53 protein-coding genes and 1 pseudogene are annotated in these 56,671 nt (G+C 70.3%); 32 read left to right on the forward strand and 22 right to left on the reverse strand.

The genetic code is table 11. The features are described from left to right. Both K4B79_RS10700 and K4B79_RS48585 read left to right on the forward strand, forming a co-directional pair. Positions 1 to 568, forward strand: a 568-nt coding sequence (locus K4B79_RS10700) for an IS3 family transposase (RefSeq protein ID WP_232026258.1), incomplete at its 5' end; no start/stop codon positions are given. Between the two features lie 245 nt (positions 569 to 813). After that, positions 814 to 1,122: a DddA-like double-stranded DNA deaminase toxin gene (locus K4B79_RS48585; protein ID WP_374208453.1), complete on the forward strand. Its 309-nt coding sequence runs from the start codon at positions 814 to 816 to the stop codon at positions 1,120 to 1,122. Between the two features lie 125 nt (positions 1,123 to 1,247). Here the strand turns inward: K4B79_RS48585 and K4B79_RS10705 are convergent, their stop codons facing one another. The 4 genes from K4B79_RS10705 to K4B79_RS10720 form a co-directional block, all read right to left on the reverse strand. Further along, positions 1,248 to 2,018 (reverse strand): transposase, encoded by a 771-nt coding sequence (locus K4B79_RS10705; protein WP_232026259.1) that lies wholly within the window; start codon positions 2,016 to 2,018, stop codon positions 1,248 to 1,250. A gap of 43 nt (positions 2,019 to 2,061) precedes the next feature. Further along, complete coding sequence (locus tag K4B79_RS10710; protein WP_232026260.1) at positions 2,062 to 2,724, reverse strand: hypothetical protein; 663 nt, start codon at positions 2,722 to 2,724, stop codon at positions 2,062 to 2,064. 176 nt (positions 2,725 to 2,900) lie between these two features. Beyond that, positions 2,901 to 3,176 (reverse strand): DUF397 domain-containing protein, encoded by a 276-nt coding sequence (locus K4B79_RS48250; RefSeq protein WP_308280429.1) that lies wholly within the window; start codon positions 3,174 to 3,176, stop codon positions 2,901 to 2,903. A gap of 10 nt (positions 3,177 to 3,186) precedes the next feature. Next, positions 3,187 to 4,038 (reverse strand): helix-turn-helix domain-containing protein, encoded by an 852-nt coding sequence (locus K4B79_RS10720; protein WP_232026261.1) that lies wholly within the window; start codon positions 4,036 to 4,038, stop codon positions 3,187 to 3,189. Positions 4,039 to 4,272: 234 nt separating this feature from the next. Here K4B79_RS10720 and K4B79_RS48590 point away from each other — a divergent pair. The 5 genes and pseudogenes from K4B79_RS48590 to K4B79_RS10745 all read left to right on the forward strand — a co-directional run bounded on the left by K4B79_RS48590 (position 4,273) and on the right by K4B79_RS10745 (position 7,563). Beyond that, positions 4,273 to 4,759: pseudogene (locus tag K4B79_RS48590) on the forward strand (ATP-binding protein). Positions 4,760 to 4,806: 47 nt separating this feature from the next. Then, entirely contained in the window at positions 4,807 to 5,157 is a 351-nt protein-coding gene (locus tag K4B79_RS10730) for a hypothetical protein (RefSeq protein ID WP_232026262.1), read from the forward strand. Continuing rightward, on the forward strand, positions 5,154 to 5,834 hold the full coding sequence (locus K4B79_RS10735; RefSeq protein WP_232026263.1) for a nucleotidyl transferase AbiEii/AbiGii toxin family protein: 681 nt from the start codon (positions 5,154 to 5,156) through the stop codon (positions 5,832 to 5,834). The genes K4B79_RS10730 and K4B79_RS10735 overlap by 4 nt, the downstream gene beginning before the upstream one ends. A gap of 105 nt (positions 5,835 to 5,939) precedes the next feature. Then, complete coding sequence (locus K4B79_RS10740) at positions 5,940 to 6,560, forward strand: Uma2 family endonuclease (RefSeq protein WP_232026264.1); 621 nt, start codon at positions 5,940 to 5,942, stop codon at positions 6,558 to 6,560. Between the two features lie 88 nt (positions 6,561 to 6,648). Continuing rightward, entirely contained in the window at positions 6,649 to 7,563 is a 915-nt protein-coding gene (locus tag K4B79_RS10745) for a hypothetical protein (RefSeq protein ID WP_232026265.1), read from the forward strand. A 21-nt stretch (positions 7,564 to 7,584) separates the two neighbouring features. On the opposite strand, the gene K4B79_RS10750 is transcribed toward K4B79_RS10745, so the two are convergent. The 7 genes from K4B79_RS10750 to K4B79_RS10780 form a co-directional block, all read right to left on the reverse strand. Further along, a complete protein-coding gene (locus tag K4B79_RS10750) occupies positions 7,585 to 7,911 on the reverse strand; it encodes a hypothetical protein (protein WP_232026266.1) in 327 nt (108 codons plus the stop codon). A 3-nt stretch (positions 7,912 to 7,914) separates the two neighbouring features. Next, a complete protein-coding gene (locus K4B79_RS10755) occupies positions 7,915 to 8,433 on the reverse strand; it encodes a hypothetical protein (RefSeq protein ID WP_232026267.1) in 519 nt (172 codons plus the stop codon). Positions 8,434 to 8,674: 241 nt separating this feature from the next. Continuing rightward, positions 8,675 to 9,454: a succinate dehydrogenase iron-sulfur subunit gene (locus K4B79_RS10760; protein ID WP_232026268.1), complete on the reverse strand. Its 780-nt coding sequence runs from the start codon at positions 9,452 to 9,454 to the stop codon at positions 8,675 to 8,677. Further along, entirely contained in the window at positions 9,454 to 11,208 is a 1,755-nt protein-coding gene (gene sdhA, locus K4B79_RS10765; protein WP_232026269.1) for a succinate dehydrogenase flavoprotein subunit, read from the reverse strand. Before sdhA ends, K4B79_RS10760 begins: the two co-directional genes overlap by 1 nt. A 23-nt stretch (positions 11,209 to 11,231) precedes the next feature. Beyond that, positions 11,232 to 11,714, reverse strand: a complete 483-nt coding sequence (locus K4B79_RS10770) for a succinate dehydrogenase hydrophobic membrane anchor subunit (protein WP_232026270.1) — start codon at positions 11,712 to 11,714, stop codon at positions 11,232 to 11,234. A gap of 5 nt (positions 11,715 to 11,719) precedes the next feature. Further along, entirely contained in the window at positions 11,720 to 12,100 is a 381-nt protein-coding gene (gene sdhC, locus K4B79_RS10775) for a succinate dehydrogenase, cytochrome b556 subunit (protein WP_078504082.1), read from the reverse strand. 191 nt (positions 12,101 to 12,291) lie between these two features. Continuing rightward, a complete protein-coding gene (locus K4B79_RS10780; RefSeq protein ID WP_232026271.1) occupies positions 12,292 to 12,855 on the reverse strand; it encodes a 2-oxo-4-hydroxy-4-carboxy-5-ureidoimidazoline decarboxylase in 564 nt (187 codons plus the stop codon). Between the two features lie 260 nt (positions 12,856 to 13,115). On the opposite strand from K4B79_RS10780, the gene K4B79_RS10785 reads away from it, so the two are divergent. The 4 genes from K4B79_RS10785 to K4B79_RS10800 all read left to right on the forward strand — a co-directional run bounded on the left by K4B79_RS10785 (position 13,116) and on the right by K4B79_RS10800 (position 16,663). After that, the gene (locus K4B79_RS10785) at positions 13,116 to 14,729 is read left to right on the forward strand and encodes a beta-N-acetylhexosaminidase (protein ID WP_269463400.1); all 1,614 of its coding nucleotides are present in this window, start codon (positions 13,116 to 13,118) and stop codon (positions 14,727 to 14,729) included. Between the two features lie 119 nt (positions 14,730 to 14,848). After that, the gene (locus K4B79_RS10790) at positions 14,849 to 15,457 is read left to right on the forward strand and encodes a hypothetical protein (protein ID WP_232026272.1); all 609 of its coding nucleotides are present in this window, start codon (positions 14,849 to 14,851) and stop codon (positions 15,455 to 15,457) included. A 76-nt stretch (positions 15,458 to 15,533) separates the two neighbouring features. Then, the gene (locus tag K4B79_RS10795; RefSeq protein WP_232026273.1) at positions 15,534 to 16,103 is read left to right on the forward strand and encodes a hypothetical protein; all 570 of its coding nucleotides are present in this window, start codon (positions 15,534 to 15,536) and stop codon (positions 16,101 to 16,103) included. Between the two features lie 164 nt (positions 16,104 to 16,267). Further along, positions 16,268 to 16,663: a hypothetical protein gene (locus K4B79_RS10800; protein WP_232026274.1), complete on the forward strand. Its 396-nt coding sequence runs from the start codon at positions 16,268 to 16,270 to the stop codon at positions 16,661 to 16,663. 63 nt (positions 16,664 to 16,726) lie between these two features. Here the strand turns inward: K4B79_RS10800 and K4B79_RS10805 are convergent, their stop codons facing one another. Further along, positions 16,727 to 19,411: an N-acetylmuramoyl-L-alanine amidase gene (locus tag K4B79_RS10805; protein WP_232026275.1), complete on the reverse strand. Its 2,685-nt coding sequence runs from the start codon at positions 19,409 to 19,411 to the stop codon at positions 16,727 to 16,729. Between the two features lie 275 nt (positions 19,412 to 19,686). On the opposite strand from K4B79_RS10805, the gene K4B79_RS10810 reads away from it, so the two are divergent. The 3 genes from K4B79_RS10810 (at position 19,687) to K4B79_RS10820 (ending at position 21,567) form a co-directional block, all read left to right on the forward strand. After that, positions 19,687 to 20,304 (forward strand): RNA polymerase sigma factor, encoded by a 618-nt coding sequence (locus K4B79_RS10810; RefSeq protein ID WP_232026276.1) that lies wholly within the window; start codon positions 19,687 to 19,689, stop codon positions 20,302 to 20,304. Next, positions 20,301 to 20,582 carry a hypothetical protein gene (locus K4B79_RS10815; protein ID WP_232026277.1) on the forward strand — a complete coding sequence of 94 codons (282 nt, stop codon included), beginning with the start codon at positions 20,301 to 20,303 and terminating at the stop codon, positions 20,580 to 20,582. Before K4B79_RS10810 ends, K4B79_RS10815 begins: the two co-directional genes overlap by 4 nt. A 124-nt stretch (positions 20,583 to 20,706) precedes the next feature. Further along, positions 20,707 to 21,567: a hypothetical protein gene (locus K4B79_RS10820; RefSeq protein ID WP_232026278.1), complete on the forward strand. Its 861-nt coding sequence runs from the start codon at positions 20,707 to 20,709 to the stop codon at positions 21,565 to 21,567. A gap of 110 nt (positions 21,568 to 21,677) precedes the next feature. Here K4B79_RS10820 and K4B79_RS10825 read toward each other — a convergent pair whose 3' ends face one another. After that, positions 21,678 to 22,298: a TetR family transcriptional regulator gene (locus tag K4B79_RS10825; protein ID WP_232026279.1), complete on the reverse strand. Its 621-nt coding sequence runs from the start codon at positions 22,296 to 22,298 to the stop codon at positions 21,678 to 21,680. A 122-nt stretch (positions 22,299 to 22,420) separates the two neighbouring features. Between K4B79_RS10825 and K4B79_RS10830 the strand changes: the two genes are divergently transcribed. From K4B79_RS10830 to K4B79_RS10890, 13 genes are all read left to right on the forward strand, one after another. Further along, complete coding sequence (locus K4B79_RS10830; protein ID WP_232026280.1) at positions 22,421 to 23,107, forward strand: LmeA family phospholipid-binding protein; 687 nt, start codon at positions 22,421 to 22,423, stop codon at positions 23,105 to 23,107. 60 nt (positions 23,108 to 23,167) lie between these two features. Then, positions 23,168 to 25,606, forward strand: a complete 2,439-nt coding sequence (locus tag K4B79_RS10835) for an MMPL family transporter (protein WP_232026281.1) — start codon at positions 23,168 to 23,170, stop codon at positions 25,604 to 25,606. A 369-nt stretch (positions 25,607 to 25,975) separates the two neighbouring features. Beyond that, positions 25,976 to 27,061, forward strand: coding sequence for a type III polyketide synthase (locus K4B79_RS10840; RefSeq protein ID WP_232026282.1), 1,086 nt, complete (start codon positions 25,976 to 25,978; stop codon positions 27,059 to 27,061). 261 nt (positions 27,062 to 27,322) lie between these two features. Beyond that, a complete protein-coding gene (locus K4B79_RS10845; RefSeq protein WP_232026283.1) occupies positions 27,323 to 28,492 on the forward strand; it encodes a sulfotransferase family protein in 1,170 nt (389 codons plus the stop codon). Continuing rightward, on the forward strand, positions 28,489 to 29,037 hold the full coding sequence (gene cysC, locus K4B79_RS10850) for an adenylyl-sulfate kinase (RefSeq protein ID WP_232026284.1): 549 nt from the start codon (positions 28,489 to 28,491) through the stop codon (positions 29,035 to 29,037). The genes K4B79_RS10845 and cysC overlap by 4 nt, the downstream gene beginning before the upstream one ends. Further along, positions 29,034 to 29,960, forward strand: coding sequence for a sulfate adenylyltransferase subunit CysD (gene cysD / locus K4B79_RS10855; protein WP_232026285.1), 927 nt, complete (start codon positions 29,034 to 29,036; stop codon positions 29,958 to 29,960). Before cysC ends, cysD begins: the two co-directional genes overlap by 4 nt. A 133-nt stretch (positions 29,961 to 30,093) precedes the next feature. Next, positions 30,094 to 31,344, forward strand: a complete 1,251-nt coding sequence (locus K4B79_RS10860; RefSeq protein WP_232026908.1) for a sulfate adenylyltransferase subunit 1 — start codon at positions 30,094 to 30,096, stop codon at positions 31,342 to 31,344. Continuing rightward, on the forward strand, positions 31,331 to 32,482 hold the full coding sequence (locus K4B79_RS10865; protein WP_232026286.1) for an ABC transporter substrate-binding protein: 1,152 nt from the start codon (positions 31,331 to 31,333) through the stop codon (positions 32,480 to 32,482). Before K4B79_RS10860 ends, K4B79_RS10865 begins: the two co-directional genes overlap by 14 nt. A gap of 69 nt (positions 32,483 to 32,551) precedes the next feature. Next, complete coding sequence (locus tag K4B79_RS10870; RefSeq protein ID WP_232026287.1) at positions 32,552 to 33,340, forward strand: ABC transporter ATP-binding protein; 789 nt, start codon at positions 32,552 to 32,554, stop codon at positions 33,338 to 33,340. Beyond that, positions 33,327 to 34,238, forward strand: a complete 912-nt coding sequence (locus tag K4B79_RS10875) for an ABC transporter permease (RefSeq protein ID WP_232026288.1) — start codon at positions 33,327 to 33,329, stop codon at positions 34,236 to 34,238. Before K4B79_RS10870 ends, K4B79_RS10875 begins: the two co-directional genes overlap by 14 nt. Positions 34,239 to 34,351: 113 nt before the next feature. After that, positions 34,352 to 35,857, forward strand: coding sequence for an AAA family ATPase (locus tag K4B79_RS10880; RefSeq protein ID WP_232026289.1), 1,506 nt, complete (start codon positions 34,352 to 34,354; stop codon positions 35,855 to 35,857). Between the two features lie 517 nt (positions 35,858 to 36,374). Beyond that, a complete protein-coding gene (locus tag K4B79_RS10885; protein WP_232026290.1) occupies positions 36,375 to 37,037 on the forward strand; it encodes an RNA polymerase sigma factor in 663 nt (220 codons plus the stop codon). Continuing rightward, positions 37,037 to 38,209 carry a hypothetical protein gene (locus K4B79_RS10890; protein WP_232026291.1) on the forward strand — a complete coding sequence of 391 codons (1,173 nt, stop codon included), beginning with the start codon at positions 37,037 to 37,039 and terminating at the stop codon, positions 38,207 to 38,209. Before K4B79_RS10885 ends, K4B79_RS10890 begins: the two co-directional genes overlap by 1 nt. A gap of 168 nt (positions 38,210 to 38,377) precedes the next feature. Here the strand turns inward: K4B79_RS10890 and K4B79_RS10895 are convergent, their stop codons facing one another. Further along, positions 38,378 to 39,205: a L,D-transpeptidase family protein gene (locus tag K4B79_RS10895; protein ID WP_232026292.1), complete on the reverse strand. Its 828-nt coding sequence runs from the start codon at positions 39,203 to 39,205 to the stop codon at positions 38,378 to 38,380. A gap of 123 nt (positions 39,206 to 39,328) precedes the next feature. On the opposite strand from K4B79_RS10895, the gene K4B79_RS10900 reads away from it, so the two are divergent. Next, positions 39,329 to 40,909 carry an acyl-CoA mutase large subunit family protein gene (locus K4B79_RS10900; protein ID WP_232026293.1) on the forward strand — a complete coding sequence of 527 codons (1,581 nt, stop codon included), beginning with the start codon at positions 39,329 to 39,331 and terminating at the stop codon, positions 40,907 to 40,909. A gap of 101 nt (positions 40,910 to 41,010) precedes the next feature. Here the strand turns inward: K4B79_RS10900 and K4B79_RS10905 are convergent, their stop codons facing one another. Both K4B79_RS10905 and K4B79_RS10910 read right to left on the reverse strand, forming a co-directional pair. Then, positions 41,011 to 41,916, reverse strand: a complete 906-nt coding sequence (locus K4B79_RS10905) for a class I SAM-dependent methyltransferase (protein WP_232026294.1) — start codon at positions 41,914 to 41,916, stop codon at positions 41,011 to 41,013. A gap of 87 nt (positions 41,917 to 42,003) precedes the next feature. Further along, the gene (locus tag K4B79_RS10910) at positions 42,004 to 43,134 is read right to left on the reverse strand and encodes an acyltransferase family protein (protein WP_232026909.1); all 1,131 of its coding nucleotides are present in this window, start codon (positions 43,132 to 43,134) and stop codon (positions 42,004 to 42,006) included. Between the two features lie 223 nt (positions 43,135 to 43,357). Between K4B79_RS10910 and K4B79_RS10915 the strand changes: the two genes are divergently transcribed. The 3 genes from K4B79_RS10915 to K4B79_RS10925 are packed head-to-tail and all read left to right on the forward strand — an operon-like array spanning position 43,358 to position 48,846. After that, positions 43,358 to 44,821 carry a glycosyltransferase family 29 protein gene (locus K4B79_RS10915; RefSeq protein WP_232026295.1) on the forward strand — a complete coding sequence of 488 codons (1,464 nt, stop codon included), beginning with the start codon at positions 43,358 to 43,360 and terminating at the stop codon, positions 44,819 to 44,821. Continuing rightward, entirely contained in the window at positions 44,818 to 47,148 is a 2,331-nt protein-coding gene (locus K4B79_RS10920; protein WP_232026296.1) for a glycosyltransferase, read from the forward strand. The genes K4B79_RS10915 and K4B79_RS10920 overlap by 4 nt, the downstream gene beginning before the upstream one ends. Before the next feature lie 3 nt (positions 47,149 to 47,151). Further along, positions 47,152 to 48,846: a hypothetical protein gene (locus K4B79_RS10925; protein WP_232026297.1), complete on the forward strand. Its 1,695-nt coding sequence runs from the start codon at positions 47,152 to 47,154 to the stop codon at positions 48,844 to 48,846. A 10-nt stretch (positions 48,847 to 48,856) separates the two neighbouring features. On the opposite strand, the gene K4B79_RS10930 is transcribed toward K4B79_RS10925, so the two are convergent. The 6 genes from K4B79_RS10930 to K4B79_RS10955 form a co-directional block, all read right to left on the reverse strand. Continuing rightward, the gene (locus K4B79_RS10930) at positions 48,857 to 50,122 is read right to left on the reverse strand and encodes an NAD(P)/FAD-dependent oxidoreductase (RefSeq protein WP_232026298.1); all 1,266 of its coding nucleotides are present in this window, start codon (positions 50,120 to 50,122) and stop codon (positions 48,857 to 48,859) included. After that, the gene (locus K4B79_RS10935; protein ID WP_232026299.1) at positions 50,119 to 50,523 is read right to left on the reverse strand and encodes a GtrA family protein; all 405 of its coding nucleotides are present in this window, start codon (positions 50,521 to 50,523) and stop codon (positions 50,119 to 50,121) included. The genes K4B79_RS10930 and K4B79_RS10935 overlap by 4 nt, the downstream gene beginning before the upstream one ends. Beyond that, the gene (locus K4B79_RS10940) at positions 50,510 to 51,535 is read right to left on the reverse strand and encodes a glycosyltransferase family 2 protein (RefSeq protein WP_232026300.1); all 1,026 of its coding nucleotides are present in this window, start codon (positions 51,533 to 51,535) and stop codon (positions 50,510 to 50,512) included. Before K4B79_RS10940 ends, K4B79_RS10935 begins: the two co-directional genes overlap by 14 nt. Before the next feature lie 95 nt (positions 51,536 to 51,630). Then, a complete protein-coding gene (locus K4B79_RS10945) occupies positions 51,631 to 52,473 on the reverse strand; it encodes an FkbM family methyltransferase (protein WP_232026301.1) in 843 nt (280 codons plus the stop codon). A 142-nt stretch (positions 52,474 to 52,615) separates the two neighbouring features. Beyond that, entirely contained in the window at positions 52,616 to 53,959 is a 1,344-nt protein-coding gene (locus K4B79_RS10950; protein ID WP_232026302.1) for an alpha-2,8-polysialyltransferase family protein, read from the reverse strand. Continuing rightward, positions 53,959 to 54,945, reverse strand: a complete 987-nt coding sequence (locus tag K4B79_RS10955; RefSeq protein ID WP_232026303.1) for a glycosyltransferase family 2 protein — start codon at positions 54,943 to 54,945, stop codon at positions 53,959 to 53,961. Before K4B79_RS10955 ends, K4B79_RS10950 begins: the two co-directional genes overlap by 1 nt. Positions 54,946 to 55,143: 198 nt before the next feature. Between K4B79_RS10955 and K4B79_RS10960 the strand changes: the two genes are divergently transcribed. Further along, on the forward strand, positions 55,144 to 56,487 hold the full coding sequence (locus tag K4B79_RS10960; RefSeq protein WP_232026304.1) for a DUF6716 putative glycosyltransferase: 1,344 nt from the start codon (positions 55,144 to 55,146) through the stop codon (positions 56,485 to 56,487). Positions 56,488 to 56,671 lie beyond the last annotated feature (184 nt).

The raw sequence follows: 56,671 nt of genomic DNA on the forward strand, positions 1-56,671 counted from the left end.
GACGAAACAGGACCGCTCGGCTGCGCCAGCGCCGGATCTGATCCTGCGGGACTTCACGGCGCCGATGCCCGGCCTGAAGCTCGTCGGTGACATCACCTGCCTGCCGACTGCAGAGGGATGGCTGTATCTGGCGACGGTGATCGATCTGTGCACGCGTGAAGTGGTGGGCTGGTCGATGGCCGACCACATGCGGACCCAACTCGTCGAGGACGCCATCCGAATGGCCCATACCGGCGGGCACACCGCCGGCAACGCAATCTTTCATTCGGACCGCGGCTCGCAATACACGTCTCGTCAATTCCGGGATGTTCTGGCGGAGTTGGACATCAGGCAGAGCGTCGGTCGAACCGGGTCCTGTTTCGATAATGCCGCGGCGGAGAGTTTCTTCGCCGTCCTCAAAGCCGAGATCGGCACGACGGTCTGGGAGTCGATCACGCAGGCTCGGCAGGACGTTTTCCGGTGGATCGCGGAACATTACAACCGGGAGCGGATCCACTCGACCATCGGCTACATCACGCCGTACGAAGCGAGAACCCGCTACCGACAACGACTCGGCCTTGCGGCATAGAACGGAAGTGTCGGGCCCCGAGGGGTCACTTCAGTGGGGCATTGGCTCTGGATGGCATGCAAGGGGGGTAATGCGTGTCCTGAGGGTGCCACGTCGAGCTTCATGCAGACTGTTGCTGCAGGTATTTTGCTTTCGGCTGGAATGGGCGGGGTGGTTCGACCGGGCGGGGTGGGAAGGTTGTAACTCACGAAGATGGGTTTGCCGCGGCTGGTAAAGCAAATAAGAAATTTACAAACCCTGGAAACATGTCCGGAGCCCTGTACCTGGAGGGGTATGACGACTCGATACCCTTGTCGTCAGGGCGCAACAATCTTAAACCCGGATATGTTAACCCGCCCGGATCTGGAAGTTTTCATCATCATCTGGAAGCCCAGGCTGCGGCTGAAATGAGAAAGACTAGAAGCAAACTTGGGTGTCTGTATATCACTGGAGACTATATTTGTGGGGCCTGTAATGACAGGCTTCCACGTATGCTGCCCAGAGGGGCGACCCTTGAAGTTACCTACAAGGACGGAACTGGGAAGATTCAAACCGTTCCGTATAGAGGCGAGTGAGTCGCAGAAGGTGAACCGGGTGACACGGTTTCATATTTTATCTCCGTGTCACCCGTCGACGTTTCCGTGCTAAGGGCTGTCCCGTAAATGATCTTTGGCGCGCTGGATGGCCTGCGGGTTCTGCATCACCCGGCGAGGACGAGGTTGTGCAGGCGGGCGATGCCGAGCATGGCGTGGTGGACGCCGTCGCCTTTCAGTCGGCAGTCGCGAAGGATCTTCCAGCCCTTCATCCGGGCGAAGGCGTGCTCCACGCGGGAACGGACTCTGCGGTGGGAGGCGTTGTGCTCCTCCTTCCAGTCCGGGAGTTCGGTCTGGCCTTTCTCGCGGCGGTGCGGGATGACCAGGCCGGTGCCGCGGTAGCCGCCGTCTGCGATGACCGTGGTGTTGCCGACGGCGTCTTTGGCGCCGGACAGCTCCCACGCCTTGCAGTCGTTGCGGTTGCCGGCGACTGGTCGGCCGACCGCGACGACGAGCCGGGTGTCGGCGTCGATGACGACCTGGTGGTTGGTGGAGTACCGGTAGTTCTTGGACTGCTCGGCGATGGTGTGGTCACGGGTGGGAACGAGGGTGCCGTCCACGATCAGCACGGTGTCCTTGCGGAACCGCTTGCGCTGCTGGAGCGCGAGCGCGGGCCCGAGGTGGTCGATGATGCGGTCGGCCGCCGACTTGGACACCCCGAACAGTGGGGCCAGTTGGCGCAGGGTCAGATTCGTCCGCCAGTACGCGGCGACCAGGAGCACGCGGTCCTCCAGCGGCAGGCTCCATGGCCGGCCCTTGCGCACCGGGTCCGCACCCTCACGACGGAGCGCGGTGATCAGCTTGCCGAACTGGCGCGGGCTCAGCCCGGTGAACGGGGCTATCCAGGAGGGCTCAGACGCCGTGATCACACCAGGCACGACAAGATCATCTCACCCATGACCAGCAGTTACGGGACAACCCTTAGTCGCCGCGGTGGCCGGATGTCACCCAATCGATTGCATGGATTTCATCTAGGTATGCAAGACCCGTTTGAGTGCTGCTTCCGATTTGAATCGAGACGTACCCCGGCTTATCTCCCCAAGGTTCAACCTCCTCGATTGCTGGACCGATGTCTGCGATGAGGGTGCTGTTCATGAAGATGCGGTGCCCTGGGCGAGGCCAGCGCCATCCTCCGAACGCCACTTCGGTCATTGGGGTAAGAATGCTTTGGAGCAGGCCCAGTTCTACCTCATCGCATGATCGCCTTGATGTGGCATTATAGGCTGCCTCCTGCACGGCATTATGGATGAGAAACTCATTGAGGGGTTCACGAGCCTTTTCCCACGGAGTGTAAAGCTGGCCTTCGTAGACATCCCATGGGCTGTCGGGGTTGAAGGCCCAGATGGCTTCGCCTGGATCCTCCAAGAAAATTTCCATACCTTCAGTGACTTTGATTTCTTCGGGCTTGTAGAACTTCTTCAGTGTTACGAGTGATCTTTCCCATCGGGAAGAGACCTGATACCAGCTTGCCAGAGGCGAGGGAATCCAAGAGTAATCGGCTGGCAGCTGTCTGGTTGGTTTGTCGGGCGGCCCGTACCAGTCAGCAAGGAACTTGGACAAGTTAATGCTTGCTGGATCAATCATGGGGAAATTATGTCACATGTCGCCTGGTGGGGTCAGGCCTGTGGGGGTACGGTGCGTGGATCTGGACGATGTGTGGGCCGACTCGTTCCAAGTAAGGAGATGAGGGCCATAAGGGCGCTCAGACATCGGATGATTGCTGGCATAGAAATGCTGGTGTCGTTAAGTTTCCGGATTCGTCAGTGGAAAATTTCGGATTTTTCACCCGTATGCTGCCGCGGGTGGAAGTGGGGGAAGTCGGTGGAGATCGGTTGCCGAGATGTTGCCCGCTCGAAGTCATCTGCCGACTTGAGGGCGGATATCAGAGCACTGATTTGGCGAGGAAGGGTGGTGAGCAGTATCTCCGGTTCATCACTCTCGCGCAGGAGGATCGGTCCTGTAGGAGTGGCGGCGAGGTAGACGCAGGCGGAGCCTTCTTCGCTGTAGGTGGACTTCTGCCAGGTCAGGTCGGTCACGGTTCGTCTCTCAGGTGTCTTGGGCGATGTGGTGGATGAGATCGAGGGAGGCTGCGGGACCCAGGGTCACGGCCTGCATGCGGTCCAGGACGAGTCGGTACTTCTCCAATTGTCCTACGGCATCGACGAGTTCGCTGCCGTGCGCGGTGTCGACCTCGACGGTGTCGAGGGTCGGTACCAGCCCGTGGAAGTAGTCGACGGCGTGGCCGGTGGTCGGGAACGACGTGCCGTCGAAGGGGATCACACGGATGCTGATATTCGCCTGCGCGCTGATCTCTGTGAGGTGCTTCAGCTGGGCTTTGGCCACGTCCCGTCCGCCGAACTGCATACGTAGGGCGGCCTCGTGGACGATCGCCGTGTACGGCGGAGGCTGCTCGCGGTGGAGGATGGCCTGCCGCTTGATGCGGTGGGAGATGCGGTACTCGATCTCGTGCGGGCGCAGGCCCGGCACCGCCTCGCGGAACAATGCGCGGGCATGTTCCGGCGTTTGGAGAAGGCCGGGGATGTTGATGACCTGGGTCACGCGCAGGGCGGTGGCATGGTGCTCCAGCTCCGCGAGATCGAGGAGTCGGGTCGGCAAGCTGTCCCGGTACTCCTCCCACCAGCCTCGCGTGCGATCGGCGGCCATGTCGGCGAGGGCGTCGATCAGAGCGATGTCAGTGCAGCCGTAGATGTGGGCGAGGGTGCGTACGCGCTCCGCGCTGATGCCGAAGCGGTTGGCCTCGATGTTGCTCATCTGTGCCTGTGTGGTGCCCAGTGCCCGAGCGGCCTCGGCTGCGGTCATGCCGGCTCGCTCCCGCAGGCGGCGCAACTCGACTCCGATGCGCAGGCGGCGAGCTGTGACGACCGTTCGTGGTGCCATGTTCTCGCTCCGTTCCGTACACCTGATGCGGTGGTAACCCACACGAGGTAAATCCCTGAAGCTTTTGCAGATTGGAGCAAAACCTTCAGGGATTGCAGTCTACGGTGAGACTCGAACCGCTCAGCCGACTCCGCCGATAACCGGAAGCGCACCGTGCCGCACTCAAGCGCACGGCACTGCCACCGCCCGGCGATTCGTGGAGCGACCAAGTCCCCCCGACCTCAGGAGGAGTTCATGGTCACCGTATCCCCGTCCGAGTGCGAAGTGTCCCCAACTTGGGCGTACACCCTCCAACTGCCCCACGATCCGCGCGCCGCGCGCATCGCGCGGATCACACTGCGTGCTGTCCTCGCCGGCCACGGCATGTGCCAACTCCAGGACTCGGCCGAGCTGTTGGCATCAGAGCTGGTCACCAACGCCTACCGGTACGCGACCGGGCCGGCCACTCTCAGTCTCTGCGGACTTGCTCGCGGCCGACTTCGGCTGAGGTGTCGGGGACACCAATCCGCACATCCCTCCTCCCTTCGATAAACGGTCCGGTCCCGTTTGTGCGGTTCCGGGCGAGGCCGACGGCGGTCGCGGGCTGTTGCTTGTGTGCCACTACGCGGATGCGTGGGGCGGATATCCGCTGGGGGACGATCTCTTCGGGCGGGGCGGGAAGCTGTTGTGGTGTGAGGTGGGAGTGTCGTCGGCCTGCGGCAGTGGAGCGGTTGCCGCGTGATCGCGCTTGCGACCGCGGCCTACCTGCCAGACCGGCATACTGCTGGTGTGGCCGACTACGCAGACGACAGTAGGAGAGCTCCCTCCCGCTGGGGCTACGGGACGGAGCGGCTACCGACGACGCTCGACGAATTGGCTGGGCCCGAGAGCGGGAACATTGAGCTTCCCCTGCATCTTGCCTGGTCCGGGCTGCGCGTCTTCGCTCTCGGGGATGTGAAGCTGCTGATCGGTCTCTACCGGATCATCTTGAACAATGGATCCAGGGACGATTTCGTGCGCTACCTCAACCGTGGTCACCTCGTCCGGCACTGGCCGGTTCTCCGCAAGATGCTCGGTCGTGGGGTACGCGAGCCCTGGGAGGAAGCGTTTCCCGAGCTCCGTCGGTCCAGCGCCGTATGAAGCTGCCCCCTCTGCATCGCCGTCTGCTGGCGGACGCCTTGGAGGCAGGCGAGGAGTACGAGCTTGCCCTGGCCGGCGGGTTCGCTGTACAGGCTCATGGCCTGGTCTGTCGCCCGAGCCAGGACCTGGACTTCGCCACTCGGCACGATGCGTCGATGCCGGACATTGTCTCGCGTCTCGCGGACGGCCTACAGGACAAGGGCTGGGGGGTCACCGTGGTGGACGTCAGGCCGCTCAAAGCGCGGCTGCTCGTCACGGACCCCGTCGGTGAAGAGGCCTGCGAGGTGGATCTCCTCAAAGAGGCGCTGTCCCGTCGGCCCGTGGTGATGGAGGTCGGGCCCGTGGTCGATCTCGAAGACCTGGTGGTCATGAAGGTCCACGCCCTCGGCGACCGTGGCCTGCCGCGGGACGTGATCGACGTGCATGCAGCCTGCCGGTACTACTCCGTGATCGAGCTCGAACAACTGGGGCTGCGCGACGAGGCGGAGTTCGACCTGGTCGAGCTGCGGGACCGGCTGGAGAGCGTCGTATGGGTGAGTGACGAGGAGTTCGCGGCGTACGGGCTGGGGTCGGAGGAGATCGTGGAGTTGCGGCGGTGGGCGTTGGAGTGGGAGTCCGATCTCGGACTACGGCTCGCTGAGGACTATGAGGATCCGGAGGGCGACGACATCGAGTAGTAGTCCAGGGCCCGACTTATTGGATCACTCATTGAGGTGAGGCGGCTGTCATTGCCCCTGGGTACGCTGAATCATCCGGCGAGACTCCGTCCCATGGGAGCACCAATGAGCGCCGTATCCGACGACGGGCCGGACGACGAGCCGGTGTACCGCTGGCCGATTCCGCCCCCTGAGGGCTGGACCGCGGACGACCTCGACCGGATTCCGGGCCTCCCGCCTCACACGGAGTTGATTGACGGGAGTCTCGTCTTCACGAGTCCGCAGACCCGGTTTCATCTGCGTTGTATGCGTCTGCTGGAGTACAACCTGCTGAGTCAGGCTCCGGATCACTTCGATGTCGACCGAGAATTCACGGTGCGGCTGGACGACAGGAACCGGCCCGAGCCCGACCTGCTGGTGGTCCCCGCCGAGGCGGCCACGGGTCCCTCCCAGACCTGGCACAGGCCTGAGGACGTCATCCTCGCGATTGAGGTCGTCTCGCCCGATTCCCGCCAACGTGACCGTGAAGTCAAGCCCCGCAAGTACGCGGCCGCCGGCGTGCGCCACTTCTGGCGTGTCGAGCAGGACGACGACAAAGGGTTTCCCGTCGTGTACGTCTACGAACTCGACCCCGCCACGAAGTCCTACGGCCTCACTGGCATCTTCCACGACCGGCTCAAGCTCTCCGTGCCCTTCGACATCGAGATCGACCTGACAGCTGTGAATCGGCGCCCTGGATCCTCATAGGGCCGACCACCGCCCCTCCCTCCGCTCCGTTTGACGTCCCGTTCCATACTGAACACCGCTCAAGGGGCGTATGGGGAGGGCGGGGCGCGTGCGACGGGTGCTGGCGGTGCATTTCGTGCCGTGCGCGCTGTTCGTGGGTGGGGTGCTCGGGTTCGTACGCGCGGGGAGTTTCTCGGGGCGCAGTGACTGGGGTGCTGTGTGGCCGGAGCGGCCGATGGCGGTCATGGGCGTGCTGGCTACGGTCACAGTCTGCGCGTCGTTGCTGGGAGTGCTGCTCCAGCCGTTCCAGGTCCGGGCGGTGCGTGTCCTGGAGGGGTACTGGGACCGGTGGTACCTCACAGCCAGGCTCGCCGGGGTATTGGCCCAGTTGCAGCGCCGGCGGTGGCAGGCACTGCGGAGGCGGGTTGAGCAGGTGGCGCGTGATGACACCGCTCTTCGGCTCCAGGCCGATGCCCGGCGTCGTCTCGCTCTCCGCCCGTCGGTGGAGGCGCTTCTGCCCACCGCGCTCGGAAACGCCTTGCGCGCGGGAGAGCTGAGCGCGGGTGAGCGCTACGGCCTGACCACACTGACCTCCTGGCCACGGATCTATCCACAGGTGTCCGGCTACCTGGCTCAGGCCTTGCGTTCCACCCGCGATGCGCTCGACACCGCGGTCAACCTGTGCTGGTCCTTCCTGGCACTCACCCTGACGGCTGCGGTGGCCCTGTACGACGAGATGTCCACATGGTGGTTGTGCGGGGCAGGCCTGGTGCTGGCCTGGGTGGCGTACAAGGGTGCGGTCACGGTCGCGCAGTCGTACTCCGCCCTGATGCATGTCGTGTACGACCTGCACCGGTTCGACCTGGCCGCCGCTCTACGTCACCGACTCCCCGACGACCGGGAGGAAGAGCTGGAGCTGTTCGCCCGCATTTCGGACCTGGTTGCCGGACGAGGGCGACTCGACGTTCGGTATCACCACGGCGGCGCCGACTGCCGGCCATGCCGGGACGAGGCCGGCAGCTGAGGGATTCTCGTTCGGCGGGTCCTATATGCGGCGCCTCTTGGCCTCCCGCACCTTCAGCCAGGCCGCGTTCGCAATCTTGATATCCCGTTGCCACAGCGCGACGGGAGGTATTCCCTCGTACTCGCAGCCTTCGTCGTGATCGACCTCCAAGCCGCGTGGATCAGGAAAGACCGCTTCGTCCGGTGCTCCGCATTCGGGCACCGTGGCTTCCCAGGCTACGAGCTCTTGCGGTGTGTATGTCGTCCGGTTGTTGTGGGTGACGCCAGTTGGCACCTCAGCGGTGCAACCAAGACAGATCGGCCTCCGAGGTGGCGGAGGGAAGCCCGGGAGTTCGAGTTCAACGAGCACGCGTCAACCCCTTCTACCGATGGCACGACGAACAAGTACGTCTAGCGGGTACTTGGCGACCTTTCGATGGAGATACGTGATCCAGACCCCGTCCGCGACGGTTGCCAGCAGGGAGATGGCTGCTGCCGTCCAGCGCCATGGCGCCTGTCGGCCGTCATCAGGCGGGACGAGCGCTGCGGCGATGCCGAGGCCGAGAAGCAGGGTGCCGACGTTGAAGCAGATCACAGCGGCGAGGTTGTAGTTCTGCCAGTCCTCGTGGTCTTCCTGCTGCTTCTGCCACAACGTCAGCTTGTGCTTGCTGACGTAGGTTTCCGAATACCAGTTCACGAGGTCGTCATACGAATACAGATAGAGCCGTGCGTGATAACTGAGCTGAATGCTGGCGATGAGCGTGATGGCAGAGACCACGAGCAACAGCAGGATCGGTCCGGGCCAACGGAAGTGTGTGTCGCCCCCGCCGACTACTCCCGCCAGAGAGAGCGCTGCCGCCGTCAGCAGAGGAGCGGCGACGAAGAGCGCCATCGCATCGGCAGGACCGTAACCGAGAGGGCGTGGCGCGTTCCAGGGAATCCTTCCTGGACCGGGCGGCTCGAGCTCCGACACGCTTCCCCCTCCGGAAGCCAGAACCACAACGGATGGAATGGATTGGAGTGTGACGGCCCACGCCCCGCTTCCGCAGCAGCGCGAACCGGCCAAAAACACCAGAGGGCCCTGTTCCCCAAGTGAAGGAAACAGGGCCCTGAGGCGCTACAGCGAACGAAGATCAGAAGCGCCGAGTGATCAGCGCCCTCTTCACTTCCTGGATCGCCTTCGTGACCTCGATGCCGCGAGGGCAGGCGTCCGTGCAGTTGAAGGTGGTGCGGCAGCGCCAGACGCCGTCGCGGTCGTTGAGGATCTCCAGGCGCTGTTCGCCCGCTTCGTCACGGCTGTCGAAGATGAAGCGGTGGGCGTTGACGATCGCCGCCGGGCCGAAGTACTGGCCGTCGTTCCAGAAGACCGGGCAGGACGACGTGCAGGCCGCGCACAGGATGCACTTCGTCGTGTCGTCGAAGCGCTCGCGGTCCTCGGCGGTCTGGAAGCGCTCGCGGGTCGGCTCGTTCGTGTCCTTCGTGATGAGGAAGGGCATGACGTCGCGGTAGGCCTGGAAGAACGGCTCCATGTCGACCACGAGGTCCTTCAGGACCGTCAGGCCCTTGATGGGCTCGACCGTGATCGGCTTCTCGGGGTTGATGTCCTTGATCAGGGTCTTGCAGGCGAGGCGGTTCTTGCCGTTGATCCGCATCGCGTCGGAGCCGCAGATGCCGTGGGCGCAGGAGCGGCGGAAAGTGAGCGTGCCGTCCTGGTCCCACTTGATCTTGTGGAGGGCGTCGAGGACACGCTCCTTGGGGTCGATCTCCAGCTGGAAGTCTTCCCAGGTGGCCTCCGCCGAGACCTCGGAGTTGAAGCGGCGGACGCGGAACGTGGCCGTGATGTACGGGGAGTCGGCGAAGCCGGGCTCGGGCGTGCCTGCCGTGTCCGCCTTGTCCAGGGTCGGGGTTGCCATCAGTACTTACGCTCCATCGGCTGGTAGCGGGTCTGGACGACCGGCTTGTAGTCGAGACGGACGGTCTCGGTGCCGTCGTCGCCGACCTCGCGGTACGCCATGGTGTGGCGCATGAAGTTGACGTCGTCGCGGTTGGGGTAGTCCTCGCGGTAGTGACCGCCGCGGGACTCCTTGCGGGCCAGGGCGGAGACGGCCATGACCTCGGCCAGGTCGAGCAGGTTGCCCAGCTCGATGGCCTCCAGCAGGTCCGTGTTGAACCGCTTGCCCTTGTCCTGGATCGAGACGTTCAGGTAGCGCTCGCGGAGCTCCGCGATCTTCTCCACCGCCGTCTTGATCGTCTGCTCCGTGCGGAACACCATGACGTTGGCGTCCATGGTCTCCTGGAGCTCGCGGCGCAGGACCGACACGCGCTCGGTGCCCGTCGCGTCCCGCAGGCGCTCGACCTGCGAGATCACCAGCTCCGCCGGGTTCTCCGGCAGCTCGACGAAGTCCGCCTTCTGGCTGTACTCCGCCGCCGCGATGCCCGCGCGCTTGCCGAACACGTTGATGTCCAGCAGCGAGTTCGTGCCGAGGCGGTTGGCGCCGTGGACGGACACGCAGGCGACCTCGCCGGCCGCGTACAGGCCCGGGACGACCGTCGTGTTGTCCGCCAGGACCTCACCCTCGACGTTCGTCGGGATGCCGCCCATCGCGTAGTGCGCGGTGGGCTGGATCGGGATCGGGTCCGTGTACGGCTCGATGCCCAGGTAGGTGCGCGCGAACTCGGTGATGTCGGGCAGCTTGGCGTCCAGCTGCTCCGGCGGGAGGTGGGTCAGGTCGAGGTAGACGTGGTCGCCCTCGGGGCCGCAGCCGCGACCCTCCCGGATCTCCGTGTAGATGGAGCGGGACACGACGTCTCGCGACGCCAGGTCCTTCATCACCGGCGCGTACTTCTCCATGAAGCGCTCGCCGTCCTTGTTGCGGAGGATGCCGCCCTCACCACGGGCGCCCTCCGTCAGCAGGATGCCCATGCGCCAGATGCCGGTCGGGTGGAACTGAAAGAACTCCATGTCCTCCAGCGGCAGGCCCCGGCGGTAGACCGCCGCCTGGCCGTCGCCCGTCAGCGTGTGCGCGTTCGACGTCACCTTGAAGAACTTGCCGCAGCCGCCGGACGCGTAGATCACGGCCTTCGCCTGGAAGACGTGGATCTCGCCCGTCGCGAGCTCGTACGCGACCACGCCCGCCGACCGCTTCACGCCGTCGACCTCGGTGATCAGCTGGTCCAGGACGTAGAACTCGTTGAAGAACTCCACGCCCTCCTTGACGCAGTTCTGGTACAGCGTCTGGAGGATCATGTGGCCGGTGCGGTCGGCCGCGTAGCAGGAGCGGCGGACCGGGGCCTCGCCGTGGTTCCGGCTGTGACCGCCGAAGCGGCGCTGGTCGATCGTGCCGTTCGGGGTGCGGTTGAACGGCAGGCCCATCTTCTCCAGGTCGAGGACGGAGTCGATGGCCTCCTTCGCCAGGATCTCGGCGGCGTCCTGGTCGACCAGGTAGTCACCGCCCTTGACCGTGTCGAAGGTGTGCCACTCCCAGTTGTCCTCCTCCACGTTGGCCAGCGCGGCGGCCATGCCGCCCTGCGCGGCGCCCGTGTGGGAGCGGGTGGGGTAGAGCTTGGTCAGCACGGCGGTGCGGCTGCGCTTCGTCGACTCGATGGCCGCGCGCATGCCCGCGCCGCCGGCGCCGACGATGACGGTGTCGTACTTGTGGATCTTCATGAGTGGTTGCCTCAGCCCCGTGCCTAGCGGATGTTCGGGTCGAAGGTGAAGATCACCAGCGTGCCCAGCAGGATGGTGAACACCGTGGCGGTGTAGAGCAGGCCCTTGAGCCACAGCCGGGTGTTCGCGCGCTCCGCGTAGTCGTTGATGATCGTGCGCAGGCCGTTGGCGCCGTGCAGCATGGCCAGCCACAGCATCAACAGGTCCCAGACCTGCCAGAACGGCGAGGCCCAGCGGCCCGCCACGAAGGCGAAGCCGATCTTCGACACGCCGCCGTCCAGCACCAGCTGGATCAGCAGGTGGCCGATGACCAGGACGACCAGCACGATGCCCGACAGACGCATGAACAGCCACGCGACCATCTCGAAGTTGCCCCGGGTGCTCTTCGGGGTCTTCTTGGTGCGCTTGCGCGGGGCCTCGATGAGAGGGGCCGGGTTGTCGACGCCGTAGAGGGACTCGCCCTCGACGGGGCCGATACCGGACGCGGTCTTTTCAGCAGTGGACATGCGCGTCAGCTCCCGAACAGTTCACGAGCGGCGTGGCCGAGGACGGGGTAGATCGCCCCGAGCATCAGCACGAGCCACAGGCCGACGACGGACCAGAGCATCTGCTTCTGGTAGCGCGGGCCCTTCGACCAGAAGTCGACGGCGATGACGCGCAGACCGTTGAGCGCGTGGAAGAGGATGGCGGCGACGAGGCCGTACTCCAGTAGCGCGACGATCGGCGTCTTGTACGTGGCTACGACCTTGTCGTAGTCCTCGGGGGAGACACGGACAAGTGCGGTGTCCAGCACGTGAACGAACAGGAAGAAGAAGATGAGGACGCCGGTGACTCGATGAGCCACCCAGGACCACATTCCTTCCCGGCCGCGGTACAGCGTTCCAGCCGGCACGGAAGAACCCTCCGGGAGCGGGGATTGGGGCCGCGCCGGCTTCTGTGTCGGACGGGCCCGGCCGGGTACGGTCCACCGGCCCCCAGCATCGTAGCGAGACGCTAGCGCTGGGCTTACGCCGGGCCCATCTGTGTGATCAAAGTGGCACGCGTATGGGTGAGCGTTGCGGCTTCCGAGGGGGTTTGTCCTGCTTATGCGCCGGGTGCAGGCCGGCAGTGGCTGGTCGCGCAGTTCCCCGCGCCACTGAGGAGGACCAGTAGCCGTCCCTTTGCCAGGCGGCGTAGTTCCTCCGCCGCCACCACGCGTTCCTCTTCTGGATCGTTTGTCAATCGTGACCGGATGCCTGCCAGGACGTGGTCCAGGGCTTCCTCGGGGGCCAGGCCGTCGAGGCAGATGACGAACTGGTGGCCGAATCTGGCTTCGTACGCCGCATGTGCCGCGTCCAGCGCCATGTGCGCGGCGCCGTACGCGTCCGCCGGCAGCCCCGGCAAGGTCTCGCCCGCCAAGGCCTCCGCCAGGTCGCCCGGCGTCAGGTCGTACGCCGCCTCGTCCGACGCGGCGAGGAGGGCGTCCAGGTCCGGGTACGGGCGGTGGGCCGCGATGCGGGTGGCCCAGCGGTGGCTGCGGAGGCAGGTGAGGAGCGTGGGGCGGAGGTCGTCGGCGGGAGTGGTGTTGAACCGGTCCAGAGGGGCGCTGCGGGGCTGCTCGGGCAGCGTCGGTATGGCGACTCGGCCAGGAAGATGTGTGGGCGTCACGTGTGTTTCGGCAGGGGAAGCTGTGAGCGATGTGGCGCCACGTTATCGAGTGACGCTCCGACGTGTCCGTCCGATGCGCGAATTTCATCCGAACGGGAGAGTTTCAGAACGTGTGGTGGACGCGACGCGACCCCTGAGGCGCCGGGCGCGACCCCCGAGGCCCTAGGTTGGCGCCCGTGAACCAGCACAGGCGGAGTCAGCACGGACAGGGCCGGAACGGACGCGGGGCGGGCGGACCCGGGACCTCGGTGAAGGCGGCCCTGCGGCGGACCTGGGTGCTGGTCCTCGCCGTGGTCCTCGTGACGGTCGCGGCCGGGGTCGGCCTCGGCCTCTGGGCCACCGGCGGCGACGGCGACGGCGAGGACGGCGGGCCCGCCGGGGCGTCCCAGGACACGGCCGCCGGCCCGAGCCCGACCCCCACGCCCAGCCCGAGCCCCACCCGCTGGTACCCCCTGTCCAAGGCCCCCCGCACCATCCCCGCCGTCCGCTCGCACACGCCAGCGCGTGGCCCGGGCTGGAAGCCGGCGAAGGGGCTGCGGGTCGTCGTGAGCGACGGGGACCTGGCCGACGAGGGGCGGCTGCTCGCCGGTGAGCTGGGGATGGCGTACGCGGGCGAGAAGGCCGACGTGCGCGCCGGGGACGTACGGCTGGCGCTCAGCGGGGACGAGGGGGCGGACCCGGAGTCGTACACCATGACCGTGCGCGGCGGGCGGGTGACCATCAGCGGGCCGGCCGACGCGGGCGTGTTCTACGGCACCCGCACGCTCAAGCAGGAGGTGCGCGGCGGCGGCACGGCGCCGGAGGGCGTCGTACGGGACGAGCCGGCCAAGCCGGTGCGCGGGCTGATGCTGGACATCGCGCGCAAGCACTTCACCGCGGACTGGATCGAGGACCGGGTGCGGGAGCTCGGTGACCTGAAGTTCAACCAGCTGGGCCTGCACTTCTCCGACGACCAGGGATTCCGGATCGAGTCCGACTCGCATCCGGAGGTCGTCTCCGAGGACCACCTGACCAAGGCGCAGGTGCGGCGGATCGTCTCGCTCGCGGCCCAGCGGCACATCACCGTCGTCCCCGAGATCGACTCGCCCGGGCATCTCGGGGCCGTCATCGACGCCCACCCCGAGCTGCAACTGCGCAGTGCGGCGGGGCTGGCCCCGCGGGGAGCCATCGACATCTCCGAGCCCGCCTCCGCCGAGATCGTCGACGACCTGCTGAAGGAGTACGCCGAGCTCTTCCCCGGCGCTGCCTGGCACCTCGGCGGCGACGAGTACCGGGCGCTGATGGTGTCCAGTCCCGCGGCCACCTACCCGCAGCTGGCCGCCGCCGCCCGGAAGGCCTACGGCACCGGCGCCACCGTCGCGGACCTGACGACCGGGTGGCTCAACGACCGCGCCGCCACCGTCCGGGCGCTCGGCAGGACCCCGCGCGCGTGGAACGACGGCTTCTTCCGGGGGACGTCCGTGCGGCCCGCGGACGACCTCCAGGTCGCCTACTGGACGGGCAAGGAGATCGGCGCGCGGCCGCCGGTGGAGTACCTGAGCGCGGGGCGCGAGCTCGTCAACTACAACGACGAGTTCCTCTACTACGTCCTCGGGCAGCCGCTCACCTTCGTCTATCCGACGGGACAGCGGATCTACGAGCGGTGGACACCGCTCGTGGTGCGCGGCACGAGGGCGGTGCCCTCGACGTACGACGACCAGATCCTCGGCGGGTCCTTCGCGGTGTGGGGTGACCTGCCGAACTCCCAGACCCAGGCGCAGGTCGCGGCCGGGATCCGGATGCCGCTCAGGGCGACCGTGCAGAAGCTGTGGGACCCGCGCGAGCCGGCGCTGTCCTGGACGGAGTTCAGGGCGCTCGCCGACCGGCTTGGCTGAACCCCGGCGCAACCGGGGGCGGATTGCCCCATACGCCTGCGAACTCCCGTGCGACTGTGGTGTATTCGGCCCCAAGCTGCACTGCGTCGCACCGAGCAGCAGGGGGAATCGGGACGGTCATGGGTTTCTGGGGATATTTCGTCGTGGGCCGCGCCGAGCGGCCCCTCGCGGAACTGAAGACGCTGCCGAACGCGGCGGGCATGGTCCTGCGCGTGTCGGCGCCGGACGGGTGGCAGGTCTGGGAGTACCAGGGCGAGGGCGACGTGGGGAAGATGAGCGCGCTCGCCGAGCGGACCGGCTCGCCCGCGCTCTTCGGGTACGTCATGGACAGCGCGTCGGTGGTCGTGGAGGCGGCGGGGCCGCGGAGCGGGGTGTGGACGGCCTGTCTGGCCCGCACCGCGATGGCCGCGCACCTCGGCGTCGACACGGGCGACGACGACGACGGCGGCGATAGCGGCGAGGTTGACGAGGGGGGTGTGGACGAGGGCGCCGAGGAGGACGCCGAGGGTGTGGTGGACACCGAGGAACGGCCCGTCCTGGAGGACTACTTCCTCCACCCCCGCGACGCCGCCGAGCGGGCCGTCGCCTGGGCCGCCGAGGCCGGGCACGTGGTGGCCGCCGGGCCGGTGCTCGACGTGCTGTTCGCCGACCCCGACACCGGCGCGGGCGAGTTGGCCGAAAACCTGTTCTTCCGCCTGCTCGACCGGCTCGGCGTGGTGCCCCTGTGACACTCCCGGCCCGTCGCGCGCAGTAAGGGGAAGTGCGGGCTCCGTTAGGGAGGACCGTTCGGCGAGGGAGGCGTGGATGAGCCTGGTGGAACTGATCGGTCAGGCCGACGAACGCGGACTGGCCGCCAGCGGGTTGGCTTGTTTGGACCGGTGCCTGCCTCTGCTGGGGGCGGACGACGAACTGCTGCGGCCGCTGTGGGCCGGGCTCGCGGAGGACGGGTACGCCGGCCGGTGGGGCGAGCTCTGGGAGCAGGTGCGGAGCAAGGCCGGCGACGCCGGTACCAGTGGCGACGAGGAGGCCGTGCTGCTCGCCCGCCGTATGCTCGCCGCCGCCCCCGCCGAGCCGTCCGCGGCCGAGGTGCGGGTGTGGGCGGACGCCTGCTCCGTGGCCTCGCTCCGGATCCACCGGCTCCTGGAGGTCGCGGCTCCCCGCGAGGCGGACACTTCCTCGGTCGACGCGCGCCGGGAAGGCCGTACGGAAGGAATGTCGCCGCTCGTCTCCGCCGAACTGCGGCGGCAGATCGTCGTCCTGGAGTTGCTCGCCGAGCACGGCGTGGGCGGGCTGCGCCGGGTGCTGGAGGTGTCGACGGAGGGGCGGCGGGTGCTGCGCGCGGTGGTGTCGCGCCGGGCGCGTGGGCGGGGCTGACCGCGCCGGACGCCACCCTTCGGAACGCTTCGGACGTGGGTAAACCCCTGTTTCCGGGCGAGTCCTGTGACCGTCGTGCGGGGGAGGTGGGGCAGTCCTGCACCGGTCCCGGAAACACCCGGAATCGGGGTGACGAAACGCCGTCCCGTGACGCTTTCCGGGATGTGACGACTCAGCAGGAGACCAGGCCCTCGGCTGCGACCAAGCCGGTGCGATGGGCGGCGGACGCGGTGACGGCGCTGCGCGAGGGGGCGCGGCTGCGCCTCGACTACTCGGCGCAGAGTCTGTGGCGCCTGGACCGGATGATCGACGACATACGCCGGGAACGACCGCCGTACGCCGCCGTGGCGGAGGTGCTGCGCGGATTCGGGGCCTACGGCGGCGAGGTGATCGTCCGGCAGACCGGCGCCGAGTGGCTGGCGACCGGCGGCGAGCACTGGATCCGTACCCCCGACGGGCGGATGTGGGACCCGATCGACGAGGCGCGGCGGTGCTTCGCCGGGGACGGGTCGCTGCGGCTGCTGTGCCGGGACGCGACGGAGGCGGCGAACGGGTTCTGACGGGCGAGAACACGAAAGGACGAGGGCGCCGCTCCTGAGGCACCCTCGTCCTTCGGCGTGTTCCTACGGCGTCAGCGTCTGGCCGAGGCGGCCGTCCGTCGGGGTGCCGAGGGTGGACCTGCTGTAGATGACGGAGTCGCCGTAGCCGAGGCCGGTGCTGTTGCTCGGCAGGTACAGCAGGATGCCGTCCGTGCCGTCCTCGCCGTCGGCGCCGAACGTCAGGTCCGCGCGGCCGTAACCGGACAGGTCGGTCAGGGACACCGCCGAACCGAACCGGTCGCCGGTCTCGGTGGCGCCGGGGACGGTGGAGGTGTCCTGGGAGACGCCGATCGAGCCGGAGCCGGTGAGGCCGGAGGCGCTGCCCCTGACGAGGATCGCGTTGCCTGCGTCCGCGCGGTTGGCGCCGTCGCGGGCGAGGTCCTCGCCGGGGGCGCCGGCCAGGGCGTCGGCGTAGCCGTCGGCGTTGTGGTCGCCGACGGAGACCGAGGTGCCGAGGGCGTCGCCGGACTCGTTGCCGCCCGGGACGTACGCCGTGTCCTGGTGGATCACGGTCATGCCGGTGGTGGTGAAGCCGGTGGAGGTGCCCGGCACCATGGTGATCTGGCCGCCGGACTTCCCGCCGGACTCGGAGGCGACCGGCTGGCCGATGACGATGTCGTCGTAGCCGTTGCCGTTGACGTCGCCCGCGGCGATCGAGCGGCCGCCCCGGACGGAGATCACGCCGACCTTGGCCAGGCCGGTCGAGGAGCCCGCGAAGCGGACCACGCGGCCGATGCCGCCGGTGTCGCGGTAGTTGAGGGCGACGTCGGCGTAGCCGTCCCGGTTGAAGTCGCCGGTCGCGGCGTCGACGTAGGCGAGTGAGCCGGTGGCCGAGGTGAGCTTGCCGTAGGTGTACCTGGTGCTGCTCAGGCGGACGTTCCAGGTGCCGCCGCGGCCCGCGCCGGCCGAGAAGACGTCCGCCTTGCCGTCGCCGTTGAAGTCGCCGACGGTGACGGCGGAGCCGAGCTTGGCGCCCGCGGCCGTGACGCCCGAGGTGTTGTAGGAGAAGCCGGTGGCGAGGGCCGGGCCGTACATCACCGTGACCGCGCCGCGGTCGGCGTTGCCGCTGGTGTCGTCCTCGCCGGGGGCGCCGATCGCGAGGTCGGCGTGGCCGTCGCCGTTGACGTCGCCCCAGGCGGTCGAGGAGCCGAAGCCGTCACCGGTCTCGGAGGAGCCGGGGACGCCCGGACTGTTCTGGGTGAGCGACACCTTCGCCGCCGGGACCGGGCCGTCGACGCCGCCGGGGATCACCTTGACCGTGTTGGCCTTCGGCACGCCCGCGACCAGGTCGGACATGCCGTCCCGGTTGTAGTCGGAGGTGGCCAGGGCGTGCGAGATGCCCGGGGTCTTCGCGAGCGCGGCGATCAGGGGGAGCTTGGGGTAGAGGTTCTTGCCGGGGCAGGCGGTGGCGTTGGTGTCGCGGTGGCCGAAGACGCGCGGCAGGGTGACCGACTGGCCCTTGGCGATCTTGTTACCGTCGACGCCCGCGTCCACGCCGGAGGTCAGCGTGACCTTGCCCGTCGGGTCGATGCCGTACATCCCGAACTTCCAGGCGACGATCCGCGCCATCGCGTCGAGCGCGGCGCGGCTGGGCTGCGCGGACTCGTAGTTGCCGAGGTACGAGATGCCGAGCGTGTTGGTGTTGAAGCCGACGTCGTGCGCGCCGGTCACCGGCAGGTCCGTGCCGCCGCTGCGGCCCTCGAAGATCTGCCCGCACCGGTCGACGACGAAGTTGTAGCCGATGTCGTAGTAGCCGCGGGAGAAGTGCTCCTGCTGGATGGAGCGCATCCGGGCCCGGGACTCGGCGCAGGACAGCGTGTTGTCGCTGGTCGTGCCGGTGTGGTGGATGACGGCGGCCTTGATCTCGGTGCCGTAGCCGGGGGTGCCGTCGTAGTCCGTGGAGGCACCCCACTCGGCCTGCGTGATGATCGGCGGCTTGACGACCGTCGAGGGGCGGGGGGCGGGGACGGTCGGGGTCGGGGACGGGGTCGTGGAGGGCGTCGGGGAGGTGGACACCGTCGGGGACGCCGTGGCTGTGGGGGTGGGCGTGGGCGTCGCCGGGGGCGTCGGGGTGGGGGATTCCGTGGCGGGCGCCGACGTGGAGGTGGAGTCCGTGGGGGTCGCCGTCGGTGTGCCCGTCTCCTCCGCGTACGCCGCCGGCTCCAGGCCCTCGGTGGGGTGCGGGTCGGTGCCCGGGTCCAGGAGCTTGACGTCCATGCCGGCCGGCTGGCCGCCCGCCTCGGTGCCGTCGGCCTTCACGAGGCGGACCTCGACGCCGTCGGAGTCGCCGGTCCACAGCGAGGCGGTGCCGCCGCGCACGGCCGCGCGCTCGCCCTCGGCGCCGTCGGCCTGGTTCGGCTCGTGCTCCAGCTTCTGCCAGCCGGACCACTTGCCCGTCTCCAGGTCCCGGGTGCGCACCTCGGGGGTGCCCTTGGCGTCGGCCTGGGGATCGTTCCAGGTCAGCAGCACCGCGCTGAAGCGCTCGGTGGCCCGGCGGTCCAGCGCCCGGCGGCCCGAACCCTCGCTCTTGAGCTTCAGGGTGTGGATCGACGGCTTGCGGCCCCGCTCCCCGGCGTCGGTCTGCGCGGACGGATCCGCCATGGCGTACGTCACGATGCCCGCGCCGCTCAGGACGACGGCACCTGCCGTCAGCCAGGCTCTTCGCCCCGGGCTCAACGGCTTGTACGCATGGGTCTTGCGAGGACTCACTACCCCACCCCTGGAAATCGGTCACAGAAAACCCACCTGTCCCACAGGTGGCACTCACACAGCGCACAGAGGCGCGCGATTGTCACCGGTGACGTTTTCGGGGCCGTGTGCGCTGGGGTGAACGACCGGTGTGAGACCGGCGGGGCCGGAGAGATGGCTGACGAGCAGTGACACTTCTGTGGGATCCGACGCTGATGACCGTGGGGGCGGAGGCACCGGCGGCGCAGCCGCACGACGCGGCTCCGCCACGGACTCGGTACGGACGAGGACAGTTCTTGGGCCAGGGAGGCGAACCCCGCCGCGCGCAGGCGTACGACGGGGAACTGGGCGCGGCCGTCGCGCGGGCCCAGCAGGGTGACGAGACCGCCTTCGCGGTCGCCTACCGGATCGTGCAGCCCGGACTGCTGGGTTATCTGCGCGGGATCGTCGGCGACGACGCCGAGGACGTGGCCTCCGACGCCTGGCTGGAGATCGCCCGCGACCTCGGCCGTTTCAAGGGCGACGGCGCCGGGTTCCGGGGCTGGAGCGCGACCATCGCCCGGCACCGGGCCCTGGACCACCTGCGCCGGCAGAAGGTACGGCCCCGGCCGACCACGCTCGAACAGGACGTCCTGGACCTGCCCGGGCCCGGCAGTACCCACGACGAGGCGCTGGAGTCCATGTCCACGGAGTACGCCCTCGAACTGGTCCGCGGTCTGCCGCGCGACCAGGCCGAGGCCGTGCTGCTGCGTGTCGTCGTCGGCCTGGACGGCCCCGCCGCCGCGCGCGTCCTCGGCAAGCGGCCCGGCGCGGTACGCACCGCCGCCTACCGGGGACTGAAGCGGCTCGCCCGGCAGCTGGGCACCGAGGGTGTGACGGATGACAGCCCCCGGACGCTGGGGGAGTCGACATGACCGACGGCACGGGCGACGGCATCGGCGGCATGGGCGGCGGCGTGGGCGGCATGGACGGTGCGGGCCGCGCGCACGGCGTGAGGCAGGTCACGGGGGGCGGACAGCGCGGCAACGGATACGACGCCGCGATCGGCGGTGGCACGGGCGGCAGGGGCGGTTGGGGCGGCACGCGCGGCACGGCGGGCGCCGGCCGCCGGGCGCGGCACCGAGCGTCGGTCGGGCCGGCCGGGTCGATCGGGTCGTACAGGGACGGACAGGGACGGACAGGGCATGGGTGAGCGGCAGAAGGGCGACGGGGTCCGCGGCCGTCGGCGTGTGCACCCGGGGCACCCCGGCGGTGCGGCGGAACCCGCTGTATTCGGCCCCCAGGGGACCGGACGCCCTGATACCGGTTCGGTCGGTGTGCACACCGTGGAGGCCCTCCTCGGCGCCGCCCTCCTGGTCGAGCAGGTCGACTCCGAGGCGGAGCAGCGGGCCGTGGCGGCTTTCCGTGCCGCGCGGGACGCGGGTCCGCACCGGGCGGCCCGTACCCGGCGCCGGGACGACTGGCGGCCCCGTGAGCGGCGTGCCTCCCGCTCGCTGCGGACCACCCTCTCCGTGGTGCTGGCGAGCCTCACCCTGGGCGGCGTCGCGTTCGCCGCGATCGGCACCTCGCAGCCCGCCGCGGGCGGCACCGACGACGACCGTGGCCGTCCGCACCCCTCGACGAGCGGCTCGGACCGGTCGGACGGCTCGCCCGTCCCGGGCTCCGGCGCCACCGCCGTACCGTCGGACCGGCCGGTGACGGCGAAGGACCTGCTGGCCCACTGCCGGGCCTACGAGAAGGTCGCGGGCGACGGCAACGCCCTCGACGCGACCGCCTGGCGGCGACTGGTCACGGCGGCGGGCGGCGGGGCGAAGGTCACCGCCTACTGCGCCGAGCGGCTGAAGGACACGGCGGCGGCCGAGAAGGACGCGGGCAGGCCGGACTCACCCGGCAAGGAGCCCGGAACCAACGGCGGCACGGGCGACGGGCAGAACAAGAGGTCCAGCGGCGGCGGCCAGTCCTCCGGCTCCTCCGACAGGACGGGGCAGACCGGTCAGAGCGATCAGACCGGCCAGGGCGACCAGACGGGTACGACAGGTACGACGGGCGAGGGCGGTACGACGGGCCGGACCGGCACCACGGGCGGATCGGGCGAGTCGGGTCAGACGGGTCAGTCGGGTCAGACCGCCGACAGGGCCGACCAGCCTGCCGACGAGGGCAAGGAAAGCAAGAACTAGCCACGAAGCCGGACCCGGCGAACCCAGTGGACTGGATGCTCCTGGGCGGGCGGACCCGCGCGCGGCGGCTGGTCGATCTGCTGACCGGTGCCTCCGGCGACTGACGGGTCTCATGCCTCCCGGAGGTACGCGAACGCCGTGTGCAGCAGCTCGTGCGCCACGGCCGGGGTGCGTTCCTTCTCCGGCAGGCCGGCGTACGCGAACAGGGCGGAGCGCATCGCGCCGACGGCGGCCCTTGCCAGCACGGCCGCCCGCAGCGGCGTGGCCGCATCGGGGTCGTGCTCGGTGAGCCGTTCCCGCAGGGCCTCGGCGAGACCGTCCTCGAACTGGCTCAGCACCGGCAGGAACTGACGCACCGGCTGGCCGGGAAAGCGCTGCGGCGGCCCGCTGAACATCAGGCCGGGGCCGCCGTCGGCGATGAGGTCGAAACAGGCGCCCAGGACGGCGGTGTAGGGGTCCTCGTCGGGCGGCCGGGCGACGACGTGGGCCCGCATGACCGGGATGAGATCCAGGACCTCGTCCAGGACCAGGTCCTCCTTGGAGGGGAAGTAGCGGAAGAAGGTCCGCTCGGTGACCCCGGCCGCCGCCGCGATGTCCCGCACGGTGGTCTGCGGGTAGCCACGCTCCTCGAACATGCGGTGGGCGGCCTCCTGGAGGGCCTTGCGCGTGGCCGCCTTGTGCGCCTCGCGACGCCCGTGCGGCTCCGAGGAGGGAGTGTCGAGGGTTGCCATGGCGGGAGTATCGCAGGCGGAAAACCGACGGTACAGATTCTGTCAGTCATGACATCTTCTGTATTCTGTCAGTCATGACACTTTTTCGGAGGGGGCGGAAGGTGCGGATGTTCCGCGGGCGCTTGTCCCGCAGAACCCGCCTGATCACCCTGGGCGTGGTCGGGGCCGTGCTGGCCGGCGGGGGGATCGTCGAGGCGGTGGCGCGTCACCAGGCGGCCGACCGGCTCGCGGACCGTATGGAGGAGCGCCTGCACACCGGTCTCGACGTGGGCCTGGGCCCGACACCGGTGATGCTGCAGCTCGCTCGTGGGACCTTTCCCCGGGTGGAGGTCTCCGGCGAGGGCGCGACCTTCCGCCGGTTCACCGGGGTTGACCTGCACGCCGAGCTCGCCGACGTGGTACGCACCGGCGACGGACTGTCGGTGGCCGACACCCGGGTGAGCGCCGAACTGACGGACGCCGCGCTCGCCGGAGCCGTCGCCACGATGACCGAGGGGGCGATGGGCGGCGCGGCGGTGACCACCGCGCCGGAATCCGGCGAACTGGTCGTGCACGCCGGGCCGGCCGGGCGGATCGCCGTCGGTTTCCGGCCTGTTCTCGAGCGGGAGGGCATCCGGTTCGAGCGCACCACCGTGCGCGTCGGCGAACGCGTCGTCCCCGACGCCCTCGCCGACCAACTGCTCGGGGACACCCCACAGCGGATCGACCTGTCCGGGCTGCCCCTCGACCTGGAGCCGGAGCGGCTCGCGGTCACCGCCGAGGGGCTGCGCCTGGAACTGGCGGGAGACAGCTCGACCGTGAAGGCGTGAAGGCCTGAAGACCTGACCGTTCCCCACCGCACCTGCCACTACTGCACGAGGAGCATCTCCGTGGCGACATGGCTCTATCGGCTCGGTCTCGGCGCCCACCGCCATCGGCGGCTCGTCCTGGCGGCCTGGCTGGCCGTGCTGGCCGGCGCCGTCTGCGCACTGGTCGTCCTGGGCGGCAAGCTCGACAACGAGTTCACGATTCCCGGCTCCGAATCCCAGCAGGCGCAGGACACGATGGCCGAGGACTTCCCGGCCGCCGCCGGGACCAGCGCCCAGATCGTGTTCACCGCGCCCGAGGGAGCGAAGCTCACCGATCCGCAGGCCACGCAGGGCATCCGGCGCACGCTGGCGGCCGCGCAGGACGCCCCCCAGGTCGCCGCCGTCATCCCGCCCGACAAGGCCGGCACCGTGACCCCCGACGGGCGCACCGCGCTCGCCCAGGTCAACTACGACGTCAGCCGCTCCGATCTGGACGACGGCACGCTCGACTCCCTGGAGAAGACCACGAAGGCCGCCGAGGAGGCGGGTCTTGAGGTCTCCGTCGGCGGTCAGGCGTACGGCAACGGCGTGCTCACCCCGAGCGTCCTCGAACTGCTCGGTGTCGTGGTCGCGTTGGCGGTGCTCGCTCTCACCTTCGGCTCGCTGCTCGCCGCCGGGATGCCGCTGCTGACCGCCTTCGTCGGCGTCGGCACCGGGCTCGCCGGGCTGCTGGCGGTGTCCTCGGGGGTGACGGTGTCGTCGACCGCGCTGAGCCTCGCGCTCATGCTCGGTCTCGCCGTCGGCATCGACTACGCGCTGTTCGTGCTGTCCCGGCACCGGGCGCAGCTCGCCCAGGGGATGGACCCGCGCGAGTCCGCGGGACACGCGGTCGGCACGGCGGGCAGCGCGGTGGTCTTCGCCGGGACGACGGTCGTCATCGCGCTCGTGGGGCTGGTCGTGGTGCGTATCCCCTTCCTTACGGTCATGGGCCTGAGCGCGGCGGCGACGGTGCTCATCGCCGTCCTGGTCGCGGTGACGCTGCTACCGGCACTCTTCGGCCTCGCGGGGACACGGCTCGCGCCCCGTCCGGGGTCGCGGGCGGCACGCCGGGCGGCGGCTGCCGCGGGGACTGTTCCCACGGGGAACACCGCTGCGGGGACTGTTCCCCTGGAGAAGGCCGCCGCGAGGGCTGTTCCCTCGGGGAACACCGCCGCGGAGACCGTTCCCCCGGGGAACACCGCCGCAGCGACTGATCCCGCCGGAAACGGCGCCGCGGGCAGTGTTCCCCGAGGGAACGGCTCCGCGGCGGTTCCCCCCGAGCCCCCGGCAGGGACCGCCGGAAGCACCACGGAGACGGCCTCCCTCATGGGCCGGCGCTGGGCCCGGCTCGTCACACGGCGCCCCCTGCTCGTCGTCATCGGCACCGTCGCCGCCCTGGTGACCCTCGCGCTGCCCGCCGCCGACCTGCGGCTCGCGCTGCCCGACAACGGCACGGCGGCGCACGGGACGTCGCAGCGCGAGACGTACGACACCGTCGCCGAGGCGTTCGGGCCCGGCTTCAACGGGCCGTTGCTCGTGCTGGCCGAGGCGGACACCCAAGGGGAGGCGGGACAGCGGCAGGTGGCCGCCGTGGCGGGGCGCCTGAACGAGCTGCCGGGCGTGGTGAAGATCGGTCAGCCGCAGTACGCGCCCGGGTCCGGGCGGGCGGTGATCCAGGTCGTGCCCGAGGGCGGACCGCAGGACGAGTCCACCCAGGACCTGGTGGACGTCATCCGCGACGACGCGTCCACCCTCAAGGGGGAGACCGGCGCCGCCGTGTCCGTCACCGGTACCACGGCGATCGGGATCGACGTCTCGGACCGGCTGAGCGCGTCGCTGTTGCCGTTCGCGGCCGTGGTCGTCGGGCTCTGTCTCATCCTTCTGCTGCTGGTCTTCCGTTCACTGGTCGTGCCGGTCAAGGCGACCATCGGCTTCCTGCTGTCGGTCGGGGCGTCCTTCGGCGCGGTCGTGGCGGTGTTCCAGTGGGGCTGGCTCGCCGACGCGCTGGACGTGGCCCGGACCGGACCCGTCGTCAGCTTCCTGCCGATCGTGCTGATGGCCGTGCTCTTCGGCCTCGCGATGGACTACGAGGTCTTCCTCGTGTCCAGCATGCGGGAGGAGTGGGTGCGCACCGGCCGGGCCGAGGACGCGGTGGTCGACGGGGCCGGGCATGCCTCGCGGGTGGTGACGGCGGCGGCGCTCATCATGTTCGTCGTCTTCGCCAGCTTCGTGACGACGGAGGACGCCATCGTCAAACCCATCGCGTTCTCCCTGGCGTTCGGAGTGCTGGTGGACGCCTTCGTCGTACGGATGACCCTCGTGCCGGCGGTCCTGGCGATGGTGGGGCGCGGCGCCTGGTGGCTGCCACGCGGTCTCGACCGGGCGCTGCCCGACCTGGACATCGAGGGGGCGCGGCTGCATGAGCCGGCCCGGAAGGAGCCCACCCGGCCGTTGACCGAAATCAATGCGGGGTCTGGCTGAATTAGTCGCGCCCGACCGCGCTCGACTGAGAGGTAAAACACGGCGTCGGTCTGTCTTCCGGGTTTACCGGAAGGTGGGCCGACGTTTTTGTGCTGCTAATTGTTTCCGGCGGGGAAATTTACTCCGGAACATTTGATTCCACTAGAAACCCTGTGTTTGACTGAAGTCACCGAATCGACAACCGGTTCGAACGGGGGAGAGTCAGACCAACTCTTCTTTCACCTTTCATGCGCCCTTCCGGCGTATCTCCACTGGATAGTCTGACCTGCGCAAAGACGCCCTGGTCGGATTCATCGGCACGCACGATTCCCTCTCCCGCCGTCGGCCCCACGCGGCCAATTTCCGCTGCCCGAAAGCAAGGGAACACGCATGCATCTCGAAGAGAAAATCGCTCCTGCCCGCCGGGGTCTGCGCGCCGCTGCGCGCCCGGTCATCACCGGCTCCTCCCATTCCTTTCCGGAAACCCGGAGCAGCCAGGACGACCTGTGGCAGGAATTCTTCCTGGACCACTACGAGGGTTTCCCGCTGGCCCGCCGGATATTCGAGAATTCCGGAATCAGCTCCCGCTCCACGGCCGTGGACCCGCGCGCCGAGAAGGCGGTGTCCGGCTGGAGCACCGGACAGCGCATGGAGCGCTACATCGAGGAGGCCGTGCCCCTCGGTAAGCGCACCGTCTCCAACGCCCTGGAGTCCGCGGGCCTGGCCCCGTCGGACGTGGGCCTGCTGGCCGTGGCCTCCTGTACCGGCTACACCACGCCCGGCCTCGACCTGAGGCTCGCGGACGAGCTGGGCATGAGCAGCAAGGTGCAGCGCCTGTTCATCGGCCACATGGGCTGCTACGCGGCCGTCCCCGCACTCGGTGCCGTCTCCGACTTCGTCGCCTCGCGCGGCCGGCCGGCGGTGCTGCTGTGCCTGGAGCTGACCTCGCTGCACGTCCAGCCGCCCACCCGGGACATCGAACAGATCGTGGCGCACGCGCTGTTCGCCGACGCCGCCGCGGCGGTCGTCCTGGAGCCCGACGCCGGCTCCGGCTTCGAGGTCATCGACGTCGTCGCGGTCACCGACCACAGCACCGCCGACCACATGAGCTGGCAGATCACCGACCTCGGCTTCAAGATGGGCCTCTCGCCGAAGGTCCCCGACGTGCTCGCCCAGCACGTCGGCGAGGTGGTCCGCGACCAGCTGCTCGCCCCGCACGGGATCACGCCCGAGGAGGTCACCGGCTGGGCCGTGCACCCCGGCGGCAAGCGCATCCTGGAGGTGGTCGGCGAGCGGCTCGATCTGCCCGCGGGCGCGCTGGACGCCTCCTACGGCGTCCTCGACGAGTGCGGCAACTGCTCCTCGCCCACCGTCCTGATGGTCCTGGAGCGCCTGCCCCGCAACGACGGCCCGGTGGTCGCCCTGGCCTTCGGCCCCGGCCTCACGCTGTACGCGGCACTGCTGCGCCGGTCCTGACACCGGCCCGGCCCCGCACGGCCCCGCGGAGCCCACGTCGCGTCCCGGACCCGCCGCCCGCCGCCCGGCACGTTCTCCCACCCTCGGCTTCGCCCGAGCGGGGGACCCCCGTGACGACGTACGCCGATCCGACCGAAACGCGGCACAGGCCCTCCCTCGGCTCGCCCGAAGCACCGAAGCACCGAAGCACCTTCCAGCACAACCCACGGACGCCCGCCCACGGACGCCCACCCAAGGACGCACGGAAGGAACAGCTGCGCCATGCCCATCCCGACCTCACCGGGCCAGGTCTTCGTCACCGGCACCGGACGCTGCGGCTCGACCCTGGTCTCCGAGCTGCTGCGCGAGCACCCGCAGGTCCTCAGCCTCTCGGAGCTCTTCAACCACCTCACGGACATGTACCGGATCACCGCCCGGGTCTTCCCCGAAGGCCCCCTGACGGCCGCGGAGTTCTGGGACGTCCTGTCCTCCCGCAACGCCGTCAACCGACTGCTGACGGCCCATGGACTGGCCCCCAGGGAAGTCCTCTACCGTCCCTCCGCGGCCACCCGCTTCCAGGCCGACACCGGCATCCCGGCCGTCCTGCTGACCACGCTCCCGCACCTCACCGACACCCCCGACGAGTTGTACGACGAACTGGAGGCGGCCGTCGCCGGGTTCCCGGACGCCCGGGCCGGCGAGCACTACCACCGCCTGTTCGCCTGGCTGTGCGCCCGCTTCGGCAAGACCCTGTGGGCCGAGCGCAGCGGCGGCTCGCTGATCCTCGCCGGGCAGTTCCGCGACCACTTCCCGGACGCCCGCTATCTGCACATCGTGCGCGACGGCCGGGACACCGCGCTGTCGATGAGCCGCCACACCGGCTTCCGGATGGCGGCGGTGGTGATGGCGCTGCATCTCACCCTCGGCCACGACCCGTACGCCGAGACCCCCGGGCAGGACCTCGAACGGGACCTGGGCTTCGTACCGGACGAGCTGCTGCCGTTCCTGCCGAATCGTTTCGACGCCGAGGCCGTACGCGACTACCGGCTCCCCGTCTCGCTGTTCGGCACGTACTGGGCCGACGAGATGAAGCGCGGCATGGAGGCGATGTCCGCGCTGCCGCGGGAGAACGTGCTGCACCTCTGGTACGAGGACCTGCTCGCCGAGCCCGAGGAATCCCTGCACCGGATCGGCGAGTTCCTCGGCGCGGACTTCGTGGACACCGACTGGGAGCGCCGGAGCGCGGCCAGGGTGGGCGCGCCCTCGTCGTCCTGGCGGGACCTGCCCGACGCCGAGCGCGAGGAGCTGGAGCAGGCGTGCGACGCCGGGTTCTCCGTGCTCGCCGCACACGGCGTCGTCCGCACGACCGGCACGACGGCTTCGGCGGCTGCTTCCACGGCCGCTACGGCCCCGACGGCTGCGACGGTTTCGACGGCAAGGAGCAGCGCATGAGGACTCCGCCGACCAAAGGCGCCACGGTGTGGCTGACCGGGCTGCCCAGCTCCGGCAAGACGACCCTGGCGCAGGCCCTGGCCAGCCGTCTCACCAGGGAAGGGCATCGGGTCGAAGTGCTCGACGGCGACGAGATACGCACCTTCCTCAGCGCCGGCCTCGGCTTCACCCGCGAGGACCGGGACACCAACGTGCAGCGCATCGGCCTGGTCGCCGAGGTGCTGGCACGCAACGGCATCCTGGCGCTGGTCCCGGTGATCGCGCCGTACGCCGACAGCCGGGAGGCGGTCCGCAAGCGGCACGAGGCGAGCGGCACCCCCTATCTGGAGGTGCATGTCGCCACCCCGCTCCAGGTCTGCGCCGTACGCGATGTGAAGGGCCTGTACGCGCAGGCCCGCGCGGGGCGGCTGTCCGGGCTGACCGGTATCGACGACCCGTACGAGCCGCCGCGGTCACCGGACGCGAAGGTGGAGACCCAGCTCCAGTCCGTGGAGGAGTCGGTGCACACCGTGCACGCGCTGATGGCCGAACGGGGGCTGCTGTGACGGCGGTGGCGGCCGAGACGACGGTGGCCGCCCGTCTCGGGCACACCGACGTCCTGGAGTCGGAGGCGGCGTACATCTTCCGGGAGGTGGCCGGCGAGTTCGAGCGGCCGGTGCTGCTGTTCTCCGGCGGCAAGGACTCCGTGGTGATGCTGCACCTGGCGCTGAAGGCGTTCGCGCCGGCCCCGCCGCCGTTCGTGCTGCTGCATGTGGACACCGGGCACAACTTCCCGGAGGTGCTCGACTACCGGGACCGTGTGGTGGCCGCACATGGGCTCACCCTCCATGTGGCGTCCGTCCAGGACTACATCGACCGGGGTGTGCTGCGCGAACGTCCCGACGGCACCCGTAATCCGCTCCAGACGCTGCCTCTGCTGGAGGCGATCCGGGACGGTGGCTTCGACGCGGTGTTCGGCGGCGGGCGGCGCGACGAGGAGAAGGCCAGGGCCAAGGAGAGGGTCTTCTCGCTGCGGGACGAGTTCGGCACCTGGGACCCGCGCCGGCAGCGGCCCGAGCTGTGGCAGCTGTACAACGGCCGCCATCTGCCCGGCGAGCACGTGCGCGTCTTCCCGCTGTCCAACTGGACCGAGCTGGACGTGTGGCAGTACATCGCCCGCGAGGGCATCGAGCTGCCGTCCATCTACTTCGCGCACGAGCGGGAGGTGTTCCTGCGGTCCGGCATGTGGCTGGCGCCGGGCGCGTGGGGCGGTCCGAAGGACGGCGAGCCGGTGGAGCGGCGCCGGGTGCGCTACCGCACCGTCGGCGACATGTCCTGCACCGGCGCCGTGCTCTCCGAGGCCTCCGAGGTCGGCGAGGTGATCGTCGAGATCACCGCCTCCCGGCTCACCGAACGCGGCGCCACCCGTGCCGACGACCGGCTGTCGGAGGCCGCGATGGAGGACCGCAAACGGGAGGGGTACTTCTGACGTGACCGCCGACCTGACGACTTTCGGCCATCCCCCGCATTTCACCGCCGCCCTGATGGTGCGCGGCATCTTCCAGGAAGTCAGGTCCCGGCTGACCACCGGGCCCGGCGGTCAGAAAGGACACGTGAATCCCATGGCCACCGCCCAGCCCTCCGAGGCCGCGGCCGAGGCGGACCTGCTCCGCTGGGCCACGGCCGGCTCGGTGGACGACGGCAAGTCCACCCTCGTGGGCCGACTGCTGCACGACTCGAAGTCCGTCCTCGCCGACCAACTGGAGGCCGTCGCCCGCGCGTCCTCCGGCGAGGGCCCCGACCTGGCCCTGCTCACCGACGGGCTGCGCGCCGAGCGGGAGCAGGGCATCACCATCGACGTCGCCTACCGCTACTTCGCCACCCCCCGGCGCCGGTTCATCCTGGCCGACACCCCGGGGCACGTGCAGTACACCCGCAACATGGTCACCGGCGCCTCCACGGCCACGCTGACCGTGATCCTCGTCGACGCCCGCAAGGGCGTGGTCGAGCAGACCCGGCGGCACGCGGCCGTGGCGGCGCTGCTGCGGGTGCCGCACGTGGTCCTCGCCGTCAACAAGATGGACCTCGTCGACTACGAGCAGTCCGTGTTCGCGGACATCGCCGCGGAGTTCACCCGGCACGCCGCCGGACTCGGCATCGCCGAGGTCACCGCGATCCCGATCTCCGCGCTCGCCGGCGACAACGTCGTAGAGCGGTCCACCCGTATGGACTGGTACGCGGGACCGACCGTCCTCGCGCACCTGGAGAGCGTCCCCGTCGACGACGAGGCGAACGACGGACCCGCCCGGTTCCCGGTCCAGTACGTCATCCGCTCCGGCGACGTCCGCCTCTACGCCGGTCAGGTCGCCGCCGGTGCGCTGCGGGTCGGCGACCGGGTCACCGTGCTGCCGTCCGGGCGCACCACCACCGTCACCGGCATCGACGTGCTGGGCGCGCCGGCCGAGACGGTCCGCGCTCCGCAGTCCGGCGGGCTACGGCTCGCCGACGACCTGGACGTCTCCAGGGGCGACCTGATCGTCCCGGCGGCGGCACCTCCGGCGCTGTCCCGGGACGTCGAGGCCACCGTGTGCCATCTGCACGAGCGGCCGCTCAGGCCCGGGGACCACGTCCTGCTGAAGCACACCACGCGCACCGTGCGCGCGGTGGTCCGCCGGATCCCCGGGCCGGGACGGCTCGACCTGAACGAGATCGGCCGGATCGCCCTGCGCACCGCCGAACAGCTGGCGTTCGACCGGTACGAGGACAGCCGGCGCACCGGTTCCTTCGTACTGATCGACCCGGCCGACGGCTCCACGCTGACCGCGGGCATGGTCGGCGCCACCGTTCCGGGGCCTCCCGATGCGCCTGCCTGAGCACGCCCCGGCCCTCCACCGCTCCCGGCGTCCGCTGCACGCGGCCCTGGCGCTGCTCCTGCTGCTGTTCCTGGCGGCGGGCTGCGGCTACGGGTCCCGGGCGCCGGGGGCGGCGGCCGGGCCGGCCGTGGGCAGCGGACCGCCGCTGTCGGCGGACGAGGTCTCCATCGGCTATTTCGCCAACGTCACCCACGCCACGCCGCTGGCCGGTGTGCAGAAGGGCTACTTCACCCGCGAACTGGGCGGCACCCGGCTCCGTACCCAGGTCTTCAACGGCGGCCCGTCGGCGCTGGAGGCGCTCAACGCGGGTGCCGTGGACATCGCGTGGATGGGACCGTCGCCGGCCGTCAACGGCTTCCTGCGGTCCGGGGGCCGCGGCCTGAGGATCGTCTCGGGCGCCGCCTCGGGAGGTGTCGCGCTGGTCGTCGACGGCGACACGAAGGTGCGCGGCACCGACATCCGGGGGCTCAGGATCGCCACGCCGGAGGCGGGCAACACCCAGGACGTCGCGCTGCTGCACTGGATCCGCGCACAGGGCTGGGAGGTGGACCCGCGCACCGGGCGCGGTGACGTCACGGTGGTGCGGCAGTCGCCCAAGGAGATGCCGACCAGCTTTAGGCGGGGCACGATCGACGGGGCGTGGGTGCCGGAGCCGGTGGCCGCGCAACTCGTCGCCGCCGGCGGACGGGTACTCCTCGACGAGTCGGACCTGTGGGACGGCGGCGCGTTCGTCACCGCCCTGGTGGTGGTGTCACCGTCGTTCCTGGCCGACCATCCGGACGTCGTCGAGGCCGTGCTGCGCGGGTCGGTCCGCACCAACGCCTGGCTGAAGAGCCACCCCGCCGACGGCAAGGCGGCCGTCAACGGAGCCATCGAGACGCTGACCGGCCGACCCCTGGAGCGCGGTGTCCTCGACGCGGCCTGGCGGCATGTGCGCCTCACCGACGACCCGCTCGCCGCGACGCTCGCCGAGGAGGCCGACCGGGCCGACCGGCTCGGGCTGCTGCACCACGCGGGCGGCGCACGGGACGGCGGTACGCGGGCCGACCTGCGCGGGATCTTCGACCTGCGCCCCCTCAACCGGATCCTCGCCCAGCGGGACAGGCCTGCCGTGGACGACGCCGGTCTCGGCACCTGACCGACCCACCGACCCCGAATCCGACCGGACTTCCGGGCAACGAGCCCGTACAGCAAAGGATTTGATGACATGCCAGAAACGGTGCTGCGGACCGGCGCACCGGCCCGCCCGATCGCCCTGGCCGAGGTGGAGCAACCGGCCGTGCGGCTCAGCCATGTCTCCAAGTGGTTCGACACCGCGGGGCGGCGCCAGACGGTCCTGGACGACATCAGCCTGACCGTCGGCCGCGGGGAGTTCGTGTGCGTGCTCGGCGCCTCGGGCTGCGGAAAGTCCACCCTGCTCAACCTGGTGGCGGGCCTGGACCGGCCGTCCACGGGCGCCATCGAGGTCACCGGCGACCGCCGGCCCGCCCTGATGTTCCAGGACCACGCCCTGTTCCCCTGGCTCACCGCCGGGCGGAACGTCGAACTCGCCCTGCGGCTGCGCGGAGTGCCCCGGCGCGACCGTCCCGAGGAGGCCCGCCGGCTCCTGGACCTGGTCCGGCTCAAGGACGCCCACGGCAAGCGCGTCCACGAGCTGTCCGGCGGCATGCGCCAGCGCGTCGCCCTGGCCCGTGCCCTCGCCCAGGAGGCGGACGTGCTGCTGATGGACGAGCCGTTCGCCGCGCTCGACGCCATCACCCGGGACGTGCTCCACGAGGAGCTCGCCCGCATCTGGTCGGAGAACCGGCTCTCCGTCGTCTTCGTCACCCACAACGTCCGCGAGGCGGTCCGGCTCGGCCAGCGGGTCGTGCTGCTGTCCTCCCGCCCCGGCCGGATCGCCCGCGAGTGGACCGACTCCGGCCTGCCGGAGGCCGCGCTGACGGCCCGGGTCACCGACGCACTGCGGGAGGAGATCCGCCGCCATGGGCGCCGGTGAGACGGTCGCCACCCGCAAGGGCGTACGGGAGGTCCAGGAGACCGCGGACGTCGAGGCCGGCCTCGACGCGCTCGACAGCGCGCCCGTCGGCCCCGCCCGCACACCCCTGCGGCAGATCCTGCGCGAACGCGTGCTGCCGCCCGTGGCCGCCCTCGTCCTCGTCCTGCTCGCCTGGCAGATCGCCTACGAGGCCGAGCTCAAGCCGGACTACCTGCTGCCGTCGCCGGCCGACGTGGGGCGGGCGCTGTCGGACCAGTGGTACGAGGGCACGCTGTTCTCCACGGTGTGGACGAGCATGCAGCGCGGCGCCCTCGGGTTCGTCGCGGCCGTCGCCATGGGGACGGCACTGGGGCTGCTGCTCGGCGCGGTGCGGCCGCTGCGGGTGGGGATCGGGCCCGTGCTGTCGGGGCTCCAGTCGCTGCCCTCGGTGGCCTGGGTACCGGCGGCGGTCGTGTGGTTCGGGCTCACCGACGCCACCATCTACGCGGTGGTCCTGCTGGGCGCCGTACCGTCCATCGCGAACGGGCTGCTGGCGGGCGTCGACCAGGTGCCGCCGCTGTATCTGCGGGCCGGGCGGGTGCTGGGCGCCACCGGGCCGGCCCGGGTCCGGCACGTCCTGCTGCCCGCCGCGCTCCCCGGCTACCTGGCCGGCCTCAAACAGGGCTGGGCGTTCTCCTGGCGCTCCCTGATGGCGGCCGAGCTCATCGCCAGCTCCCCAGAACTGGGCCTCGGCCTCGGACAACTCCTGGAGAACGCGCGCTCCTACCAGGACATGGCACTGGTCCTCGCCACCATCGGGGAGATCCTGGTGGTCGGCATCGCCGTCGACCTGCTGCTGTTCGCGCCACTGGAGCGCCGGGTGCTGCGGTCGCGGGGGCTGGCGGGAACACGGTCGTGACGGGCCGCTGCCGACCGTCAGAATGATCGGCTCGAAGGAGAACTCCAGTACGACGAGATACGTCGAAGTAGACTTAGACGTATCTCGTCGCAGTCGATGTACTGGAGGGCCGTGTGGGAAAGAGTCTGCCGACCAAGCCGGACGACGTGGTCGACCGGGACCGGGAGTGGGATCTGCTCGCGGAGTTCCTCACCGATCCGGACCCGGCGATGCGGCTCGGCATCGTGTCCGGGCGGCGGCGGCACGGGAAGTCGTACCTCCTTCAGGCCCTGTCCGAGCAGGTCGGCGGCTTGTACGTCACAGCGGTCCGGGAGGAGGGCCGACTGCCCGCGATCCAGCGGTTCAGTGACGCCGTCGCCACGCACGCGGGCCTGAGGCCGGGCAGTCTGCGCCTGACCGACTGGCGAGACGTGCTGTCCAATGCCCTTGACGTGACGGCCCGCTCGGCGCATCCGCTCCTGGTGATCGACGAGTTGCCCTACCTGCTCCAGCACTCGCCCGAGATCCCGGGACTGCTTCAGCAGCTCTACGACGAACGCCAGCGTGGCGCTCGATCTGGTGCCGGGCCGGGGCCCCGACTGATCCTGTGCGGCTCCGCGATGAGCGTCATGCACGAACTGCTCTCGGGAACCAAGCCGCTGCGGGGCAGGGCCGTGGTCGATCTACGGTTGGGCGCCTTCGACTACCGGGACAGCCGGGACTTCTGGCAGATCGCGGACCCGTTGACGGCGCTGAAGGTGCACGCGGTCCTGGGCGGGGCCCCCGGCTATCGCCCGGTGGCGGGCCGACCGCATCCGGATGATGGCTTCGACACGTGGCTGACCCGGACACTGCTCGATCCGGGCCGGGCGGTGTACTCGCGTACCGAGACCGAGTACCTGCTGCGCGAGGACCCGAGGATCACACAGCACACGCTGTATTACGACATCCTCACCGCGATCGCGAACGGGGCCACCACGCCCAGCAAGATCGGTGCCGCTCTGGAGCGTCCGCGCAATGCTGTCGCTCACCCCCTCGGAGTCCTGGAATCCACTGGCTACATCCGGCGCGAGCAGGACATCCTCCGCTCCAAGCACCCCGTCATCACCCTCGCCGACCCGGTGATCCGCTTCAACCAGCTCATCACCCTCCCGCAGGCCGCCGCGGTGGAACAGGGCTTCGCCGAGCAGGTCTGGCAGCAGGCCGCCCCGACCTTCAACTCCAAGATCCTCGGACCGCATTTCGAGGACCTGGCCCGCGACTTCACCCGTCGCTACGCCCACACCCTGCTGCCCGCCGGCCTGCCCGGTCCGGTCGGCACCACGGAGGTCGCCGACCAGGCCGCCCGGACGAAGCACGAGGTCGACGTGATCGCCCTGGCCGCCGGTGAGCGCCCGCAGTCTCCCCGCGCGCGGATCGCGCTGCTGGGCGAGGCCAAGGCGACGGCCGCACGTCGTGGGACCGGTGACTTGGAGCGCCTGGAACGCATCCGTGCCTTGCTCGAAGACCAGGGCCATGACACCGGTGCCGCCACCCTGGCCCTGTATTCCCTGCACGGCTTCCACCCGGACCTGGTCGACCTGGCAAACCGTCGCGACGATCTCCTCCTGGTCGACCTGCCTACCCTTTACGGCAGTTGACACCAAGAGGACGAGGACCGGAGATCAGGTTGCGTACCTTGTCCGCGGCCTCCACGTCCCGAGCCTATGGGGGCCAGGACGGCCGGCTCCTGGAACGGCGCCGCTGGGCGTGAGTACGCGCCCGGTCGAGAAACTCGCCGAGTCCCCCGGCGTCATACATCGCCGCAGGCCAGAGCGGTAAACCGCGGAGACGGCCGGGGCCGCCACCCCCCACAGGAGAGGCCCCGGCCGTCGCGCGGCACGGGCCGCGCGGCGGCCCGTACTTCCTACAGCGTCGGGCGGGCGTTTTCTGTCACACCCCCGCGGTCGGGTCTCGCATCACAAGCTTGTTGCACCTTGTACGGACATGGACGAGCAGCGGTTTCAGGTCGTAACGTGCCTTTCGCGCCGGGCGCGGAAAGTCGAATGATCACCGCGACCATCAAGGGCCCGAAGCCACGACCGACGTCACCACCGACGTCACGACGACTCGACCATGTCGCGACCATCGACTCGACCATGTATGAGGACTTAGCGGGTGCTGGGGGACGACGCGGAGCTGACAGCCGCGGTGCTTGCGGCACAGGACGGGGACGAGACCGCGTTCCGGACTGTGTACCGCGCCGTGCACCCACGGCTGCTCGGCTACGTCCGGACACTGGTCGGCGACCCGGACGCCGAGGACGTCACGTCCGAGACCTGGCTCCAGATAGCGCGTGACCTGGAGAGGTTCAGCGGGGACGCGGACCGCTTCCGCGGCTGGGCCGCCCGGATAGCCCGCAACCGCGCGCTGGACCACGTCCGTATGCGCGGCCGCCGCCCCGCCATCGGCGGCGACGAGACGGAGCTGACCGGCAAGCCCGCCGAGTCGGACACCGCGGGCGAGGCGATGGAGTCCATGGCCACCGACAGCACCCTCTCCCTCATCGCCCGGCTGCCGCAGGACCAGGCCGAGGCCGTCGTCCTGCGGGTGGTCGTGGGCCTCGACGCGAAGACCGCCGCCGAGACCCTCGGTAAGCGCCCGGGCGCCGTACGGACGGCCGCGCACCGCGGTCTGAAGCGGCTCGCCGAGCTTCTCGACGGTGATCCGGACGCGGCCGGTGTGCTGGACGCCCTGCCTCCGCAGCGAGAACCGCGCGACGGCGCGGTGACGTCCGCAGGTGTGACGCATATGCGCACCCGGACGCAGAAGGACATGTGATGGCCGACGAGCGCTGTGTTTTCCCGGGGGACACCCCCCGGACCCCCGGCCGGTGGCTGAACCGCGAAACAGCCGAGCGTCTGCTGAGCGGAGAGTCGCTCGAAACCGTCGACGCGGCCGACCGCGACCGGGCCGAACGCCTGGCGAAGACCCTCGACTCGCTCTCCGTGGAGCCCTCCCCGGGCGACGGTGAACTCCCCGGCGAGGCCGCCGCGCTGGCCGCCTTCCGCAAGGTCCGCGCGGAGCGCGCCGACGACCGGGCCGCCGAGCACGCCCCCGGCAACCGCACCGTCGGCCGCAGCGTCTCCGGCCACCGCACCCGCGTCCCCTCCGCCAACGGCGGGCTCGTCCGCATCGGCGGCCCGGACACGGACCCGCCGCGCCCTCACCGGGGCCGTGCCTGGCGTCTCGGGCTGGCCGCCGCGCTGACCGTGGGCATGGTCGGCGGGGTCGCCGCCGCGGTCGGCATCGGGTTCCTGCCGGAGATCGGCGGCACCGGGTCGGACCCCGCCGCCACGGTCTCGGCGGCGGCGACCCCGGACCGCCCGCTCGTCTCCCCGTCGCTCTCCGGCCCCCCGGCCGAGCCCCGGCCCGACGGCGGCGAGAGCGACACCGGCCGCAAGCCCCCGCGGGACACGGCACGTGAGGGTTCCGCGTCCCCCGGGACCGGCACCGGCACCGAGGACCGGTCCAAGCGGCCCGGCGCCTGGCGCGGTGCCCCCTCGGCCTGCCGCGACGTACGGGACGGCAAGAACCTGGACGCCGACCGCAGACGCACCCTGGAGGGCGCGGCGGGCGGCCCCTCGCTCGTGAAGGAGTACTGCGCGGGCCTGCTGACCCGCCCGGGCTCCGCCGACGGGCGCGGCAACAGCTCCGACAACGACGTCAGGAACGGCGGCGTCCGCAGGGACGACCGGGACGGCGGCGAAGGCGGCGACAAGGGCAGGGACCGGGACCAGGGCAGGGACCGGGACAGAGGTGGCGACGGGAGCAGGAACCGGGACGACCGGTACCGGCACCAGGGCAAGGGCACCGGCTTCGGTGGCCACCCCCTCGGTCACCTCGGCAACGGCAGCGGCATCGGCAACGGCAGTGGCGCCACCGGCCCGGCCAAGAGCCCCGCTGACCTGCGATTTTCCAAGACTTCGAATTTTTTCGCCGACAGGGTGTGACGTTTCCGGCCCCCCGGGCGCAGTAATGAGTGAGCCGACTGGTCATCGGCCGTCGCACAGAGCCGGGGTTCCCCCCGTACCCACGGCTCGTGCACCTCGGCGCGGGCGGGACACGTTCCCCCGGTCCCGCCCGCGCCCCGAATCACCCACACCCCGGCACCCCGCGCCTCACCAGTGGACGACGACCTTGTCGCCGTTCCTCACCTGCGCGAAGAGATCCGCGATCGCCGACTCGTCCCGGACGTTGACACAGCCGTGCGAGGCCCCGGCGTACCCCCGGGCCGCGAAGTCGGACGAGTAGTGCACGGCCTGGCCACCGCTGAAGAACATGGCGTACGGCATCGGCGAGTCGTAGAGCGTCGACACATGGTGGCGGGACTTCCAGTAGACGCTGAACACCCCCTCGCGGGTGGGCGTGTACTGCGAGCCGAAGCGGACCGGCACGGTGGTCACGGTCCGCCCGTCGATCATCCAGCGCAGGGTACGGCTGGTCTTGCTGATGCACAGCACCCGGCCGGTCAGACAGCGCGGGTCCGGAGCGTCGGCCGGCTGCCCGCCCATCAGGTACAGGTCCCAGGTGCCGGGCTCCCGTGTCATGTTCAGCAGCCGCTGCCAGGTGACGGTGTCCGTCTTCCCCGTCCGCGGCAGCCCGCGCTTGCCCTGGAAGCCCTCGACGGCCCGCTCGGTGAGGTCGTCGTACGTCCCGGTCGGCCCGTCGAAGAGCCAGGCGACCTGGCGCAGCCGGGCCTGGAGCTCGCGGACGTCCCGGCCGGTGTCGCCACGGGACCACAGGACGGCGGGCGCGGCCCGGGTGGCGGGCGGCGTCCGGCTCGGCCCGCCCGGGGCCGGGGCGTCGTCCGCGGGCGGCGTACTGCGTTGCGGCACCTCGATGCGGACCGGCCCCTGCGGCTTCCCGTCCTGGTCGGTGGCCTGGACCGTGCAGCCGCAGACGGCGGCCGTCGTCAGCGCCAGCAGTGCCGTGCACGCTCTCCCCATGCCCGTACTACGCATCCAGGCCCCCCGTCGTCTCACCGGTACCTCCCCGGATGTCTCCCCACGGACGACCGGTCGCGAACGGTTCCGGGGCGTCTTGGCCGAGACCGCAATACCGTGGAGGGCATGACGCGTGAGTCGGAGTCCGGACTGCCCATCGAACCCGTCTACGGCCCGCGGGACCTGGAGGGCTGGGATCCCGCGGAGAAACTCGGCGAGCCGGGGGCGTACCCCTTCACCCGCGGTGTCTACCCGTCGATGTACACCGGCCGCCCCTGGACCATGCGCCAGTACGCCGGCTTCGGCACGGCCACGGAGTCCAACGCCCGCTACCGACAGCTGATCGCCAACGGCACGACGGGCCTGTCGGTCGCCTTCGACCTGCCCACCCAGATGGGCCATGACTCCGACGCGCCCCTCGCGCACGGCGAGGTCGGCAAGGTGGGCGTCGCCATCGACTCGGTCGACGACATGCGGGTGCTGTTCGGCGGGATCCCGCTGGACCAGGTGTCGACGTCGATGACGATCAACGCCCCGGCCGCGCTGCTGCTGCTCCTGTACCAACTGGTGGCGGAGGAGCAGGGCGTCGGCGCCGACCGGCTGACCGGCACGATCCAGAACGACGTGCTGAAGGAGTACATCGCACGGGGCACGTACATCTTCCCGCCCAAGCCCTCGCTCCGGCTCATCGCGGACATCTTCAAGTACTGCCAGGCCGAGATCCCGAAGTGGAACACCATCTCGATCTCCGGCTACCACATGGCCGAGGCCGGCGCCTCACCCGTGCAGGAGATCGCGTTCACGCTGGCGGACGGCATCGAGTACGTCCGTACGGCGGTCGCGGCCGGCATGGACGTGGACGACTTCGCCCCCCGGCTGTCGTTCTTCTTCGTCTCGCGTACGACGATCCTGGAGGAGGTCGCCAAGTTCCGCGCCGCCCGCCGGATCTGGGCACGGGTGATGCGGGAGGAGTTCGGCGCGAGGAACCCCAAGTCGCTGATGCTGCGCTTCCACACACAGACGGCGGGCGTGCAGCTGACGGCCCAGCAGCCCGAGGTGAACCTGGTGCGCGTCGCCGTCCAGGGGCTCGCGGCGGTGCTGGGCGGCACGCAGTCCCTGCACACCAACTCCTTCGACGAGGCGATCGCGCTCCCCACCGACAAGTCGGCGCGGCTCGCCCTCCGTACCCAGCAGGTGCTGGCCTACGAGACGGATGTGACCGCGACGGTCGACCCCTTCGCGGGCTCCTACGTCGTCGAGAAGATGACCGACGAGGTGGAGGCGGCCGCGGTCGAACTGATGCGGAGGGTCGAGGACCTGGGCGGGGCGGTCAACGCCATCGAGCACGGTTTCCAGAAGGGCGAGATCGAGCGCAACGCGTACCGGATCGCCCAGGAGACCGACGCGGGGGAGCGGGTCGTCATCGGCGTCAACCGCTTCCAGCTGGACGAGGAGGAGCCGTACGAGCCGCTCCGGGTCGACCCCGCGATCGAGGCGCAGCAGGTCGAGCGGCTCGTGAGGCTGCGGGCGGAGCGGGACCGGGCCGCGGTGGACGCGGCGCTGGGCGCCCTGCGGAAGGCGGCGGAGGGCGAGGACAACGTCCTGTACCCGATGAAGGAGGCGCTGCGCTCCCGGGCCACGGTGGGCGAGGTGTGCAACGCGCTGCGCGGGGTGTGGGGCACATACGTCCCCTCCGACGCCTTCTGACCGACCGGTACGGCAGCGCCCCTTAAGGGGCGCGGGGCTGTATCGATGTGCGGCTCCGCCGCGTGAGCGCGATCAGCCACGACGAACCCGCAGACGAACACTCAGCCGCGGCCCCCCAAACCCTTCCGCACCGCCCGCGTGACGACCGGCGGCAACAGATCCACAGCCACCCGCCGAACAACCGACCGCCGCCGCTTCGGCACCGGCGAGGAAACCGACGTAGAAACCGGCTCAGGCACAGTGGCAACGTAATGCCGCGACCGTGGAAACTCCGGCGCCCGCATCCCCTTCGCCCGCGCCCGCACCAGCCGATGCCCCGCCGCGTGCTGCACGCTCAGCCCGACGTCCGACCGGCTCCGGAGCATCTCCAGCAGCTCGTCCTGGACCGCCTCGGGATCCCCCCACGTGCCGTACAGCTTCTGCGTGCTGAGGCAGATCGGCCGCAGCCCGCGGTTCAGCACCGCCTCCCACGTGGCGACCGAGACGCCGGGGGTGTGCTCGGAGCGGAAGTCGTCCAGGACGACGATGCCGTCGGGGAGCAGGATCTCGCGGGCGGCGCCGATGTCGTCGTGGACGTGCTCGTACAGGTGCGAGGCGTCGATGTGGACGAAGCGGCAGGTCTTCGCGGCCACCTCGCCGGAGATCACGGAGGTCGGTGCCTCGATCACCCGCGGCAGCTCGTCGTGGAAGGAGAGGTAGTTGCGCTCGAAGGCCTGGCGGGTGAGGGAGGAGTAGGACTTCGCGGTCTCGGCGCGGTTGGCGCCGTCCGGTGCCTCGCCGCCGAACAGGTCGCAGACGGTGAAGTGTTCGCCGTCCTGCAGGTGCCGGCCGAGGAGGATCGCGCTCTTGCCGAGGTACACGCCGAGCTCCAGCAGATCACCGCGGAAGCCGGCCGTCTCCTGCCGGTCGAGCAGCCAGGTGAACAGCACCTGGTCGAGCGGGGGGAACCAGCCGGGCACGTCCGCGTACTCGCCGGGCAGCCTGTCAGTGGGGTGTGCAGTCGCCATGCATGGGTATCTGCTCGCTGCGCGCCGGAGAATCGGTCGGCCGATTGAACGTCCCGTGAACAGCAGGACGCGCCCCCGCACACCGGCTCATCGCATCTTCGCCAGTGCCGCCCGCAGCCGTGGTGTCAGCGGCTTCTCGACGTACCGGTTCAGCAGCCAGGCGAGCAGCAGCATCGACAGGACGGTGAGCGCGAAGGTCTCCGCGGAGGGCAGCCCCAGGCCGATGTGCAGGGCGCGGACGACGACCCAGCCGAGATGTTCGTGGACCAGGTAGAAGGGGTACGTCAGTGCCCCGGCCACCGTCAGCCAGCGCCAGTTGGCCCAGTTCAGCCAGCCCAGCGCGATCGCCGCGACCGCGAGGAAGCCGAGGGCGACGACGAGGACGATGCCGAACGAGGTGCGGTGGGCGAAGGCGTTGGGGTCGGCCGCGTTCCACAGTTCCTTGACCGCGTAGTGCTGCCCGATCAGGAAGCTGACGGCCACGATGCCCCAGCCGTAGACGTCCTTGCGGTCGCGGTGGACGAGGTAGAGGCCGACACCGCCGATGAAGAAGGGGGCGTACTCCGGCATGAAGACGATGTCGAGCAGCGGCTGCTGCGCGCCCTGGGTGATGGCCGCCGCCAGGGTCCAGCCCGCGCAGAACAGGATCACGCGGCGGCGGGTGGCGCCGGGCAGGACCACGCACAGCGCGAACAGGGCGTAGAAGCGGACCTCCGCCCACAGCGTCCAGCACACGCCGAGGACCCGGTCCACGCCCAGCGGGTACTGGAGCATCGTCAGGTTGACGAGGGTGTCGCTCGGCGAGAGCGCCTTGTAGGTGACCATCGGCAGCGCGAACACGGCCGTCACCAGCAGTACGGCCGCCCAGTAGGCGGGCAGCAGCCGGGAGGCGCGGGAGGCGAAGAACGACTTCAGCGGTCTGCCCCAGCCGCTCATGCAGATCACGAATCCGCTGATCACGAAGAAGATCTGGACGCCGAGACAGCCGTAGGCGAAATAGTTGTGCAGGGTGGGGAACTGCTTTTCCGCCGAACTGCCCCACGCGTGGGTGATCTCGCCGCCGCGGCCGCCGTAGTGGTAGGCGGCCACCATCAGCGCGGCGACCAGGCGCAGCCCGTCCAGGGCGCGCAGGCGGGGTTCCGGACGAGGGGTCGTCCCTTCCGGCCGGCGGGGCTCGGTCGCGTCCAGGGGCGCGTCGGGCACCGGTCGGACGGTCATGCTGGTCACGAAAATCCCCTCACCGGGCATTCCAACAGGTACTTGCCAGCACGCTAGTCCGAATCACAGGGATGTCCCGGGCGCCCGGCCAACGATTGGCCGTCTGGTCCCGGTGAGTTCACCTGAATGTCGTTTTGGCTTCCTAAGTTTCCCCAGAATCCCCCCACGTCTCGGTAAACCCAAGAACACAGCCAAAGCTGGGTAAAAAAACAACAGGAGTGCCATGACGACAGTCCAGAAGAGGCGTGCACGTGCGCGTGGAGGGGAGCTGGACGAGTGCCTGCGCGCCTGCGCGGCGCACAGCGGCAAGGTCGTGGGCAGCGTCGACCGCCGCCGGGTCGAACTCGGGGAGCAACTGCGCAGGCTGCTGGTCGTCTGGGGGACGACCGGCGCCACCGCTCCCGCGCCGGCCCCGGCCGGCGGCGCGACCGCACTGCTCAAGCGGGCCGTGAAGGGTGCCGCGACCCCGGCCCCCGGCATCCCCTCCGAACTGCTGGACGCCCTGCTCGCCGTCGCCAACAAGGCCCTGGAGTGCGGTTATGACGACGAGTTGAACCTCGCCCTGGTCATCAGCGACACCGTCCTCGCCCAGCGGAAGAACTCCCGCGCCGGCTGGCGGCTGCGCGCCCGCCTCCTGGAGACCCTCGGCGAGGACGGCGAGGCCCTGGAGGCGTACGAGCGCTATCTCGCCCTCACCGACGACGACGGCTTCGGCGTCCGCGCCCGCATCGACGGCCTGCGCTCCGCGGCCGGGACCGAGCGCGAGCTGTACGCGCTGCTCGGGCGGCAGTGCCCGCGCGCCGGGGAGTTCACCGGCGCCCCGGCCACCGAGGTGTGGGCCGAGGGCCTGGCGGCACACGCCGTCGACGACTGGACCGAGGCCGAGCCCCGGCTCGTGGGAGCGCTCCTCTCGCTGGCCGCGGAGAACGCGCCGGTGCAGGACCGGCAGGAACTGCTCAGCCAGTACCTCGACCTGCGCCTCACCCGGGAGACCGACCTGCCCGCGCTCACCGAGGCCGTCGCCCTCTACGCCGAGCAGCGCCGCAACCGCATGCGCGGCCCCGTCGGCGACCCCACCGTCGGCGGCGTGCAGTGGATCACCCTCGGCGAGTTCCGCAACCAGATCGCCGGCAAGTCGATCTGCCTGATCGCCAACTCCGGCCGGGTCGGGTCCAGTTCGATGGGCTCGCGGATCGACGACTACGACCTCGTGGTCCGCTTCAACTCCTACCGGATCGACCCGAAGCACACCGGCGGCCGCACCGACATCCACGTCACCATCCACAAGCACGGCTTCAACTGGGACCAGCGCGTCACCACCCGGCTGGTGTTCGGCGGTGTCTCCGGCGACTGGAAGTACTCGCTGCGCAACCGCCTGGTGCCCGGCGCCCAGACCTACCTGGGCGACGAGTCGCTGCGCTGGCCCGTCCGTAACATCGGCAAGCTCTCCACCGACGTCTGGCCGTCCATCCCGACCTCCGGCTTCAACATGCTCTGGCTGCTGGACTTCCTGGACGTCAGCCCGACCCTCGACCTGATCGGCTTCGACTTCTACGAGAGCGGCGCCTACCGGGTGCCCGAGGCGATGAAGCTGGCCATCACGTCCGTGCACGAATACACCAGCGAGAAGGAATGGGTCATGCAGCGGGCCCAGAGCGTGACCGACATGAGGATCTCCCTGCGATGACCACGACCTCCCCGATATCCGCGGCCACCCGGGCCCCCGCGACCGACGCCCACGCCCTCACCGGCAAGCGCCGCATCGCCTTCGCCTCCTACGTCGACGAGAACTACCTCCCCGGCTTCCTCGTCCTGCTCAAGAGCCTCGCCCTGTCCAACCCGGGCGTGTGCGAGGACTTCGTCGTCCTCTACGACGACCTGCGCCCCGGCTCGATCGCGAAGATCCGCGACCTGCACCCGCGGATCGTCCTCCAGCGGGTCGACGCCGACCACTACGACGCGTACAAGAAGGGCGACCAGGACAACTACCTGGTCCGCAAGGCGTACTTCATCCTGGACGTCTTCCGGATCCGCGCGTACGACACGATCATCACGCTCGACACCGACATGGTCGTCCTCGGCGACCTCGGTGAACTCCTGCGCCTGCGCGAGGGGCTGGCGGCCGTCCCGCAGTTCTTCTACGGCCGGCACAAGCTCAACTCCGGGCTGCTGGTCATCCAGCGCGAGTACCTGACCGACGAGTTCTGCGCGAAGCTGGACCGCTGCGGGCGCTCCGGCGACTACGAGCTCGACAAGCACGACCAGGGCATCCTCAACGCCGTCCTGGACGGTGACTTCCTCCGCCTCGACGCCCGCTACAACTTCGTCAAGCGGCGGCTCTCCGGCGACCTGCCGGTCCCGGACGACACCGCGATCCTGCACTTCACCGGCCGCCACAAGCCCTGGCAGGGCGGCGAGAGCGGGTACTCCCAGGCGGAGGAGCGCTGGCGGTCGTACGACCTGGACGACGCCGACTTCCACGCCGAGTACCTCTCGAAGCAGGGCGGTCTCCACCACGACCTGCTCGTCCACTACGGCACCCCGCACGTGGCCCGCACCGGTGACGTCGAGGCCGCCCGCAAGGTGGCCGCCGCGCACATCGCGTCCGGCGACTACCAGGACGCCGTCGACATCCTGAGCGGTGTGCACATCCCGCTGGACGAGGCCTGGCCGCACGAGGTCCTCGGGCACGCCCTGATGAGCGTCTCCCGCTACGAGGAGGCCAAGACCCAGCTGCTGCTGGCCACCGCCGCCCCCAACCGGGCCGCCACCGCCTACGCCCGGCTCGCCCAGATGGCCTGGGTGCACGGCGACAACAGCGAGGCCCTGAAGTACGCCACGGCCGGCATGTCCGTCGACCCGACCCACCGCTCCAGCCGGCTGTGGGCGCAGCGCGCGGCGGCCGTGCCCGCGCAGGAACTCGGCGCGCCCGAGGACCAGTTGGCGCACGTCGCCTTCTACATGGACCGGCAGGGCAACGCGGGCGACAAGCTGCTCCCGGAGAGCGTCCGCTCCGCCTTCGGCCCGGACACCACCTCCCGCCGCTGGCACCCCGTGCACGCCCACCGCCTCTTCGACGAGGCCGCCCTGCAGCGGGTCAACCGCCGCCGGGGCCTGGTCATCGGCGGTGGCGGCCTGTTCATCCCGGACACCATGCCCAACGGCAACAGCGCCTGGCAGTGGAACGTCCCGGACGAGTTGCTCAAGCGCATCGACGTGCCCGTCGCGGTCTTCGCCGTCGGCTTCAACGCCTTCGACGGCCAGTCCTACCGGGCCGGCCGCTTCCGGGAGTCGCTGCGGCTCCTGGTCGAGCAGTCCTCCTTCTTCGGCCTGCGCAACCACGGCTCGATCGAGAAGGTCCGGGCCATGGTCCCGGCCCACCTGCACGGCAAGATCCGCTTCCAGCCCTGCCCGACCACGGTCGCCCGGCAGCTGGTGCCCGGCTGGCAGGACCCGGCCGAGCGCGACGACACCATCCTGATCAACGCCGCCTACGACCGCGCGGGTCTGCGCTTCGGCCACGACTACGGCTACTTCCTGGCCCAGATGGCCCAGGCGGTCCGGGACCTGGGCGAGCTGGCCGAGGTGCGGTGCGTGGCGCACTCGCTGGACGACGAGAAGATCGCCTTCGACCTGCGCCGCGAGCACGGCATCTCGCTGCCGGTCATCCCGATGTACGACTTCGAGAACAAGGAGATCCTCGACCTCTACGCCCGCACCAAGCTGGTCATCGGCATGCGCGGCCACGCGGGCATGATCCCCTTCGGCGTCGGCACCCCGATCATCAGCCTCATCTCGCACCCGAAGATGGCGTACTTCCTACGGGACATCGAGCGCCCCGAGTGGGGTGTCTCCGTCCACGACCGGCATCTCGCGGCGCGTCTCGTCGAGCGGTCGCGGGAACTCCTCGCCGACCACGCCAAGACGGTCGCCGACGTGCACGGCCGGCAGCGGGAGCTGTGGAAGGTCACCGAGGCGAACGCGGCCGACCTACGGGTCATCCTGGGCGGCTGACCCATGGCCACCGCCCTGGCCGACGAGGCCTCCGCCGAGGCCCGGCCGCGCCGGGCCGGCCGCCGGTCACCCCTGTGGTGGCCGGTGGTCGCCCTGCCCGCCGCGGCGGCCGTCGTGTACACGACGGTCACCCGGGGGCTCACCGGCGACCTGCACTACGTCCTCGCGGCCCTGCGCACCGGCCGCGCGGCCGGCTACTCCCCGTCCGAGGTCTTCACCCACCGCCCGTTCTTCTACCGGTGGTTCGTCGCCCTCCTCGACCGGCTCGCCTTCTTCGGCGGTACGACGGTCCGCGAGGCGACGATGAACCTGATCGGGGTCCTGCTCGCCGCCGCGGCCGCCTACGCGCTCCACGCGGCCCTGGTCCGCCGGACGAGCGGGCGCGAGGCCGCCCTGACGGCCGGCGCCACCGGCCTGGCCCTGGCGCTCGCGCCCCGCAACGACTTCCTCCAGCCCGAGTGGGCGGCGGTGGTCCTCACCGTGGTCGCCGTGGCCGCCGCACTCGGCCTCCGGCGCCCCTGGCCGGCGGCCCTGCTCGCGGCGCTCCCGCTCGGGCTCGCGGTGATGATGAAGTACTCCACGGCCGCGACCGCCGCGATCGGCGTGCTGCTTCTCTACACGGTCGACCGGGGCCGGGCGGTGCGGATCGCCGTGGTCGGCGTGCCCGGCGCGCTGGCGCTGTTCGGCATGAGCGTCCTGGCCGGGTCCCACGAGTGGCAGTGGACCGAGGACATGCCGCAGATCAACCAGTCGGCCCTGAGCCGTACCGGCATCCGCCCGCACTTCATCCTCGACCGTTCCCTGGACTTCCTCGCGGACCGCGCGATCGCCAGCCCGGTGCTGCTGCTCCTGCCGGGCGCGCTGCTGCTGGTCCTCACCCGGGTGCGGGGCCGGCTGCGGCGGGCCGAACTCCTCGCGGTGGCCGTGCTCGTCGGCCTCGCCGCGCAGGCCGTCGTGGTCGTCCAGGGCAACTGGTTCCTCTACCACGGGGCACAGATGCCCGTGGTGGCGGCGGTCCTGTGGGGCGTCGCGGTCGGGGGCGCCCGCCGCTCGCCGCCGTGGTGCTTCGGGGCGGTGTCCCTGCTGTACGGCGCGGCGCCCGTGCTCTACGCGCGGCTGCCCGAGGAGTCGCAGCGGTCGTGGGAGGTGGCGGTGGCGGCGCTGGTCGCGCTGCTCGCGGCCGTGTTGGACGTGGCGCTGGAGAAGAGAGGGCTCTGGAACCGGTCGGCCGTCCTGGTCGCCCTGTCCGGTGTCGTCCTGCTGACCGCGAGCATCTGGCCGGGCTCCCCGCACCTGGTGCAGTACGGCAAGGTCACCAGCACCGGCGCCGAGTACCTGCGCTCGCAGCGCAACGCCGCCGAGGACGCCGACCGGATCCGCGCCGAACTGCCGCCCGGTGCCCCGGTGCTGTACCTGGCCTTCGGCGAGGCGGCGTACGACCTCGGCCACCCGGCCCGGTGCCGCTACCCGATCGCCACGTTCCTCCAGCGCACCCGCTATCTGCCGGACGTGTCCGAGTTGAAGTCGTTCAAGGAGAACGCCGACTGCGTCGACCACGGCCCGGCTCCCTACGCGGTCCTGGAGCGGCCCTGGTTCCAGCCGGGCCGCGTCGACCCGGAGCTGTGGCGCCGGATCACCGCGGTCTACGACTGCCCCCGGGGCGGGAGCGAGCGGCTGGTGCTGTGCGTCAGGCGGTGATGCCGAGGCGTCAGCCGGTGACGCCCAGCGCGGCCGTCACCTCGCGGGCCATCGCCACCGAGTAGCTCTGCCCCCGGTCCTGCGGGTAGATCTGCGCCATCGTCGCCAGCGTGACCCGGCTCATGGGCGTCTCATGGGCCGGGATCAGCGCCCGGTACTCGGGCGTGACGACCGGCTGCGCGAACCCGGCCCTGGAGAAGTGCCAGTTCTTGATCCAGGCCGGGTCGAAGTCCGGGTTCACCCGCCGCAGATACGGCACGAACCGCTCCAGCAGCTCGGCCGGGTCGGTCGTGAACCGCCAGTCCTCGCGCTCCACGTAGTTGCCGACGTAGAGGATGTGCCGGCCGCCGTAGACGGACGGGTCGATCATCCGGGTGTGCTCGACCACCGCGAGGAACGGGAAGTCCGGCTCGTTGATGTTGAGCCAGTAGTACGGGATCACGCTGCGGTCCATTTCGAGGACGAAGCAGGTGGCGCCCAGGTACTGGTTCTTCCACACCGTGGCGTCGGCCGGCAGCCCGGCGGCCTTGGCGAAGGCGGGCTGCGGGGTGGTGACGATCAGTCGGTCGAAGTCGTACGCCGAACCGTCCGCGCACCGCACCGCCACGGTGTCGCCGTCCTGCCGTATCGACTCCACCGCCTTGCCGAACTCCACCTTGCCGCCGCGTTCCTCGATCCCGTCCCGCAGCGCCGCGTACACCCGCTCGAACCCGCCGTCCACATAGCCGAGTTCGAAGGTCCGGCAGTGGATCCGGGCCCACAGCCAGGCCATCGACACCTGCTCGGCGCGCTCCCCGAACTTGCCGCGCAGCAGCGGCTCCCAGATCGCCGCCGTCGCCTTCTTCCCGGCCCAGCGCCTGAGCCAGGCCAGCGCGGTGAGGTCGCTGAACCGCTCGCCGTTGCGCACCGCCTTCAGCACCGCCGAGGAACCGGCGAAGCGTACGGCGTCCACGGGGCCGAAGTCCGGGAAGCGGAGCATGTCGACGGGCGTGGTGAAGTCGATCATCCGTCCGCCCCGGTAGATACCGGTGGTCGGCCGGTGGAAGCGCAGCGCGTCCCCGAGCCCCAGCTCCTCGATCAGGGCGATCATCGCCTTGTCGCTGCGGAAGATGTGGTGGTAGTAGCGCTCCAGCGGGACCCCGCCCACCTCCAACGAGGCCGCGAGCCCGCCGAGTTCGTCCGCCGCCTCCAGGAGGGTCACCCTGTGGCCCGCGCGTACGGCGTCCCAGGCGGCGGTCAGGCCCGTGGCACCCGCGCCGACGATGCCGAGGTTCATCCGAAACTCCATTTTCTGTTGAGCACGAACTGGAGCGCCAGGACCAGCGGCAGCGAGGCCGCCTTGACCACGTTGGCGTCGATCCCCAGGCCGTCGGTGAAGGCGAGGAAGAGCAGGTTCGTCAGGACGATTCCGGTCAGTCCGACGGCGTAGAAGCGCAGGAAGCGCACGAGCAGCCGGTCGCGGCGCTCGAAGGTGAACCGCGCGTTCAGGACGAAGTTGTTGGCGATGCCCACGGTGGTGCTGATCGCGTTGGCGAGCTGTTCGTCCATCCCGGCGGTGTTGTGCAGCAGCAGGAAGACGACGAGGTCGAGTGCGACCCCGCTGCCGCCGATCAGGGTGTAGCGGACCAGCTGGCGCAGTGTCCTCGGTGGCGCCGCGGCTTCCTCAACGGCCGTCATCGTCGCCGCCGATCACCTCGCGCACCAGATACAGCGGCCGCCCCTGCGCCTCGCTGTAGATACGCCCTATGTAGGCGCCGATGACCCCCAGGGACAGCATCTGCGTGCCGCCCAGGAACAGCACGACGCACATCATCATGGTCCAGCCGGAGACGGTGATGTCGGGCCGGAAGAACTTCATGGCCAGCGCGTAGAGGATGCCCAGCAGGGAGAGGGCGAGCACCACGAACCCGAGCCGGGTGATCATCTTCAGCGGTGTGGTGGAGAAGCTGGTGACGCCGTCCACGGCGAGGCGGGCCATCTTGCGCAGCGGGTACTTCGTCTCGCCCGCGAAGCGCTCGTCGCGGTCGAAGGCCACCTCGGTCTGGCGGAAGCCCATCGAGGCGACGATGCCGCGCACGAACCGGCTGCGCTCGCGGTACCGGCACAGCTCGGCGGCGACCTTGCGGTCCAGGAGCCGGAAGTCCCCGGTGTCCAGCGGGATGTCCACGTCGGTGGAGGCCCGCAGCACCCGGTAGTACAGGTGCGCGGTGGCCCGCTTGAACGCGGTGTCCTGCCGGGTGCGCCGACGCGCGTGCACGATGTCCGCGCCCTCGCGCCAGGCGTCGACCAGCTCCAGGCTGACCTTCGGCGGGTCCTGGAGGTCGGTGTCCATCACGATCACCGCGTCGCCGCCGGCGAGGTCCAGGCCCGCCGTGATGGCCAATTGGTGCCCGAAGTTGCGGGCGAGGTCGACCACCCGGACGCGGGGGTCGTGCCCGGCGAGTTCCCTGAGGATCGCCAGCGAGCCGTCGGTGGAGCCGTCGTTGACGTACACCAGCTCCGCGTCGAGGTCGGGCCGGCCGGCCAGGGCCGCCGTCAGCTCGGTGTGGAAGGCGGCGATGCCGTCCCGCTCGTTGTAGACGGGCAGGACGTATGAGATCAGCGGCCGGCGGGCGGGCCCCGGCTCCACCGCCGCGAGCGCGACGGGAGCCGGGGGCTGCGCGGACGACCGTATGTCCTGCTGGGTCATCTGGACCCGTCCGCGGTATCGAACGGGTGGGACCCGAAAGGTGTTTGACGCATTGGTGGAAGCTATGGAGGCTTCGTGAACCCCGGGAGAACGGCTCAGCCGTGGGGCGTGAACAACAGGTTCCTCGTCTTCGGCGGGCGGGACGCGGTCGAGGGGACGAGCGTGCCGTCGTGCTCGGTGACCCAGTGGGCGTCGTAGCCGAGGGGTTCGAACTCGGCGAGCAGCGGGTCCAGGGGCGCACCCACCAGGGCTTCCAGCAGTACGGCCGGCCGGTCCCGCTTGAGCACCTGCCGGGCGCCCTTCAGCACCGACATCTCGTGGCCCTCGACGTCGATCTTGACGAGGTCCACCCGGGTCTCGGCGAACACGTCGTCCAGGGTGAGCAGCCGGATGCGCTTGAGTTCGGCGTCGGCGGCGGCGCCCTCCAGCGTGGAGCCGGTGGAGAGCAGGTTGCCGGCGAAGCGGACACTGATGTCGGCCCAGCCCGGCTGGTCGGAGACGCCGGCCTGGTGGAGCCTGACATTCTGGACGCCGTTCGAGCGGACGTTCACCGAGAGGCGGGCGTGGACCTGGTCCACCGGCTCGAACGCGTGCACCGTCGCCTTCGGGGCCGCGAGCGCGGCGATCAGCGAGAAGTACCCGACATGGGCGCCGACGTCGGCGATGGTCCTGCTCCGCGCGGCCAGCCGGGCCCAGGTGGCGAGGGAGCCGGGCTCGTAGCCGAACCGCCCGTTCCACAGGGTGTCGAGGGCGACCGCGTCGTCGTTCACGCAGAACATGACGAACGGTGGGCAATGGGGAGAATCGATCTCGGCGAAGCCCCGATAGGGGAACTTCTTCCGATGGGTGCGAATGATGTCACCGGTCGCCACCGGCCGGACGGACGGTGCGTGAGCCAGCATGCGGGCGTTGGCTTCTTCGAGCTGGGGGATACGCATTCGGCGATCGTAGGACCGCCCGCGGGGCCTGTCCCGGCCTCCGGCGGAAATCGAAAAGACGAAAAGGTCGGATCGCGGGCGTACGGTCCGACCTTTTCCGGTGATCTGCTTTTCGGTAACTCCGAATTCATCCCTGATTCACTCAGCGGCGCACGGCCTTCTTCAGTGCCCGCGCCCTGCGCACGACCCGGCGGGCCGTGGCATTGCGGGGCAGAAACGCCAGCCGCTCCGGAATTCCGCCGGGCAGCCCCAGCGAGGTGAGCCGCTTGCGCTTGAAATAGCGCTGGGTGCGCTGCCGGAACTGCTTCGACAGATACCGCTCCGCCGCCGGGCGCAGACTCGGGTAGATCTGCGGCTGCATGCTGAAGCCGACCGCGGTGACCAGGCCGTTCAGCTCGTCCTCGGGCAGCGCGTCCTCGCCCGCGCGGGACTCCAGGTCCGGCAGCACGGCGTCGGCCAGCAGGGCCGGGACCCGGTTGCTGTTCTGGTACGGGGTCAGGCGGTCCAGGAGCCGCTCGGTGCCGATCCGGGCCACCGGAAGGTCGTAGAACGTGGACGCCGTGAACAGGGCGGTCGAGAAGCAGCCGACCACGAGCGCGGGCCGGGCCTTCTCGAACAGCACCTCGGCGAGCACCGGGGTGTCCAGCACGGTGAGGTCCACGCCGAGCTTGGCGGCCTCGGTCTCCAGGGCGCGGCTGTACCGGGCCGGCGCGGTGGGGTGCGGCTTGAACACCACCGACCGGTGCCCGCGCTCGACCGCGCCGCGCATCATCCGCACGTGCAGGTCCTCCTCCTCGGCGGGGGAGAGGATGTTCAGCGCGGACAGGTACTGGCCCAGCAGCAGCGCCGCGTCGTCCGGCAGCACGGGCAGGTCCGGCAGGGCCGCGGTGAGTTCGCCGAGCACCTTGAGGAAGGCCGTCGTCGGCACCACGGCCGGCGGCACGTCGAACTCGGTCAGCAGCATCGGCGTCAGGCCCGGCACCAGGTCCAGGTGCAGCAGCCGGCGCACGCGGGTGCCGACCAGCGGGTCGAGCTTGTTGCGGGTGGGGCCGTAACTCATCAGGCCGTCGGCGTAGACGTCGACCGGGGCGCCGGTGAACAGCTGGGCCACCGTCAGGGCGGGCGTGACCTGGATGGACTCCAGGACCAGCTCCACCCGGTCCTCGCCCAGGCCCCACAGCAGCCGCAGATAGCGCTCGAAGAGCGGGATGTCGTCGGCGCGCGGGGTCCAGGAGCCGGGGTGGAAGGGGCGGATGGCCTCGTTCCAGGACAGCACCTCGTCGAAGTGGCTGCGCAGCGGCTCGAAGCCCGGCATCTGGTCCAGGGACGGGGTGGTCTCCGGGGTGGTGGAGTTGTTGAAGACCAGCAGCACCCGGCGGTCCGGCTCCGCGAACAGGTCGGAGTCGATCGCGGCGGCCAGCGTGGCCACGCCGTACAGCGTGGAGGCGCAGAAGACCTGGGTGGTGCGCGGGCTGGTACGGGACATCAGGCGGCCGCCTTCGCAGTGGTGACCCGGCGCCGCAGCCGGCGCAGCTTCGCGGAGCGGTTCAGGTCCATGGTCTCGAGCACGTCACCGAGCGCGCCCTGCGGCATGCGCTTTATCGCCGCCGCGCTCATCGCCCGCAGCTGCTTGGCCACCGCCGGCTCCCACTTGGACTCGTCCGAGAGGTGGTGGGCGATGATCGCGCAGTAGGTGCGCACCGCCTTCGGCAGCAGCTTGTCGGCGTCCGGGTCCGCGGCCGTCTCCTCGATCACCTGGTCGAAGGCGCGGATGAAGTCCAGCTGGCGGGCGTCCCCGATCTGCGTCAGGGAGGAGGCCACCCCGCGCCGGTAGAACACGCCGAGCAGGCTGACCACGGCGAACGACTCCGCCTCGCGGTGCAGCTTCCAGATCCACGGCCGGTCCTCGGCCGTGCGCAGCCCGTCGGTGAAGTGCAGCAGGCCCTTGTCGAGCAGGCGGCGGTGGTAGGCGCCGGCCCAGGCGTAGGCGTAGTCCACCGAGGTGCTGCGGTGCGCGGGCAGGATCGCCTCCCGCGGGTTGAGCACCTGGTCGCGCAGACCGACCGGCGCGCGGTGCACGCTGCGGGCGCGCGCGGTGGCCTGCACATGGTCGGTGCGCACGAAGTCGCAGCCCAGCTCCTCGATGGCCGACACCAGTTCGGTGAGGTAGCCCGGGGCCAGCCAGTCGTCGCCGTCCAGGAACGTCAGGTACTCGCCCCGCGCCGCGTCCAGGCCGGTGTTGCGGGCGGTGGCGAGTCCGCCGTTCTTCTCGTGGCGGATGTAGCGCACCTGCGCGACATCCGCCAGTTCCTCGGCCGCACGTTCGAGAATTGCCGGGGTTTCGTCCTTCGATTTGTCGTCGACGAGCACGAACTCGAAGTCCCGCCGGGCGTTCACGCGAAGGCTTCTGAGGGTGTCCGGGGCGTATTGCTGCACGTTGTAGAACGGCACGATCACGGAAAGCTTTGGCACCTGCAAAACGTTAGAAGGCCGCCCGGCAGCGCAACTTTCCGGTGAAGGTACGGAGGGTGAACTCAATGTGTCGGAACGGTGCATCCCGTGTACTTCCCGGTCTTCGACGGGCCAGTTCGGCTCGCGGTGGGCTGTTGTTAACTTTTCGTTGAGTCGCGGTTGGGCCATACCTAGGAATTGCTTCCTAGCGTCTTCCTCGTGCCGCCAAGTACAACGAAGCTCCCGCGCATCGCCGTCCTCGCGGACTCGGACACCCGCTGGAAATGGGGTGCGCTGACCGCCGACCGCCTCGCTCCCGGCCCGTCCATGGAAGCCGGACCGCGCGAGGCCGCGCAAGTCCGCCCCTCGCTGAGCGGATTCCTGCTGCGCGGACGGGCCACGCCCACCCCGCGCCAGCTGCGCGAAGTGGGAGTGACCGCCGACTCCCTCCGGGAGGTCACCGCCGTGGAGTTCCTGCGCGCGATGGCCGAGGAGGAGTACGACGTCGTCGTCATCGCCCTCGTCGGCGGTGGCGTCCAGGCCATGCTGCACGGCCTGGCACGCGTCTGGGCCGACCGCGACAAGCGCCCCGTCGTCGTCACCGGGTACGTCGGTGTCGTCTACGAGAAGCTCGCCGACGGTCTGCTGCTGCGGCACGGCGCGGACCTCGTCCTCGCCAACTCCCGCCAGGACGCCGAGCGTTTCCGCGCGGTCTACGAGGGCGTGGGCGCCGACGCCTCCTCCGTGACCGAGGTGGCGCTGCCGTTCCTCGGCGGGGACACCTACACCGGCGAGCACGACCCCTACCGGGTGGTCTTCGCGGTCCAGCCGTCCGTGCCGGACAACCGCCGCGACCGCGTCTACCTGCTGGAGCGCCTGGTCCGGCACGCACGACTGCACCCCGAGCGCGAGGTGCTGCTCAAGCTGCGCTCCAGGCCCGGCGAACACACCACCCACATCGAGGAGTTGCCGTACCAGAAGCTGGTCCAGCGCCTCGACCCGCCGGCCAACTTCCGCATGGTCTACGGCCACATGGGCGAGGTCCTGGACCGGACCGACCTGCTGGTCACCATCAGCTCCACGGCCGCCCTGGAGTCCCTGCACCGCCGTATCCCCACCGTGGTCCTCACCGACCTCGGGGTGCGCGAGGTGCTCGGCAACCACCACTTCGTCGGCTCCGGCTGCCTCGCCTCCTGGGACCAGCTGGACGCCGGACACCGGCCCACGCCGGACGAGGAGTGGGTGGCCCGGCAGGGCGTAGTGGCCGACGGCTCCTACGCGACCGCCTTCGACGCGGCCCGCGAGCGCATCGCCAAGCTGCTGGCCGCGCCCGAACTGCCCCCGCTGGCCCCGTACTACACCCCCGAGACCGCCCCCGGTTACCTCCCCGGCATCCTCGCCCGCCACCACCTCGGCCCCGACGGCACCCCGCTTCCCGGCGCCCCCGCCGCCGACAAGGACCCGGGCCCGGTCCGCCAGATCGTCCGCCGCGCGGCCCGCGGCGCCTACCGCCACGGCGTCCAGCGCGTGGCCCCGGTCATCCGCCGGATGGGGGAGCTGTGAGCGGCCAGCCACGCCGCCCCGAGCCGCGAACGGCGCCGCCCCGCACGGCAGCCCCGCGCGCCGCGCGCCCCTGTACCCACGCACCGCAGACCGACGGGGCCCGTCCCGAGGTGCTGCCGGCCGTGGCGCCGGTCCGTGTTGGCGGGCCGCGGGCGGGTCGGGTTCGTCCCGGCGGGCTGCCGGC

Origin of the sequence: Streptomyces lincolnensis, from assembly GCF_021173675.1 — a bacterium.
In the GTDB taxonomy this organism is placed as follows: Bacteria; Actinomycetota; Actinomycetes; order Streptomycetales; family Streptomycetaceae; genus Streptomyces; species Streptomyces lincolnensis_B.

What these genes read in the sequence shown, in the direction of transcription:
- K4B79_RS10870 (WP_232026287.1), top strand. Translation starts at nt 32,552, where the DNA reads ATGCCAGAAACGGTGCTGCGGACCGGCGCACCGGCCCGCCCGATCGCC.
- K4B79_RS48585 (WP_374208453.1), top strand. Translation starts at nt 814, where the DNA reads ATGTCCGGAGCCCTGTACCTGGAGGGGTATGACGACTCGATACCCTTG.
- K4B79_RS10815 (WP_232026277.1), top strand. Translation starts at nt 20,301, where the DNA reads ATGACCGACGGCACGGGCGACGGCATCGGCGGCATGGGCGGCGGCGTG.
- K4B79_RS10760 (WP_232026268.1), bottom strand. Translation starts at nt 9,454, where the DNA reads ATGGCAACCCCGACCCTGGACAAGGCGGACACGGCAGGCACGCCCGAG.
- K4B79_RS10895 (WP_232026292.1), bottom strand. Translation starts at nt 39,205, where the DNA reads ATGGGGAGAGCGTGCACGGCACTGCTGGCGCTGACGACGGCCGCCGTC.
- K4B79_RS10935 (WP_232026299.1), bottom strand. Translation starts at nt 50,523, where the DNA reads ATGACGGCCGTTGAGGAAGCCGCGGCGCCACCGAGGACACTGCGCCAG.
- K4B79_RS10875 (WP_232026288.1), top strand. Translation starts at nt 33,327, where the DNA reads ATGGGCGCCGGTGAGACGGTCGCCACCCGCAAGGGCGTACGGGAGGTC.
- cysC (WP_232026284.1), top strand. Translation starts at nt 28,489, where the DNA reads ATGAGGACTCCGCCGACCAAAGGCGCCACGGTGTGGCTGACCGGGCTG.
- K4B79_RS10735 (WP_232026263.1), top strand. Translation starts at nt 5,154, where the DNA reads ATGAAGCTGCCCCCTCTGCATCGCCGTCTGCTGGCGGACGCCTTGGAG.
- K4B79_RS10840 (WP_232026282.1), top strand. Translation starts at nt 25,976, where the DNA reads ATGCATCTCGAAGAGAAAATCGCTCCTGCCCGCCGGGGTCTGCGCGCC.
- K4B79_RS10925 (WP_232026297.1), top strand. Translation starts at nt 47,152, where the DNA reads ATGGCCACCGCCCTGGCCGACGAGGCCTCCGCCGAGGCCCGGCCGCGC.
- K4B79_RS10860 (WP_232026908.1), top strand. Translation starts at nt 30,094, where the DNA reads ATGGCCACCGCCCAGCCCTCCGAGGCCGCGGCCGAGGCGGACCTGCTC.
- K4B79_RS10825 (WP_232026279.1), bottom strand. Translation starts at nt 22,298, where the DNA reads ATGGCAACCCTCGACACTCCCTCCTCGGAGCCGCACGGGCGTCGCGAG.
- K4B79_RS10865 (WP_232026286.1), top strand. Translation starts at nt 31,331, where the DNA reads ATGCGCCTGCCTGAGCACGCCCCGGCCCTCCACCGCTCCCGGCGTCCG.
- K4B79_RS10940 (WP_232026300.1), bottom strand. Translation starts at nt 51,535, where the DNA reads ATGACCCAGCAGGACATACGGTCGTCCGCGCAGCCCCCGGCTCCCGTC.
- K4B79_RS10740 (WP_232026264.1), top strand. Translation starts at nt 5,940, where the DNA reads ATGAGCGCCGTATCCGACGACGGGCCGGACGACGAGCCGGTGTACCGC.
- K4B79_RS10910 (WP_232026909.1), bottom strand. Translation starts at nt 43,134, where the DNA reads ATGACCGTCCGACCGGTGCCCGACGCGCCCCTGGACGCGACCGAGCCC.
- K4B79_RS10795 (WP_232026273.1), top strand. Translation starts at nt 15,534, where the DNA reads ATGAGCCTGGTGGAACTGATCGGTCAGGCCGACGAACGCGGACTGGCC.
- K4B79_RS10930 (WP_232026298.1), bottom strand. Translation starts at nt 50,122, where the DNA reads ATGAACCTCGGCATCGTCGGCGCGGGTGCCACGGGCCTGACCGCCGCC.
- K4B79_RS10900 (WP_232026293.1), top strand. Translation starts at nt 39,329, where the DNA reads ATGACGCGTGAGTCGGAGTCCGGACTGCCCATCGAACCCGTCTACGGC.
- K4B79_RS10950 (WP_232026302.1), bottom strand. Translation starts at nt 53,959, where the DNA reads ATGTCCCGTACCAGCCCGCGCACCACCCAGGTCTTCTGCGCCTCCACG.
- K4B79_RS10945 (WP_232026301.1), bottom strand. Translation starts at nt 52,473, where the DNA reads ATGCGTATCCCCCAGCTCGAAGAAGCCAACGCCCGCATGCTGGCTCAC.
- K4B79_RS10790 (WP_232026272.1), top strand. Translation starts at nt 14,849, where the DNA reads ATGGGTTTCTGGGGATATTTCGTCGTGGGCCGCGCCGAGCGGCCCCTC.
- K4B79_RS10770 (WP_232026270.1), bottom strand. Translation starts at nt 11,714, where the DNA reads ATGTCCACTGCTGAAAAGACCGCGTCCGGTATCGGCCCCGTCGAGGGC.
- K4B79_RS10845 (WP_232026283.1), top strand. Translation starts at nt 27,323, where the DNA reads ATGCCCATCCCGACCTCACCGGGCCAGGTCTTCGTCACCGGCACCGGA.
- K4B79_RS10920 (WP_232026296.1), top strand. Translation starts at nt 44,818, where the DNA reads ATGACCACGACCTCCCCGATATCCGCGGCCACCCGGGCCCCCGCGACC.
- K4B79_RS10915 (WP_232026295.1), top strand. Translation starts at nt 43,358, where the DNA reads ATGACGACAGTCCAGAAGAGGCGTGCACGTGCGCGTGGAGGGGAGCTG.
- sdhA (WP_232026269.1), bottom strand. Translation starts at nt 11,208, where the DNA reads ATGAAGATCCACAAGTACGACACCGTCATCGTCGGCGCCGGCGGCGCG.
- K4B79_RS10720 (WP_232026261.1), bottom strand. Translation starts at nt 4,038, where the DNA reads ATGGCACCACGAACGGTCGTCACAGCTCGCCGCCTGCGCATCGGAGTC.
- K4B79_RS10890 (WP_232026291.1), top strand. Translation starts at nt 37,037, where the DNA reads ATGGCCGACGAGCGCTGTGTTTTCCCGGGGGACACCCCCCGGACCCCC.
- K4B79_RS10755 (WP_232026267.1), bottom strand. Translation starts at nt 8,433, where the DNA reads ATGGCGCTCTTCGTCGCCGCTCCTCTGCTGACGGCGGCAGCGCTCTCT.
- K4B79_RS10905 (WP_232026294.1), bottom strand. Translation starts at nt 41,916, where the DNA reads ATGGCGACTGCACACCCCACTGACAGGCTGCCCGGCGAGTACGCGGAC.
- K4B79_RS10710 (WP_232026260.1), bottom strand. Translation starts at nt 2,724, where the DNA reads ATGATTGATCCAGCAAGCATTAACTTGTCCAAGTTCCTTGCTGACTGG.